General features: G+C 41.9%; 53 protein-coding genes (1 of these 53 running past the window's edge). 13 read left to right on the top strand and 40 right to left on the bottom strand.

Annotation, left to right across the window (positions count from 1 at the left end; genetic code table 11):
- Positions 1 to 347: 347 nt before the first annotated feature.
- The 11 genes from L6773_RS10100 to L6773_RS10150 form a co-directional block, all read right to left on the bottom strand.
- A complete protein-coding gene (locus L6773_RS10100) occupies positions 348 to 2,012 on the bottom strand; it encodes a serine hydrolase domain-containing protein (protein ID WP_237853997.1) in 1,665 nt (554 codons plus the stop codon).
- 403 nt (positions 2,013 to 2,415) lie between these two features.
- Positions 2,416 to 3,768: an enolase C-terminal domain-like protein gene (locus L6773_RS10105; protein ID WP_237853999.1), complete on the bottom strand. Its 1,353-nt coding sequence runs from the start codon at positions 3,766 to 3,768 to the stop codon at positions 2,416 to 2,418.
- Between the two features lie 236 nt (positions 3,769 to 4,004).
- Complete coding sequence (locus L6773_RS10110; protein ID WP_237854001.1) at positions 4,005 to 5,126, bottom strand: NHL repeat-containing protein; 1,122 nt, start codon at positions 5,124 to 5,126, stop codon at positions 4,005 to 4,007.
- Positions 5,127 to 5,244: 118 nt separating this feature from the next.
- Positions 5,245 to 5,646: a VOC family protein gene (locus L6773_RS10115; RefSeq protein ID WP_237854002.1), complete on the bottom strand. Its 402-nt coding sequence runs from the start codon at positions 5,644 to 5,646 to the stop codon at positions 5,245 to 5,247.
- An 84-nt stretch (positions 5,647 to 5,730) separates the two neighbouring features.
- Complete coding sequence (locus L6773_RS10120; protein WP_237854004.1) at positions 5,731 to 6,120, bottom strand: Rossmann-fold NAD(P)-binding domain-containing protein; 390 nt, start codon at positions 6,118 to 6,120, stop codon at positions 5,731 to 5,733.
- A 503-nt stretch (positions 6,121 to 6,623) separates the two neighbouring features.
- Positions 6,624 to 7,010, bottom strand: a complete 387-nt coding sequence (locus L6773_RS10125) for a nuclear transport factor 2 family protein (protein WP_237854006.1) — start codon at positions 7,008 to 7,010, stop codon at positions 6,624 to 6,626.
- A gap of 275 nt (positions 7,011 to 7,285) precedes the next feature.
- The gene (locus L6773_RS10130) at positions 7,286 to 7,741 is read right to left on the bottom strand and encodes a DinB family protein (protein ID WP_237854008.1); all 456 of its coding nucleotides are present in this window, start codon (positions 7,739 to 7,741) and stop codon (positions 7,286 to 7,288) included.
- A gap of 60 nt (positions 7,742 to 7,801) precedes the next feature.
- Positions 7,802 to 9,163, bottom strand: coding sequence for an FAD-binding protein (locus L6773_RS10135; RefSeq protein ID WP_237854016.1), 1,362 nt, complete (start codon positions 9,161 to 9,163; stop codon positions 7,802 to 7,804).
- 88 nt (positions 9,164 to 9,251) lie between these two features.
- Complete coding sequence (locus L6773_RS10140) at positions 9,252 to 9,968, bottom strand: class I SAM-dependent methyltransferase (RefSeq protein ID WP_237854018.1); 717 nt, start codon at positions 9,966 to 9,968, stop codon at positions 9,252 to 9,254.
- A gap of 33 nt (positions 9,969 to 10,001) precedes the next feature.
- Positions 10,002 to 10,379: a hypothetical protein gene (locus L6773_RS10145; protein ID WP_237854020.1), complete on the bottom strand. Its 378-nt coding sequence runs from the start codon at positions 10,377 to 10,379 to the stop codon at positions 10,002 to 10,004.
- 9 nt (positions 10,380 to 10,388) lie between these two features.
- Entirely contained in the window at positions 10,389 to 11,798 is a 1,410-nt protein-coding gene (locus tag L6773_RS10150; RefSeq protein ID WP_237854022.1) for a PP2C family protein-serine/threonine phosphatase, read from the bottom strand.
- A gap of 415 nt (positions 11,799 to 12,213) precedes the next feature.
- Between L6773_RS10150 and L6773_RS10155 the strand changes: the two genes are divergently transcribed.
- Positions 12,214 to 13,350 carry a helix-turn-helix domain-containing protein gene (locus L6773_RS10155; RefSeq protein ID WP_237854024.1) on the top strand — a complete coding sequence of 379 codons (1,137 nt, stop codon included), beginning with the start codon at positions 12,214 to 12,216 and terminating at the stop codon, positions 13,348 to 13,350.
- Positions 13,351 to 13,772: 422 nt separating this feature from the next.
- Complete coding sequence (locus L6773_RS10160) at positions 13,773 to 16,139, top strand: TonB-dependent receptor (RefSeq protein WP_237854025.1); 2,367 nt, start codon at positions 13,773 to 13,775, stop codon at positions 16,137 to 16,139.
- A 110-nt stretch (positions 16,140 to 16,249) separates the two neighbouring features.
- Here L6773_RS10160 and L6773_RS10165 read toward each other — a convergent pair whose 3' ends face one another.
- Positions 16,250 to 16,585 carry a hypothetical protein gene (locus tag L6773_RS10165; RefSeq protein ID WP_237854027.1) on the bottom strand — a complete coding sequence of 112 codons (336 nt, stop codon included), beginning with the start codon at positions 16,583 to 16,585 and terminating at the stop codon, positions 16,250 to 16,252.
- 101 nt (positions 16,586 to 16,686) lie between these two features.
- On the bottom strand, positions 16,687 to 17,193 hold the full coding sequence (locus tag L6773_RS10170; RefSeq protein ID WP_237854028.1) for a c-type cytochrome: 507 nt from the start codon (positions 17,191 to 17,193) through the stop codon (positions 16,687 to 16,689).
- A gap of 559 nt (positions 17,194 to 17,752) precedes the next feature.
- Here L6773_RS10170 and L6773_RS10175 point away from each other — a divergent pair.
- Together L6773_RS10175 and L6773_RS10180 are read left to right on the top strand one after the other, a co-directional pair.
- Positions 17,753 to 18,385 carry a Crp/Fnr family transcriptional regulator gene (locus L6773_RS10175; protein WP_237854030.1) on the top strand — a complete coding sequence of 211 codons (633 nt, stop codon included), beginning with the start codon at positions 17,753 to 17,755 and terminating at the stop codon, positions 18,383 to 18,385.
- A 142-nt stretch (positions 18,386 to 18,527) separates the two neighbouring features.
- Complete coding sequence (locus tag L6773_RS10180) at positions 18,528 to 18,734, top strand: YgaP family membrane protein (RefSeq protein WP_237854032.1); 207 nt, start codon at positions 18,528 to 18,530, stop codon at positions 18,732 to 18,734.
- Positions 18,735 to 19,185: 451 nt separating this feature from the next.
- On the opposite strand, the gene L6773_RS10185 is transcribed toward L6773_RS10180, so the two are convergent.
- The 7 genes from L6773_RS10185 to L6773_RS10215 all read right to left on the bottom strand — a co-directional run bounded on the left by L6773_RS10185 (position 19,186) and on the right by L6773_RS10215 (position 25,946).
- Entirely contained in the window at positions 19,186 to 20,097 is a 912-nt protein-coding gene (locus L6773_RS10185; RefSeq protein ID WP_237854034.1) for a carbon-nitrogen hydrolase family protein, read from the bottom strand.
- A gap of 33 nt (positions 20,098 to 20,130) precedes the next feature.
- Positions 20,131 to 20,442 (bottom strand): EthD family reductase, encoded by a 312-nt coding sequence (locus L6773_RS10190; RefSeq protein WP_369431562.1) that lies wholly within the window; start codon positions 20,440 to 20,442, stop codon positions 20,131 to 20,133.
- 309 nt (positions 20,443 to 20,751) lie between these two features.
- Positions 20,752 to 22,128: an FAD-binding oxidoreductase gene (locus tag L6773_RS10195; protein WP_237854038.1), complete on the bottom strand. Its 1,377-nt coding sequence runs from the start codon at positions 22,126 to 22,128 to the stop codon at positions 20,752 to 20,754.
- Between the two features lie 352 nt (positions 22,129 to 22,480).
- The gene (locus tag L6773_RS10200) at positions 22,481 to 22,978 is read right to left on the bottom strand and encodes a YybH family protein (protein WP_237854040.1); all 498 of its coding nucleotides are present in this window, start codon (positions 22,976 to 22,978) and stop codon (positions 22,481 to 22,483) included.
- 168 nt (positions 22,979 to 23,146) lie between these two features.
- Positions 23,147 to 24,259, bottom strand: a complete 1,113-nt coding sequence (locus tag L6773_RS10205; protein WP_237854046.1) for a nickel-binding protein — start codon at positions 24,257 to 24,259, stop codon at positions 23,147 to 23,149.
- Positions 24,260 to 24,395: 136 nt separating this feature from the next.
- Positions 24,396 to 25,499 (bottom strand): nickel-binding protein, encoded by a 1,104-nt coding sequence (locus L6773_RS10210; RefSeq protein ID WP_237854048.1) that lies wholly within the window; start codon positions 25,497 to 25,499, stop codon positions 24,396 to 24,398.
- 123 nt (positions 25,500 to 25,622) lie between these two features.
- The gene (locus tag L6773_RS10215) at positions 25,623 to 25,946 is read right to left on the bottom strand and encodes a VOC family protein (protein WP_237854050.1); all 324 of its coding nucleotides are present in this window, start codon (positions 25,944 to 25,946) and stop codon (positions 25,623 to 25,625) included.
- Positions 25,947 to 26,172: 226 nt separating this feature from the next.
- Here L6773_RS10215 and L6773_RS10220 point away from each other — a divergent pair, with 226 nt between their 5' ends.
- From L6773_RS10220 to L6773_RS10240, 5 genes are all read left to right on the top strand, one after another.
- Positions 26,173 to 26,829, top strand: a complete 657-nt coding sequence (locus tag L6773_RS10220; RefSeq protein ID WP_237854052.1) for an O-methyltransferase — start codon at positions 26,173 to 26,175, stop codon at positions 26,827 to 26,829.
- A gap of 412 nt (positions 26,830 to 27,241) precedes the next feature.
- Positions 27,242 to 27,817, top strand: a complete 576-nt coding sequence (locus tag L6773_RS10225; protein ID WP_237854054.1) for an RNA polymerase sigma factor — start codon at positions 27,242 to 27,244, stop codon at positions 27,815 to 27,817.
- A 21-nt stretch (positions 27,818 to 27,838) separates the two neighbouring features.
- On the top strand, positions 27,839 to 28,309 hold the full coding sequence (locus L6773_RS10230; protein ID WP_237854056.1) for an anti-sigma factor family protein: 471 nt from the start codon (positions 27,839 to 27,841) through the stop codon (positions 28,307 to 28,309).
- Positions 28,306 to 28,839: a Spy/CpxP family protein refolding chaperone gene (locus L6773_RS10235; RefSeq protein ID WP_237854058.1), complete on the top strand. Its 534-nt coding sequence runs from the start codon at positions 28,306 to 28,308 to the stop codon at positions 28,837 to 28,839. The genes L6773_RS10230 and L6773_RS10235 overlap by 4 nt, the downstream gene beginning before the upstream one ends.
- A 268-nt stretch (positions 28,840 to 29,107) precedes the next feature.
- Positions 29,108 to 29,995 (top strand): hypothetical protein, encoded by an 888-nt coding sequence (locus tag L6773_RS10240; protein WP_237854059.1) that lies wholly within the window; start codon positions 29,108 to 29,110, stop codon positions 29,993 to 29,995.
- 107 nt (positions 29,996 to 30,102) lie between these two features.
- Here the strand turns inward: L6773_RS10240 and L6773_RS10245 are convergent, their stop codons facing one another.
- Positions 30,103 to 31,548 (bottom strand): DASH family cryptochrome, encoded by a 1,446-nt coding sequence (locus tag L6773_RS10245; protein ID WP_237854066.1) that lies wholly within the window; start codon positions 31,546 to 31,548, stop codon positions 30,103 to 30,105.
- Between the two features lie 230 nt (positions 31,549 to 31,778).
- Here L6773_RS10245 and L6773_RS10250 point away from each other — a divergent pair, with 230 nt between their 5' ends.
- The gene (locus tag L6773_RS10250) at positions 31,779 to 32,309 is read left to right on the top strand and encodes a hypothetical protein (RefSeq protein ID WP_237854068.1); all 531 of its coding nucleotides are present in this window, start codon (positions 31,779 to 31,781) and stop codon (positions 32,307 to 32,309) included.
- A 145-nt stretch (positions 32,310 to 32,454) separates the two neighbouring features.
- On the opposite strand, the gene L6773_RS10255 is transcribed toward L6773_RS10250, so the two are convergent.
- The 3 genes from L6773_RS10255 to L6773_RS10265 all read right to left on the bottom strand — a co-directional run bounded on the left by L6773_RS10255 (position 32,455) and on the right by L6773_RS10265 (position 36,378).
- Positions 32,455 to 35,004 (bottom strand): MGH1-like glycoside hydrolase domain-containing protein, encoded by a 2,550-nt coding sequence (locus tag L6773_RS10255; RefSeq protein WP_237854077.1) that lies wholly within the window; start codon positions 35,002 to 35,004, stop codon positions 32,455 to 32,457.
- Between the two features lie 306 nt (positions 35,005 to 35,310).
- Positions 35,311 to 35,514 carry a hypothetical protein gene (locus L6773_RS10260; RefSeq protein ID WP_237854079.1) on the bottom strand — a complete coding sequence of 68 codons (204 nt, stop codon included), beginning with the start codon at positions 35,512 to 35,514 and terminating at the stop codon, positions 35,311 to 35,313.
- Positions 35,515 to 35,529: 15 nt separating this feature from the next.
- Positions 35,530 to 36,378: a matrixin family metalloprotease gene (locus tag L6773_RS10265; protein ID WP_237854279.1), complete on the bottom strand. Its 849-nt coding sequence runs from the start codon at positions 36,376 to 36,378 to the stop codon at positions 35,530 to 35,532.
- Here L6773_RS10265 and L6773_RS10270 point away from each other — a divergent pair.
- On the top strand, positions 36,332 to 36,508 hold the full coding sequence (locus L6773_RS10270; protein WP_237854283.1) for a hypothetical protein: 177 nt from the start codon (positions 36,332 to 36,334) through the stop codon (positions 36,506 to 36,508). The two genes, L6773_RS10265 and L6773_RS10270, sit on opposite strands and share 47 nt — an antisense overlap.
- Positions 36,509 to 36,560: 52 nt before the next feature.
- Here the strand turns inward: L6773_RS10270 and L6773_RS10275 are convergent, their stop codons facing one another.
- Positions 36,561 to 37,892, bottom strand: a complete 1,332-nt coding sequence (locus L6773_RS10275) for a Kelch repeat-containing protein (RefSeq protein WP_237854081.1) — start codon at positions 37,890 to 37,892, stop codon at positions 36,561 to 36,563.
- A gap of 98 nt (positions 37,893 to 37,990) precedes the next feature.
- The gene (locus tag L6773_RS10280) at positions 37,991 to 38,743 is read right to left on the bottom strand and encodes a hypothetical protein (protein ID WP_237854083.1); all 753 of its coding nucleotides are present in this window, start codon (positions 38,741 to 38,743) and stop codon (positions 37,991 to 37,993) included.
- 111 nt (positions 38,744 to 38,854) lie between these two features.
- Between L6773_RS10280 and L6773_RS10285 the strand changes: the two genes are divergently transcribed.
- Together L6773_RS10285 and L6773_RS10290 are read left to right on the top strand one after the other, a co-directional pair.
- A complete protein-coding gene (locus L6773_RS10285) occupies positions 38,855 to 39,121 on the top strand; it encodes a type II toxin-antitoxin system TacA family antitoxin (protein WP_237854085.1) in 267 nt (88 codons plus the stop codon).
- Entirely contained in the window at positions 39,122 to 39,616 is a 495-nt protein-coding gene (locus L6773_RS10290) for a GNAT family N-acetyltransferase (RefSeq protein ID WP_237854087.1), read from the top strand.
- Between the two features lie 277 nt (positions 39,617 to 39,893).
- On the opposite strand, the gene L6773_RS10295 is transcribed toward L6773_RS10290, so the two are convergent.
- The 14 genes from L6773_RS10295 to L6773_RS10360 form a co-directional block, all read right to left on the bottom strand.
- Positions 39,894 to 40,673, bottom strand: coding sequence for a uracil-DNA glycosylase (locus L6773_RS10295; RefSeq protein ID WP_237854089.1), 780 nt, complete (start codon positions 40,671 to 40,673; stop codon positions 39,894 to 39,896).
- Positions 40,674 to 40,947: 274 nt separating this feature from the next.
- Entirely contained in the window at positions 40,948 to 44,325 is a 3,378-nt protein-coding gene (locus tag L6773_RS10300) for a coiled-coil domain-containing protein (RefSeq protein WP_237854091.1), read from the bottom strand.
- A 61-nt stretch (positions 44,326 to 44,386) separates the two neighbouring features.
- A complete protein-coding gene (locus L6773_RS10305) occupies positions 44,387 to 45,268 on the bottom strand; it encodes an MBL fold metallo-hydrolase (RefSeq protein WP_237854093.1) in 882 nt (293 codons plus the stop codon).
- 129 nt (positions 45,269 to 45,397) lie between these two features.
- Positions 45,398 to 45,706, bottom strand: a complete 309-nt coding sequence (locus L6773_RS10310) for a cytochrome C oxidase subunit IV family protein (RefSeq protein WP_237854095.1) — start codon at positions 45,704 to 45,706, stop codon at positions 45,398 to 45,400.
- A 22-nt stretch (positions 45,707 to 45,728) separates the two neighbouring features.
- The gene (locus tag L6773_RS10315; protein ID WP_237854097.1) at positions 45,729 to 46,388 is read right to left on the bottom strand and encodes a cytochrome c oxidase subunit 3 family protein; all 660 of its coding nucleotides are present in this window, start codon (positions 46,386 to 46,388) and stop codon (positions 45,729 to 45,731) included.
- Between the two features lie 14 nt (positions 46,389 to 46,402).
- Positions 46,403 to 48,145, bottom strand: coding sequence for a cytochrome c oxidase subunit I (gene ctaD / locus L6773_RS10320; protein WP_237854099.1), 1,743 nt, complete (start codon positions 48,143 to 48,145; stop codon positions 46,403 to 46,405).
- A gap of 10 nt (positions 48,146 to 48,155) precedes the next feature.
- Positions 48,156 to 49,097: a cytochrome c oxidase subunit II gene (gene coxB / locus L6773_RS10325; RefSeq protein WP_237854101.1), complete on the bottom strand. Its 942-nt coding sequence runs from the start codon at positions 49,095 to 49,097 to the stop codon at positions 48,156 to 48,158.
- Positions 49,094 to 49,930, bottom strand: a complete 837-nt coding sequence (locus tag L6773_RS10330) for an SCO family protein (protein ID WP_237854103.1) — start codon at positions 49,928 to 49,930, stop codon at positions 49,094 to 49,096. Before L6773_RS10330 ends, coxB begins: the two co-directional genes overlap by 4 nt.
- Before the next feature lie 15 nt (positions 49,931 to 49,945).
- Positions 49,946 to 50,449 carry a transposase gene (locus L6773_RS10335; protein WP_237854105.1) on the bottom strand — a complete coding sequence of 168 codons (504 nt, stop codon included), beginning with the start codon at positions 50,447 to 50,449 and terminating at the stop codon, positions 49,946 to 49,948.
- A 24-nt stretch (positions 50,450 to 50,473) separates the two neighbouring features.
- On the bottom strand, positions 50,474 to 51,673 hold the full coding sequence (locus L6773_RS10340) for a hypothetical protein (protein ID WP_237854107.1): 1,200 nt from the start codon (positions 51,671 to 51,673) through the stop codon (positions 50,474 to 50,476).
- 25 nt (positions 51,674 to 51,698) lie between these two features.
- Positions 51,699 to 52,700 (bottom strand): c-type cytochrome, encoded by a 1,002-nt coding sequence (locus L6773_RS10345; protein ID WP_237854109.1) that lies wholly within the window; start codon positions 52,698 to 52,700, stop codon positions 51,699 to 51,701.
- Between the two features lie 10 nt (positions 52,701 to 52,710).
- A complete protein-coding gene (locus L6773_RS10350; RefSeq protein WP_237854111.1) occupies positions 52,711 to 53,262 on the bottom strand; it encodes a DUF3341 domain-containing protein in 552 nt (183 codons plus the stop codon).
- 4 nt (positions 53,263 to 53,266) lie between these two features.
- Entirely contained in the window at positions 53,267 to 54,700 is a 1,434-nt protein-coding gene (gene nrfD / locus L6773_RS10355) for an NrfD/PsrC family molybdoenzyme membrane anchor subunit (RefSeq protein WP_237854112.1), read from the bottom strand.
- Positions 54,701 to 54,706: 6 nt separating this feature from the next.
- A protein-coding gene (locus L6773_RS10360; protein WP_237854114.1) for a TAT-variant-translocated molybdopterin oxidoreductase crosses the window boundary here: on the bottom strand, positions 54,707 to 57,671 show its 3' portion. It continues 101 nt past the right edge of the window; 2,965 of the gene's 3,066 nt are visible here — the last part of the coding sequence; its start codon lies beyond the right edge, outside the window; the stop codon is at positions 54,707 to 54,709.

The following is a 57,671-nucleotide window of genomic DNA, read 5'->3' on the forward strand; positions in this document are numbered from 1 at the left end:
CTGTCTCAGGCTTTCAGCCTGCCGGCAGGAATTGGTTCTTCCACCCAGGGCGAGGCCCCGGGCTGTGATGTTTCAGGCTGAAAGCCTGTTACAACTTAGCTTGGGGCAACGCCCCAAGTCTACATGCGGAATCCTGCAAGCAGGCTGCACCAAAGGTATCCCTTGGGGAAAAGCCTGAGACAGTTCCCGGTTTGTTCAAGCAGGGATTGAATTTTGAAAATTACGCCAAATCCAACCATACATTCGAAAAACAAAGATTCTTTCCAACTTTAGAAACGTTTTGGACAACTATGTATTTAGGCCTGTAAGTGACAAAATTTAAAACCAAAAGACAAGTTTGGAAATCCTCACTGCTTCATAAATTTCAGATTTGTAACCCGCCCTGCGTCCAAACGAAATCCTTCCAGTTCTCCATTTTGATCCCGTTCAAATCGCAGCATTCGGTTACCCACCAGGAACTCATCATTGGGGATCGGGGTGAGCTCTTCCGGGCTGTTGAATCCGATTTTCAGGTGAAGCTTTTCCTCCTTAAGCATGAGTTCATAATTCACATCCAGTTCCGTGCTGTAGTAAAGACCGCTGTAGCTGAGAAGGTCGTCGGTAGATAGGTCCTGAATATCTGCCCGCGTACCGCGCATCTGATTCCCGTTCACATTGATCACAAGATCGGAGGTTTGCCCGTCCTCAAGAGATTTAAACGTAAAGGTGACCTCCGTTCCGTCGTTTGCCAGGTAGGTGTTTCCCTCAACATGGGAAAGGGAGTAGGCAGCATCATTCCAGTGCTCGTAGCCCATCAGTGAATCCTGATCCACCGAAAAGGAGATAAGCAGGCTGGCATTAACCAGGTAGTCCCCGGCGACTTGATCGAGGTTTAACGGCTCCGGTATAGGTGCTTCAATGGATTCCGTCTGTTCAGAAGATAGCGGTTGTTCGGTTTCAAGCTGATCAGACAGGTACAGGTCCGCGATTTGATACGCTTTGCTCGAAGGATTGCCATCACTGCGATTGGAAAGAATAATCACTGAGAATTCCTGGTCCGGAAATCGGGTGTAATAGGCACGATACCCGGCCAGGCTTCCACTGTGGCTGACTGTTTTTAATCCCCGGTAAGTGTCGTTAACCAATGCAAAGGCATATTCACTGCTCTCCCCGTTGTTGAGCTTTCCATCTGTCTGCATGGTGTCGATGATTGCCTGATACCCTTCGCCAAGCTGGTTATCATAAAAGTTCTGATCCCACAAATAGAGATCTTCCACCGTGGAATAGATACCGCCGGATCCGACTAAATCAAATCGGGAAACCAGGTTATCGAAACCATCGTCATTGTTTGAATAACTAAAGGCCCGGTTTTTAACCAGGTCGGTGATATCATCATAAAACTGTGTATCATCCATACCCAACGGGCTGAAAATCTCTTTTTCGGCAAACTCTTTGATACTCATGCCCGCGGCTTTTTCAACAATCATGGCCAGCATCAGGTAGCAGGAGTTGCTGTAGAGGTAACGCTCACCCGGAGTGAAGTTTAATTCATCCTGGTTTTTGATCAGTTCGTAGGCTTCTTCCATTTCGGTGTGATCGAGATAGCTGCGCCCCTTTAGGTTCATCAGTGTGAGGTAATCCCGAACACCGCTGGTGTGATGGATAAAATGCCGGATGGTCAGTGGTGCTTCGTACTTCGGGAAGTCAGGGAGAAACTCCTGGATTTCATCATCGAGATCTAACTTGCCCTGCTCTTCCAGCAGCAGAATACTGAAGGTGACAAACTGTTTGGAGACCGACCCGATATAAAAAACAGTAGAGGGATTGATAACAATATCGTGTTCCATGTCAGCCAGTCCGTAACCCTCTGAAAAGACAATCTCACCATTTTGAATAACGGCAACTGCTCCCCCGGGAACATCCGTTTGATTCCACTCGGAAAAAATAGTATCAATTGATTCGGGCGAGATCTGCTGGGCAAAGGCAGAGGAATTTAGAAGCAATAGGGTGAGGAGGAGCAGGTGCTTTTTCATGAAAGTAAGAAGGTTTAATGGAAGTAGGATATAGAGGTTGATAGAAATAGCGGAATTAACTGCAAGGATTCAAGCTAAACTTCTATCCATTCTGTTTATCGATTTGAAGCAGAAAACGACTCAGTATCGGGGCAATATCTTCTGATTCGGTCAGCCACGGCGTGTGTCCTCCTTCCATTATTTTCAGCGCTGCCAGTGGCATAATCTCTACGATTCGCTCTACAACTTCCGGCGGACAAAAGGGTCGTCATTACCCTAAAAATAGAAGCACGAGCGAGTCAACTACGCTAAAGCTTCGTTGATCAAGGACGCTCGCGCTATCCACGAATTCTCAGCGCTGACGCAAGTGTCTCACTTGTGCCCACATAAAAAAGATTTAACTGTTTCAATTTTCAATCACCGTTTATGGCCGAATCGGAGTCCCGTCAAGTGCGCGGACTTGTGTCCAGGTGTTGAGTTGCTTATCGGGAATCGGGAATTTTTTGGCTTCTTCCTCATTGAGGTCTACACCAATTCCCGGTGCTTCATTAATTTTTACGTAGCCGTTTTCTACGCGGGGTGCTCCCGGAAAAATTGCACGAAGCCGGTTCGTCATATTCGGTGCTTCCTGGATCCCAAAGTTCCATACGGCCAGGTCAATATGAGCGTTGGCGGCATGTCCTATCGGGGATACATCACCCGGACCGTGCCACGCAGTGCGAACATTAAAAAATTCACCCAGCCTGGCTACCTTCATGGCCGGAGTGATGCCACCGATCTGTGAAATGTGAATGCGGATGAAGTCGATCCAGCGGTTTGTCATCGGTTTGGTCCACTCGTGGGGATTGTTATATAGCTCTCCCATTGCGATCGGGACAGACGTTTTCTGTCTCAGAAGTTCAAACCAGTCGTTATTTTCAGGAGAAAGCGGATCTTCAATAAAAAACGGCCGGTATTGTTCCAGGTCTTCGCAGAGCTGAATCGCATCACGTGGCTGTACCCGTTCATGCACATCGTGACAAAGTTCGATCCGATCACCGCAAGCTTCCCGTACTTTCTCAAACAGATCCCGTGTGCCCTGCAGGTAGGTATGGGTATCCATAAAACGATCTCGGTCCATTCCAAATCCCGCCTTCTTGAAATCGGGCTCGCCCGAAATGGCTGTTGAACCGTATCCTCCAAGCTGAATTCGGCAGTGTCGAAAGCCCTGCTCCATCGCTTCTTTTACATTATCAACGACCGCTTCGATCGATTCATCCCCGCAATGGGTATATGTATCCACTGCAAAACGTGTTTTCCCGCCCAGCAGCTCATATACCGGCATATTAGCGCGCTTCCCTTTGATATCCCACAAGGCCATGTCGAGGCCACTCAGGGCATTGTTCAGTACCGGCCCATTCCGCCAGTACGAGTTCTGGTAGGTCATCTGCCACACATCTTCAATGTTATTAACATTCATTCCCATGCAGAAATCAGCCAGGTAATCGTTGACTGCCGAAAGTACAGGCTTGGCGCGTTGCCTGAAAGTTGCACATCCCAGTCCATAGAGTCCCGGCTCGTTTGTTTCCACCTTTACTACAATCAGTTCAATACCGTGTGGAGCCGTGGCAATGGCTTTGACACTGGTGATCTCAAGGGGCGGCAATCCGTTGGTTGCTTTTGAGTAGCGTTCCTGTTGACCCTTCGAGCTCCAGGAATTATTTTTTAATGAAAATTGACCCAGTGCACCGGCTGAAAGGCCCATACCCATATTCTTAATTGCATCACGTCGATCCATAATCTATCCCTGTTTTTTCGTGGTTGCTGTTTGAACGAAAGCTTCTGAAATATGTACAAATTATTGCTTTTTTTCTTGGCAAGACCAAAGGGTGGAATGATAACTGGGAAAAGCGGAGAGATTCTGTGTGTACAAGTGACGCTTCGCTGAACACTTGCACCAGAGAGGGGGAAGAATTATAAGAAGTACGGTCAGTGGGTAGGGAAAAGTAGATATGAAATATTTTCAGTTTACTGTTATCGCAATCGTAGTCTTCTAACGAGATGATTTTCCCAGTCTGAGATGTAGAGGAAGGTTTCTGCCTTGCTAAGTACCAGGTGATAAGGTTTGTTGAATTGAGCCTCTGTACCAACGCCATCATTCGAACCTATGTTTCCATTACCGGCTATTGTGGTGACCGTATTATCCCTGATCATTCGAATTGAATGATTTTCAGAATCAGAAAAGTAGATAGTACCATCATTTGCTACATCGATTCCCGCAGGCCGGTTCAAACGTGACTCCTGCAAATTTCCATCTGCAAAACCTGCTTGTCCATTTCCGGCAATTGTACTCACGTTACCTGTAGATATTTCAACCTTTCGGATTCTGTGGCCAATGAAATCTGCTACATAGATATATTTTTCATCAGGCCCCAAAGCAATACTAACAGGGAGTGCAAACCGGGCTCTGTCCGGCGGACCATCATTGTATCCTGAAATCCCCGAACCTGCAAGAGTCGTAACCTCCCCTGAATTGCTTATTTTCCTGATTTTAAAATTGAGTCCATCTGCCACATACAGAGTCAAATTAGAGCTCACGGCTATATCCACGGGGGAACTAAACCTGGCTTGTTGCCTGGGCCCATCAATATCTCCTGATAAACCGACTCCCGCATATGTTTCAACTCTGCCATCTAAAGTAATAAACCGGATGGCATGGTTCGAACCATCCGCTACGTACAAAATACCATTGAGTCCCATGTCTACACCCATGGGCCGAGAAAAGAGTGCTTTATTCGACGGTCCATCCACAAAACCACCTCCAAAGTTCCTGCCGGCAAATGTTCCTACTGTACTATCTCTTGCGATAAACCGTATCACAAAATTGTTTGAGTCGCCAATATATATTTCGTTTTTGCTGTTTACTGCAATTCCCCACGGATTATTGAATTGAGCTTCCTCGATAGCTTCATCTATGTAACCCCTGGAGGTTCCGGCGATGGTTTCTACCGTTCCTACTTTCTTAACCGGTGACCTGTTTTGCTCACTCTTTTCTGATAGGGAGTTATCAGAACAACCGGTCAGAAACATGAGTCCGAATAATATTGAGAGTTGCAATAGTCGCATTGTGAATGTTCCAAACCTGCTGATAAACATGAAGAAATTCTCTTTTTACATATAAGAATACATTATAAACAAATTGAAAGAGATTTGATTGCTTCTGTGCCTGTTGAAATAGAACAGGCAGAATTTCATGATTAAAATGATGTTGAAACTATTGCTGCCTGTACTCACTAATTTCGAAAAGATGACCATCCGGATCATGAAAAAAGCAACGTGTTTCTGCACCATGATCAACCGGTGGAGTTATAAATTTTACTCCGCGTTCTTTTAATATTTCAAATGACTGTTTACAATCCTGTACACGGATGGTGAAGGAGTGACTGACTTTATGCTTATTGATTGGAGGTGTAAAATGCGTTTCCGGTTTGTCTTTTGTAGGGCCTCCGGGCGTAACCAGCAACAGCCAATTACCGAGGAATTCAAGTACAAGAGAGTTGCCACCATATTCTCGGTAAATTTTAGCACCAAGTTTTTTTACGTAAAATTCTTTAGCATGCGCCATATTTGATATAACAAGTATCGAAGTTAATGCTGAGTTTTTGAAGGGATCCATCTATGATTCAATTTGATTAGAGTTGGTTTCTGTCATTCTTTACGATTGTAAAAGTAATTTCTGAAGTACTTTTCGCTTTTACACTTATTTGTAAGCGGTTGCCGATTCTGTGTTACACCTTACAATAGCAGGCACTTTATGGATTAAGTTGTCGTTTTTATGAGCTACAACCATAAAAAGTGCAAAATCGATGCGGCGGGTCAGGTTGCTTTCCAAGATGGGATCACCCACCTGCTCGCACCAAAACGGCATTCCCTGAATTACTCCCACTTCGAAGTCGTTTCCGGGAACAATGGTCCATTTTTTGTTACTTTCGAAGATTAAATCACAAGCCCGAACTTGATCCCGGATATTGACAAGTCGCAGGGTTTTGCGATCCATCCCAAAAGATTCACAAGAAACTTTATTTTCAGGGAGTATTTGCCCCTTCCATCTTTGGTGATATGGCAGCCGCAGGTGAAGATAAGGTGGCATCGGGTTCAGCGAAGTCCAATAAAGCTTTTTTAATGACAACACGATCGGTTGTATGGCCTGGAACAATCGTAATTTGGTCTTTAGATTTATCCGGTTTTGATTCACTTTACTTTCGGCAAACAACCACCATGTCATAGTTTCTGCCCACGCAGTGCTGGATCATATATTTGCACAACTATCCGGATGCGCCGATACTGCAAACTTTATTCAGGGTCGATATTTTATTAATTCAGGCGTTCCGTTATAATCGATTCAGATCAGCCAATATATGAGCAGAAGTCTCATACGTAAACTGCTGTTTACAAAATATATGTGTTAACGTGTAGTTAACCGGCTCACTAAAATAAAACCAATTCCTGAAAGTATGGATGTAATGTCGTAAGTCAGGACTCTTGAGTCATCAATAATATTACCAACTCCATTGAGGATCAGCAAAATACCGATGACCAAGAGTGCGATTTTTAGCTTTTTACCCACTATAAATCACCCAAAATTACTAAGATTTAGCTGATGATTGCTGCCGTATCAACTGCCTGGAAGAAGTGCGTGACCTTTCCATTTTTCAGGGTCCAGATATGAGTGGCATTCGCCTTGAAATCCTTGCCGGTTTCTTTCCAGGTGCCTTCGTAAAATCCCTGCATGATCACCTTATCCCCACTGGCCATTAAATCGGTTATATTGATATTAAATCCGTCATAGTGTTCAGGAATCATCGCAAATATATTCTGTAATATCGATTCCGGGCCAATGTAGATCCCATCACCTTCAATAAATGGGAAACCGTTACACTCGTGCCATTGTATTCCCTCATCAAATTTTGCCAATACCCCTTCAATATCCTGATCAGCAAACTTTTGATATCCATCTTGTACGTTTTCCAGGTTTGTCATAACCCCTCCTTTCTATTTTGTTGGTAAACATCTGTTTAGATATATACGAAACTTTTCCCAACAGTCTAAAAGAAAAGAAAAAAGGGTATAAAAATTAATACTAAAAATTGAAGTGAGGGTCATCAAATAGTGGTTTTCGATCTCTTTAATCTATTTAACGTCAGTTCGGGGCAGGCAGGCTCAAACTGACGTTATATATAAGATTCTTCTTTTGAATTCAGGTTATTTATGGATAATAATCCGAACTCTATTTATTACATGGTTTGAAAAGGATTTTAAAAGTATGAAAACTGCCCGATGGCGATAGGGGCCGAAGAGTATCCACCTCTCTTTACAGGATTTCCATCCAGTCTCCGCATCATCGCGATTTGTCCGATATGGGTCAGTATATCTGAAAGAGGTCCTTGCAATAAACGATAAGCAGTTGGCATATCTAATTCTTCTTCGATGAGAATCTTGTCAAAATTCACCAACTCCTCAGAAAACCTTTCTATTTCAGGTTGGTATGTCAGTTTTTCCGATGGGTTGCTATTGAAACTGCCCTCTTTAATTAACATCCCGGAAGATCTCAACAGTTGGTACATATGGTTAATGACCTCAGACACTGTTCGTGTATCTTGTCCGGGTGAAAAATCTCCAAAGTCATCCGAAGTATTATGCGTAGCATTTTGGAACCGGTAAGCAATAGTAGCTAAAGTGTGTCGAAGGAAATGGTTGTTTTGCCTACTCATAAATTTTTATGTAAAGATGTGATGATTTGTAATTACAGTATATATAATCCGGGAATTAACTTAACTGCCGATAATATTTTGACGAACAAAAGCATTCTGAAATTTACCGGTTGGATCATATTCTGCAAGAAGATTCCTGAAATCGTCTATATGATCAAAAACTGACTCCAGGCGGGAGGGGCTCATCGTAAACATTTTTCCCCAGTGCGGACGTACGTCGAAAGGGCGGAGTTTTTCTTCAATAACAGGTAATACCTTTTTCAGTTCTTCCCAGTTTTGTTGACATGTAAAATGGAATGCCACTGAGGGTCGTCCGGATGCTGTACTCATCCACAGATCATCCTCGGCAATGGTACGTATCTCCGAAATCATAAGGAGAGGTTCAAGATCTGATTTCATGCTGCTGATCTGTTGATATGCTTCCACAGCGTGATCCTGTGGTACAAAATACTCGGCCTGGAGTTCTTTTCCGCTGCTTGGGGTAAACTCCAAACGAAAATGAGGAAGGCGGTTGTACCACGGACCCGTTATACCCATCTGGCGTGTACAATTCTCTGCAGATATTTCAATAATCGGATGAACGTGCCTGTCTGCAAGAGTGGCACCGAAAAAGTTCTGCCCGGGATCAGGGAGTGCAGCTGCGTCTCCCTCAATTTTTTGCTTGACCCAAACCTGGTTTACGGAATCGGACTGGTAATCTGTGAATAGGCTTACACTGTACCCTGCGGACATAATCTCCTCAAAGTTATTTTCCAACTCGGAAACGGGCAGCTGCAGGTATACAAATTGGCGCATCTGGTAGGCCGGTTCTACATTGAGTGTTAATTTTGTAACGACTCCCAGGCTGCCAAGCGCAACAACTGCACCGTTGAATTTATCGCCATCCTCCTCCCGCGTAAGATGATGAAGTTCGCCATCTGCATCGATAAACTCGATTCCGCTTACAGCAGTGGCCAGGTTTCCATTTTCCACACCGGAACCGTGAGTTGCCGTGGCACAGGCACCCACTACCGAAATGTGTGGAAGCGACGCCAGGTTGTGAAGGGCGTATCCGCGTTCATCGAGATATGGGCCGAGCTCACCATAGGTAACACCGGCACTAATGGTTACGGTTTCAGCCTCTTCATCCAGCTTCATAATATGATCCATCCGATCAAGGGAGATCTGATTTTCCGTACTGTCAGCCACGGTGTTAAAGCAGTGGCGTGTACCGAGTATTCTCAGTTTTTCAAGACGTGATACGAGCTCCTGCAATTCGTTGAGAGTCCGGGGCTGGTAATAATTGGACGCGCTGTACTCCAGGTTGCCGGCCCAGTTGGTTCGAATTTCCTGCAGGTTTTTTGGGATCATAGGTTTGAAGGGTGTCAAAAAACTGCCTGCCAGAAGTGCTGAGGATGTTTTGAGGAAGGTTCGTTTATCCATGTCTGATGGTAGAATTAAAGAGAAATGACGTGAAAGAATGCATCAATATGATAAATTCGGCAGGTTTCTCAAAGTTTGGTAGTCATTTCTACTCTTCTGTCAATTGATATTTTGAATAAAACAGGTTGGCTTTTACAAAGAAGTGGTTTCCCACTTTTCTCAAAATCTCTTCCAGTTTATCAAATGGATTTTCGGTTCTATACTTTTCCGCGATTATATCATATCGATCAGCATCAGAGAGCAACAGATGAGCCAACTGGGTACCGGTACATTCAATTGTGACCTGTTCCCGTTCGCTAATCATCTCTTTAAAACCATCCATTCCTGAAAAATTGATTGTATGATCATATTCTATTTCAGTTTGTGGATGATCCAAATCAAGCATATTTATCGGTTCATCCAGCAAAAGTTCAAAATCATAAGGAATAATCAAGGCATCTGTTTTACAAACTCTGCGAATCTCAACCGAAATATGATTTCGATCAGTATAGAAAAGTGATCCGGCAAAAGTGGCAATATCTATTGAATGATCGGGAAGCGGTATCTCCTCTGCTGATCCCTGTAAATAGTTGACCCCGGGATGTTGCAGAGATCTGGCAAGCATGGATTGACTCGGATCGATCCCTGTAACCGTTTTGCAGTAATTTGCCAATGCAAGCGTTGAGTATCCTGTTCCGCATCCAACGTCCAATCCCATTGCAAACATTGAATCCTCAGGTAGCACTTTTTCCAAAATTATGGAATGCAGCGGGGGACGATATGCAGCATAGTGATGTGCTGTCGTTTGATTATAGTACGCATTCATTAGAACCTGATCCTATCGCATTAATATCGATTGTCAATTTAACTTTTCCACCTTACGGATCATTAACAAAATTCCCCAGGCAATGAGAAATGACACAACTGCAAAGCCCAGGCTAACGAGGGGCATCGGGGGTCCCCACACTAAAGCTGAAAGAGCTGCGATACCGACAAAAGAGATTAGCCAGGCGAGCCGAATTGGACGAGCCGAATCTTGCCAGCGAAACAGGGTGAGAATGATTAGTAAACTCAGTATACCACTACAGAATTGCATAACGGTTTCGATTTGCTGTCCAACGGTTTCTGAGTGATACCATTGACGAGTGCTGCCCTCAATTGCCCACCATGCAAATATCGCAAGAAATAAAATTACGATACCTGAGAGAAGAAGTTTTATAACTTTGTTATTGCCCATTCAAACAGGTTAGCTTTTGTATTTGAAACTCACAAATGTAATGTCATCGTCTTGTTTTGTTTCTCCCTGCCAATGATCTCCCTCAGAGAAAAGCTTCTCAACAATTTTATCAACTGACTTGTCGGCATTAACTCTTAAACACTCTTTTATTCTCTCTCTTCCAAATGTATTTCTATTATTATCAAAGAGTTCCTCCAACCCGTCCGTCATAAGTAACACGATGTCGCCATCATACAATTCTGTTTCTGCTATTTGGTATGGGAAAGATGTTAACGAACCCAGCGGCATTCCTTTAATTGTAATCTCATCAATCTCACCGGTTTCTTTCCTATAGATTAACAGGGGAGGTATTCCGGCAGAAGAGATGCGAAGTTGATTTCCGTTGATTTTAACAATCATCAACGCCATAAACAGGTTTTTTAGATTCATCATCTTGATAATTCCGGAGCAGTGATTCAGAAACTCCCGTATTTCCATCCGGTTAATATGAGAGATAAACAGGCTTTTCATAATGGAGACCATCATGCCAGCTTTCATACCGTGATTGGTAGCGTCTCCGATTGCAATAGAAATTTCACCTGATTCAGAGAGACTGTAGTCGTAGTAATCACCACCAACTTCGGTAGCGGGACGCATCTCAAAGCAAAAATTATAGTTCTTCAGGCCGGTAATACAGGTTGGCAAAAGAGATAATTGAACTTCACGGGCCTGTTGCAGCTCAAGGGCTTTTCGCTGATCTTCGGCTTCAAGAACTTTCCGTTCAACCTCCAATTTTCGGGCCTCACGTTCTTTTTGGAGAATGGTTCTGTTTGCCCTTGAAAAATCTCTCGCCAGGTAGATCGATGCACAAAGCATTAGCCCCATGAAACCAAACGGGTAACCATTTACAACTCCCGCAATGGGAGAGATCAGGTTAAGATCCATAAACACATCATAGGATGAAAAAATAAATAAGAGTATAAACCCTGTCGTTAAAATCCAGGCATCATTTTTTTGACGCTTAACGGCTGCAGCTAAAATCCGTGTACCTTCTGCAATTACAGCCAACAATGGAATCTGTACGAAAATAAAATATTGAAGAGGTTCAATTACGGCGAGAATACCGGTTACAACAAGTGCTGCAGCAAGCCCCCAAAAATATTTTGGAATGCTCAGATCAAACGCATAATACAGGAACAGCAATGCAAAGAGAGAATTATAGGGCATTACAAGGCGATGCAATCGTAAATAAAACAGGTGATACTCTGCTTCTGCTAATGATGATTGGTAATCAAAGAATATGTTCAGTGCGTACAGAAACAGAAATATGGATAGGAACAGGTTACTCTTGAATTTCCGATTGTAGAGATAGAGAATGATGTGCAGGATCCCGAATGATGCCGCAAGAGTGGTAAAGAATATCTGTTGAACTAATTCCATATAATCGGTTCTCTATACTCTTATCAATATACAAATATCTAAAATTGTATTACGAGTATGAGGTTTTTGATAACCAGCCAGTTTTGAATCTGATTTTATATTTTTATGAATATTTAAGTACATAGTCTACGGCCATCAGGTAAAGCAAATTTTGCAGCTATCGGTCCACGTTTCGGCCGGACCCATATAGGCGATGAAACCAGTAAAATGATTACAAAGAAGAGTATCAATTGAATGGTGTGATCTTGTTTTAAACGACTTTCGATCATTTAATGATTGCTTTCAATGTCTCCAGTACTACGAAATACTCTCATTTTGGTTTTCGGGTGTGAATTATAAGCTTAGTATAGGAGTGAAGGTATTTGTAAGTTACAGTTTGAAAAGAAAGAGAGCTCAGCAGCTTTAAGAATTGTTTATGGATACTGTTTTTACTATTGGGATATTTCTGAGTTTTTTCCTTCAGTTTCTGCTACTGTCCAAACCGGATAAATCTTTATCTGATAAGATACTTGCCGTTTGGATGTTCATCATCGGCGTACATCTCTTTTCGTACTATATCTACTTGTTGGGCTATTGGGACCTTTATCCCTTCCTGTCAGGTGTTCATCACCCGTTGCCGCTATTACACGGCCCGATGCTTTACCTTTATGTTCATTTTTCGATTAAACAAAACCAGGATTTCAGATGGCAGGACTACCTCCATTTCCTGCCGGCAGTGGGTTTCTATATCTATATGATTCCATTTTTCTTCTATTCAGCAGAGCGACAAGCAATGATAAATGCCGGCTTAACTGATGCTTATTCGGGTTTTATTGTTTTCTCTTTAGCAGCATTTCTTATTTCCGGAAATGGTTACACGATTTTTTCTTACCGTCTTCTAAATAAGTATCAAGAGTTAACCGATCAGAATTTTGCCTACCGTAAATCGATTGACCTGAACTGGCTGAAATATTTTATTTGGGGAATTGGTGTCGTTTTTACAATGGCTATATCTGTTTCCATTGCGGTTGAGTGGATTGGATTCGATTTTGGATTTAATGCCGATCTGATCTTCTATTCAATGCTTATCCTTTTCATATTTTTCCTGGGTTTTTCTGGTATCAGGCACAAGAATATTTTTTCTGTTGATGCTTCTGAGAAAAGCCGGATTGTAGAACCAAAGAACACAGGTGAATACAAACGATCCGGGTTAAAAGAGGATGATGCATTGGAATATCACCAAAAGCTCACAGAATTGATGAAAAGCCAAAAACCCTACCTGGAACCGAAACTTACCCTGGGAGAACTTGCTGATTCTCTTGATATTTCTGCGAACCATCTTTCACAAATTATTAATCAATACGAAGAGAAAAATTTCTACGATTATATAAACGGCTACCGGGTGGAAGAGTTTAAGGAGAGAGCGCTCAAACCTGAAAACAGAAACTACAATATCCTTTCTATTGCCTACGATTCAGGGTTTAACTCCAAATCTTCCTTCAACCAGGTGTTCAAAAAAAATGTCGGGAAAACTCCCTCTCAGTATTTAGCTTCAGTAAAAGCTGAGTCATAACTAATAGAGCTATTCAGAGAATAAACTTCAGGGAAATTTTTTAATAAACTGCCTTTCTGACTATTTAGCTCCCAAAACTGGAATTCACCCCGACTGTTTGATGAACCGAGGTAACATCAGAATCTGGTGGGCCTGAACGAGTCTGAACAGCGATTAGACGTTCAATCCTACACGACCGGACCTGAAATTCGTTCATGCATACATGTTTGGACGATTGATAAGTGCGACCTGCCCATCTTTGAGTAAATCAATCATCACAATTATGAAAAGATTCAAAAAACAGATCCGAAAAATTCTTCAAAACCTCGGTTTTGGAGTTTTGATCATAATAAGCATAGCAATCATGGCACTGGTTATTTGGATCAATCTGAACAGATGGTTGAAATGATTTTTGATACTCAGAAAACTAAACCAACAGAATTATGAAAAAAGCAATATCACTTATCATCGCAGTTATAACTTCACTGTTATTTATGATACCTGCGGAGATTTTTTCGCAAACGATAACGCAAACAATTAAAGGAAATGTATATGATATACAAACGAAAGATCCACTTCCCGGCGCATCCATTATGGTACTTGAAACGGATCCATTGCAGGGAGCTGTGACGAATATGGATGGGAGTTTTTCAATCAATAACATCCGCCTGGGCCGGCAGTCGATCCGGGTAAGTTATATTGGTTATGAACCTGTAATTATCCCGGAAATAATGGTCACTTCCGCCAAAGAAGTTGTACTGAATATCGGCCTTGAACCCTCTTCCACTGAGATGGAAGGATTCGTAGTAACTCCCAAAATCCAAAAAGACCAGCCGCTAAATTCACACGCAAGCGTTAGTGCACGTTCATTTTCCGTAGAAGAGACCCGGCGGTATGCCGGTGGATTGGATGATCCTGCAAGACTGGTTTCTGCTTTTGCAGGAGTAAGTGTGGGTAACGTACAGGACAATGCAATTATCGTTCGCGGGAATTCGCCCAAAGGTGTATCGTGGAGACTGGAGGGAGTAGAGATTCCCACACCCCATCACTTTGTTGGAGGTAATGTAACGGGCGGTGGGATGGTCACCCTGTTCAGCAGCCAGATGCTGGCAAACTCCGATTTTCATACAAGTGCTTTTCCCGCAGAGTACGGAAATGCCCTGGCAGGTGTATTCGATATGAATCTTCGAAATGGAAATTTTGACAAGAGAGAGTACACATTCCAGGCCGGAACCATGGGGCTGGATTTTGCATCCGAAGGGCCGCTGGCTTCAGGTTCAAATGCATCCTATGTATTTAATTATCGCTATTCAACACTTGGATTATTAACGGATCTTGATGCGATCCCCACGGACCAGGAGTTTAGATACCAGGATCTCTCATATAAATTCAATGTTCCGACAAATAAAGCAGGGACATTCTCTTTTTGGGGAATTGGCGGATTGGATCACAGTACTGAACCATTGGAGACAGATTCAACGTCTTGGGAAACAGACTGGGACAGGGTTACCTACGACTGGAACATTGCGATGGGAGCAGCAGGAATTAGCCACAGTATTACTCGCGGGAAGGACTTCTATATCCAAACAACTTTTGCAGTGACCGGGCTGAAAAATAGTATGGAAACAGAAAGACAGGATGATCGACTTGTGCCACGGCCGGATCTGACTGTATCTGATTATTCAGGAAAATTGAGCCTTGGTTCAAAAATCAATTATCGCTTTAGTCCTGCACACTCCAATCAAACCGGGATCACATACAAAAAACTTCTTTACAACCTGGATATCAACAGTACGATTGATAATCAACCCGAAACCTACCGGAACATTGTGGACGAACGCGACGGTAGCGATGCTGTTGAACTCTATACACAGTCAAGCATCGATCTTTCTGATGAGGTAACGCTGAATGCCGGTATTAATGCCGGGTACTTCGCCTTGAACGATGAATATTCTGTAGATCCCCGTATCGGTATGAACTGGAATTTTAAAAATAATCACACAATTAGCCTGGGATATGGCAAACACAGCCAGATGGAGGATCTCAAGATCTATTTCATCAAAACGGAAAAAGATGGAAAAACTGAATACCCAAATAAGGATTTAGGATTGTCTAAAGCTCATCACTTCGTACTGGCGTATGACTGGCAAATCAATGATAATCTACGATTTAAAATTGAACCCTATATTCAGTTGCTCTATGATATACCCGGTATTGCCGACAGCTCTTTCTCAATGATTAATTACAAACAGGATTGGGCTTTCGATGATGCTCTGGAAAACAACAGTATCGGCAGAAATATGGGGATCGACGTGACTGTTGAACGTTTCCTGAACAACAATTACTACTTCCTGGTTACCGGTTCTATTTTGAATTCACGATATAAAGCAGACGATGGTATCTGGAGAAACACGCGATATAACAAGACATTCGTTGGCAATGTATTGGTTGGCAAGGAGTTCTTTTTCGGTGATAATGGAAGAGTGCTCGGCATCAACGGAAGAGTTAATTTTGTAGGAGGTGAACGGGTCAGCCCGGTACTGGATGCAGCATCCGAACGAGAGAAGAGAGTGATATTTGATGATGATCGAGCCTTCAGTGAACAGTTATCATCCACAATTTATGTTGATCTGAGTTTGACGTATCGAATCAACAAACCCGGCCATTCAAGTGTATGGGCACTGCAAATTAAAAACCTTTTGGGGGAAGCAATGCCGGAGGGATATAATTACAATTACAGAACTCAAAATGTGCAGTTAGACAAAAGTGTAGTGATGGTTCCCAGCTTGAGCTATACAATTGAGTTTTAACAATCAATACTGCAAAAAATCTTTCAGGTAATAGATCTTATTGTGAGTTCAGGATCAGATTGATGAGACATAAAATCATGAAAATCCTGAACTCACATTTTTTTACTAATCTATACCAGCCATTGAATCCAGGTAAAAATCAGCCCGGCAGCGAAGAGAGTTCCGAAGATCTGCTTGTTATAACGTGCAAGCCAAAGCGGTAGATAGATATCAAAATTATCTTCTCGATTATCTGTGTAACGAGCTGCAATATCGGTCAGGGGACACCGCCACTTGTTAAACAGGATGATAAAGACCTCTATGAATACAATGCCGATTAATAGTGCGGCAGTTGTAAATTTTTCCAGCCAAGCAAAGATTGGAATGGCAAGTATGCAACCGGCGAAAAATGCCCATGCGATCGTATGCAGAATTTTGATAAGACGAAGAGAAGAATTTGGGTGCATTATATCTCTTTATGCTATATCAATTTCAACCCGCAATGAGTATCAGATCAGATCCGAGTTTTAGAACGCACGGTTCGTTTCAGTTGCAATGGGTGCAATAATCATTGTGATCCATAATAATCACGCAGAAACTCATATACGGCCCGTGCTTCATCTTCTGAAACATCCCTGTAAGGCATCTCTACATTATGTTGTGCGAGCAGATCCAAACCTACCGGGTGATTTAATACGTTCTCTCCGGGATTCAGAATAAAATTCATGATAAATTCTGGGCTTCTTCGTTCTACGACATCACCAAGCGAGGGACCAACTTCATTTTCACTAAGTGAATGGCAATCCTCACATTTCATTTCGTAGACATTACGGCCTCGCATCACCATCTCTTCATCTATTTCATCATCAATCTCAATACGTTCTGTTATTGGACCAATTCCATGCTCTTGTTCAAATGGGGTCAATCGATCCTGTAATTCTTGTAGATAAGGATCCATATCTTGTTCTTGATCCGCCATCGATTCTTCTCCATTGCCGCCACACCCATGGAGTGAAAATGAAATTAAAATGATTGCTGACAGTAATAATGCAGGTAAGAGTGCAAACTTTTTCATAATCTCCGAACTTTTATTCTTGTTCCCTATGATTGATAGTTATGAAAAATTCGTGATTTATCAAAGACACTATGCGTATTTTTAAGCCCAAAGGGACTTATTTAAACAGGGATGGAATCATTTTAGGATCGGAAGGAGCTCCCAAGGCTTTAAAAAATAAGTCCCGTTCTATTTGCACTGCTTTTGATTTAGTGGAATGTTGGTTCCGAGGTGATTATAATTTTTACAAAAACACTCTAATTCTTTTCTAATTCTCTATAACTGTGACCCAAAAATGTTGAAGAGGAGCAATATGCTTATAGAAAAAAATCGAGTCCAGGATCTTCCAAAATCAGGTGTGATAGATTGTTATGTCAGGCCAAGATTAATGCTACAAGATGACCAACCCTCAGCCGAAAGAGATTGCCTCTCCGAGGCAGAAACCGGATTTTTAGATATTGTATTCATCATAAAAAAATGTGATTTGCGAAAAAATATTTATCATTATAGTGTAGAATCATAATTATCTAATTCCAAGATTGAAATAACAATCTGAAACAAAAGACTAACCGAGATTTTTATGGTAAATAAGCAGAAGCTTTTGCAAGTATTTCCACATCTGAATTCTGAATTGATACTGGAAATTGAAGATAACGCATTGAAGAAAGATATACCCAAAGGAACAGAAATTTTGCGGGAGGGACAATATGTATCGGTTGTGCCGATTGTTATGGACGGGCTTATCAAAGTATTTAAACAATACGAGGAGAGAGACCTGCTGTTATACTACATCAAACCAAACGAAAGCTGTATTATGTCGTTTGCAGCCGGGTTGAAAAATGAGCCGAGTAATGTGTTTGCGCAAACTGAAGAAGATACGACGGCATTGTTGTTACCGGTAAAAAAAATATTCAGCTGGATAAAAGAGTACCCGGAACTGAACTCACTGTTTTTTCAGCAGTACAACATTCGTTACAGTGAATTGCTTGAGACTATACAACACGTCTTGTTCAATAAAATGGATCAAAGATTGTATGATTACCTGAGAGAAAAAATTGATCTCTTGAATAAAAATCCGTTAAAAATTTCTCACAGGCAGATTGCCAGCGATTTAGGAACGGCAAGAGAGGTTGTGAGCAGGGTTATGAAAAAGCTGGAACAAGAGGGAAAAGTGAAACAGCAAGCAAACGGCATAGAAATTTTAAAATGGTGACTACGGTCACTGAAATGAGAAATAATGTTGTTTAAGTTAAGTGAAGAACAGTAAAGAATTCTGAATCTAAGGTGGACGATATCCGTTTTCAGCAGATTCAGCATCGCTTAAGTATCACTATAAACCTTAAACAAACAGAACCATGAAAAAGAATATGGGTACGGCAGACAGAATTATCAGGACCATTCTCGCTGCTTTATTTGCAATACTATACTTTACAAATGTAATAACAGGAACCGTGGGTATCGTGCTTATGGTACTTGCAGGTGTTTTTCTGCTTACCAGCTTAATCAGCTTTTGTCCGCTTTATGCACCTTTTGGTTTAAGAACCTGCGCAACGGAAACATAAATCCTGTTTTCTATTTACTGAGTTTTTGTAAATATAACTTATCGAAAATCGCTACGTCGCTAAATCGAGATTCGAAAATCTAATCTTACGTTGAATCCGGTGCTCTTTTCTTGATGTAGCGATTTTTGAGATATGCGAAGTCCGATTTGACGATTTTAGTGCAGTCCAAACCCAGATCGAAAATCGTTACGTCGCTACATCGAGAATCGAATATCAGGTCTTACATTAGAACCGCAGGAATTTTTGATTTAGCGATTTTTGAGATACCCGATTTAGCAAACGTGTACTAAAAACGTCTAAGATCCATATACTACAACTCTTCCCGCAAGGCGATCCCTTTGGGAAAGGAACTTCGCTTCGCCAGGTTCTCTTGAAGATTGTTTTTTAATGAGCCACCTTAAAGAGCCCGCAGGTCCTTCAAGAGTGGTGGGTTGAAGTCGCTGAACTAATATTATTTATTTACAGAAAAATTAAATACATCAGGTCTGGAGTAGTGACCCACACAATCAAACATCCGTTTGGAAGCTATGATCTGTTGAAGATCAATATCAGCGTAAAGAATTTCCTTTTCCGCTTCCAGGGGACCTGCTAAAATTTGTCCAGTTGGAGCGATAATGCAGCTGTTTCCTGTATTGATCCACTCCCTGTCATCCGGATAGAGATTTTTAAAATCGTAATCATCAGGAATGTCATCTATTTTAAGAGCCATACACGTACTGATGACAAAAATCCCACCTTCTCTTGCGATGTGCTGCATGGATTGCAACCATTTGGGGCTTTTATCCCATGTTGGAGATGCAAGTATTTGCACTCCGCTTTCATAAATGGCCGTTCGGGCAAGGGGCATGTAGTTCTCCCAGCAGATTAACCCGGCAAGTTTGCCTGCTGAGGTATCGTATGATCTCAGCGTATCTCCTTTTCCCTGTGCCCAGATCAGACGCTCGCCACCTGTGGGAATCAGTTTGCGATGAGTGCCTATTATCTCCCCCTGATCACTAATAAATAACAGGCTGTTGTACAGGCTTGCCCCGCTGGTCTCGGAATTCCGTTCGTTCATACCCATCACAACATTCACCCCGGCTGTCTTTGCAGCTTTGCAAAGCTGGTTGGTCGATGAATCAGGTACAGAAACGGCATTTTCGACCAGTTTTATATAGAGCTCATTAAGAGCAGCTCCTTTACTGTTCGGAATCAGCCATACCCAATCCGGGTAACCGGAAAGAAACGCTTCGGGAAAGACAATTAACTTTGCACCATTTTTTCCGGCTTCCAGAATGGCCGAGCAAGCTTTTTCTACTGTTTTTTCTTTATCCAGAAACACAGGTGAAAGTTGTGCTGCGGCTACTCTGATAGTTTCGGTCATTAATTTATATTTTCAGGTTTTTTCTTGGCCCGGTCAAACCATTACTTCACTGATTTGAATAACAGGTTCAATATTGGTGAAATTTGGTAAATCAGCCATTATTTGTTCAGCATTCGGTCCAAATGAATTTTGAAATGAGTCCATTGATTCAAAATATAGATTTCCCATTGCAGCGAAAGTTGCCATAGATCCGGGTGCACCGCCTCCGAGGCCTTTTTCAACCGTTGCTCCTTTTATCGCATCGCCTAGTAATCCGGCTACCATCGATACATGTTGATTGCAGTAGTAATCTATATCAAAATTCTTCCCTTTTGCATTGGGGTATAACACACTTACTTTTATCATGCCTTTTTTCATATCACTTTATTTAACTATTATTATTTACAGAGCATGCAGGGACTTCAGTATACAATTGCAACTAAAGTCTATCTTTAGTGGCTGAACCACCGGTTTCTATCTATAATCATTCCATACATAATCCAAAGGCAATTCTGGGTAAGCAATTTGCCCAATTAGATTTTAATTAAGGAGAAATGTAGACACTACTTAAATACAAAAATTCTACTCATCGATTTATGACTTTTAAACCCAATGTTTGGATTTATCGATCAAATAAGTGAAAAGGTTATTTATATACTGAATTAATAATGTCTTTTAAGCCGGCTTTATATTCTGATTGATATGGAAAAAGTTGTTCGGATCATATTTGGCTTTTACCTTTTTTAATCGTCCGTAATTATCTCCATACGAAGCTTTAATCCTGCTTTCTCCCTCCTCCATCATGAAGTTCACGTAGGCACCGCCATCGGAATATGGTGTAATGCCATCATAGTAATTTTTGCACCATGTTGTAACAGTATCTGCGTTTTCAGGATCAGGAGAAACCCCAACAATTACCTGCGACCATCGTGCATCTCTTTTTGCCCAAGCAGTTTCACCGGGTTTCATATCATGAACAGCTCCGTCAATAGGATACAGATGAGTAGTTGAATGCATTGTTGGGATGTTGGAACCATGTCTAATATTTTCGCTAATGGCGTCGTCGGTTAGTTCTTTGATAAAATGGGCTCTCCAATACCACTGCATTCCGGATGGGTACAGTTCATCGAACATTCCGTTGAGATCGGGCATGGGAATTTCGCCGACAAAGTCGAGAATGGGTGGCCCAAATTCCCTGATCGGTTTGAACACCTCTTCAGCTTTTTCCATGGGTCCGGTGTAACACCAAACGATACCACAGACATTTTTTGAATGGAGGTGTTCGGGAAATGGATCACCGGGTGGGACAATCAGAAATGCAAAGAATCCATACAAGTCATTCGAGGCATTTTTTGTGATCTGATCGTAAAATTTCATTGCTTCGTGAGCTTTCTCCAAAGGCCAAAACATCGGACCAGCGTATACATTTTTAATTGGTAAAAGATTGAATGTAAATGAAGTTACAACCCCAAAATTTCCACCACCGCCCCGGATTGCCCAAAAAAGATCCGGATCACTATTTTTACTAGCTGTAACTATTTCGCCTGACGCCAGTACGACCTCTGCTTCTATTAATCGGTCAACCGTTAATCCACCTTTTCTGCTCAAGTATCCGATACCACCTCCCAATGTAAGTCCACTCACACCTGTAGTGCCAATAATTCCACCTGGCAGAGCAAGACCATACTCATGAGTAGCGTTGTCTACTTCTTTCAGTAAGCATCCTGCCTGAACAACAGCTGTTCGATTCTCGGGATCAATTTTAATGTCCTTCATCAGAGATAGATCGATAACCAATCCACCGTCAACCAGTGCCAGCCCTGCCCCGTTATGGCCACCGCCCCTAACAGAAACTTCAATTCTCTCGGTTCTGGCAAAATCAACGGCTGCCTGAACATCCTTTTTATTTTTACATTTTACAATCAACGCAGGGCGCTTGTCAATCATAGCATTGTAGATACTACGCGCATCATCATAAGCATCATCATTGGGCAGAATAATTTTTCCGTTTATTTTTTCCTTCAAACTGCTTGTTGATATAGGAGTTTTCATAATGTTATGGTAGGTTATATTATTTTTTGAAGCACTTCATTCATTTGCACCCTACAGAAGTTGATAAAACCTAAAAGTTCTCTTCATTTCATTTTTAGTGTAGGTATTATCGGTACTTTCAATTCAACCGAGAGCAGCATTCACATACATCATTATAATCCCTTGTCTCACTTTTTTTGGGACTATGATTCAAACTTCCGAAAAATAATATGTAGGAGCAGACAGTAGAAGTCTTGTAATAATGATTCAATAGTTTGTACTTTTGAATCATATTATGCTCAACAGAACAAAATCAGAAATCTGACAGGCACCTGAAAGGAAAAACTGCTCTGTCAGATTAATGAAAATTCGCTTACCCTTCATTTAAGGGTGAGTGATGCTCATGCACAATTTTCCAGTCTCCTTGATTATTTTTAACAAAAATAAGGCTGATCTGATCATTCACTACAGCCATCTCCTCTTCAAACTGCAGATGAAAATCTGAATGAAAGGTTACTACAGCTACATTGCCGTGATATACAGCTACCTTCATATCATTCGCGTCCATTTTTACAGCTTCTTTGACACTTCCAAAAACTCCGCGTTCAAAAGCTTCATTTTCCTCTCCGCCATTGCGGGGTGCGCCCTGCTTGAATTCCGTGAACTTGGGCCCGTATGCATGGAAAGAGATTAATTTGTCTATGTCACCAGCTATCACACTTTCAGTAATTTCCTCCATGGTTTGCAATACTTCGGCTTTTTCTGCCGGGTATTCAGACATAATGCCATCATTGGATTGAGCCTGGCAGGCTGTGAATGCCCAAACGAGGAGCAGGATACAGATCAGGAAAACTTTATATAAACTGTTCATAATAATCACCATTTTTAAGGTTAAATATTGAAGTCAGTTTATAGATAGTGCCGCGTTTGTTTCTCTTCCACCTCATTTGTTCCAAAAAATGCAACATATGTTGCATGCATAAAAAGAAGCAGAAAGTTCTGGAAAAAGTGCCTTAAACTTCGTTTTCTGTTGTGTTAACTACACTTTAACTTTGATTTTAGAAGGAGATATACCATACTTATTTTTGAAGCATTTGGCAAAATAGGATGGGTTGGAGAACCCCAATTCATAAGCTATTTCAGAGATTGATAACTCTCTCTCTTTAATCAAGTTGAGTGCATATCTGAGCCTGATGTCCCTGACAAATTGAACCGGAGAGGTGTTAGACATGGAGTTTAATTTCCGATACAACTGCGCCCGGCTTAATCGCATCTCTTTACTCAATTTATCAATGGTAAAATCAACGTTAGAAATATTCATGTTGATATGATCAAATAACCGGTGAATAAAACCCTGGTCTGATTTGTCGATAATGCTGATACCGGGTTCGTCCATTTCTGTTTTACATAAAATGCTTATCTCCTCAAATTCAATAGGTATTACAATCTTTCCATTTTCAGCAATTTTGCAATACCACATACTTTCATTTAAAGCCTTTTGGAAAATTTGGTCATCCGTTGTTGCAACCGGTTCTCCAATGCACAAGCCCATAGTAAACTTGAAGTTCCATTCATTAGATGTGTATTGAACTTGATGGGATTGAAATTCCTTCTGGATCTCTTTAGCACAGAGAATACAGCTTTCCGGTGTTTTAAAAACAGCAATGACTCGATCATAAGACAATTGGTTAACAATATTACCATTGTTTTTTAAAATGAATCGTTCAGCAGCTTCAAGTGGTTGCTGGGGCAGTTTTAGTTCATCAAAATCAATAAAGTCAGTCAACCGTGTAACGGCGTAAATATCCAGGGTAAGGATAAATCGAAAACCACCATCTGGATTTCCATTTTTATCTACAACTAAATCATCTCTGTCTCTCAGGTCTTTCCCCATAAAGGCTGAGTAAAGACCTCCCTCCACTTCCACAATATTGCACGTTTCTATCCCATTAGCTAAAAGATGTGTCTTACGAATGGCTTCCTTATTTGGGGCCTTCATCAAGCAAAAAACTTTACCGCTCTCTTCATTTACCCAATAGGATATGTACTTTACATCATACTTTTCCTGAACAGCCAAATCTTTCAGATGAGCTTTTTCAGCTTCATGTATTTTTATTCCCGGCGTATCGTGGCAATCCATGTATAAAGGCATAGTATAATTTATTAGAAGAGTGAATGTTATAGAATAAATGCGATAAAATTACCATTAATGCCTCATTTAAAGGCTAAAAAGCTTTTTAAAATTATTATTGGAGTCTCTTTAATTCCTATAAAAACGGTTAGCCAAACTATACGGCTACATTCGAAGCCTTCACTCCATATTTTTCACGGAAACATTTTGAAAAGTACGAGGGGCTATTGAACCCAATTTCCAGGGCAACTTCAGAAAGGTTGTACCTGTTTTCTTTTATGAGCGAAAGAGCCTTGATCAATCGTATGTCTCGAATAAATTCAACAGGTGAACGACCGGTAACTGCCTTGACCTTTCTGTAAAGTTGAGACCGGCTGATCCCAATATCACGACAGAGTTTTTCCACGTTAAATGTATGATCGGCACAATTCTTCTCGGTGATATCAAACAATTTCTCAAGAAACTCTTCGTCTTCCGATTGTATTGATTTTAAGGCTGAACTGCTATATTGCTTCTCCGGCAACTCACTCAATTTACTAATCATGTTTGATGCAACTATCTCTCCATCAGACGCAATTAAGCTAAGGCGTTTTGCAAGAAGTATGGTATCCTCAAAAAATTGATCGCTCATCGTAACAGGTTGGCCACCACCAACCCCGATTTTGAACCTGATATTCCAGGTTTCATCATCCGGATTCTTCATCCTTTTTAATAACTCTTTTTGAATCTCGATAGCACATCCTAATGCTTCTTCAGCTTCTGTAAATACACACAGGATACCATCATAATCTCCGCTTTTAATCTCCCGACCTTCGTATGACGGGATAATTTTCTGAATCATTTTTTTGGGCATACCAGGAATAATCAACTGCTTCAGATCATCTGATCCGGTAGCTGTTGTAATTCCCAGGATATCAATCGCAAGAACAAAGCGGTAAGCTTTATCTAAATCACCATCTTTAGCAAGTACAATTCCATGATCAACTTTGGGCGATTCACCCATAACCAGTTTATAAAAACCGCTCTCAACCTTTACAATATTACAGGCAATATTTCCATGGGCTTCCTGGTGAACGGCTTCACAGGATTGCTTATCAGGTGCCTCAATGAGACAGAAGATGGTTCCGGCTTCCTGGTTCACCCAAAACTGGATATATTTGACCCCGTGCTTATCCTGTACGGACCTGTCTGCCATATGACCCTGTTTCACTGCATCGATGCTAATATCAGAAATGATATGATAATCCATGAATAAGGGCATAGCAGCATTTTTTTAATGAGTAAGGTTTACTAATGTATAAAATTAGCTTGAATCATACTTTAGTATTCTGATTACGATTTATTTGATATACCGGTATTTAGAGCTATTGCCAAATTATTCCAGTTATTTATAAAATTGATAACCGTTATGATCATGATCCTGCAAGTGGAATTCATAGGTACCCCAGGCGGTAGTAAACGGTTCAATTCCATGCATTTCACTATTTGTTAGCTCATTAGCCAATTCATCCACATCATCTACTAAAAATCTGAGTGTGGGCCGGTCAGTTCCGGTTGGTAGATTAGACAGATCATTCCATTGAATATGAACCTCAACCGAATCACGAGACACGCCTGCATATGTTGTATCATCCGGATTATCCCGGAACGTTACTTCAAACCCCAGGACTGTTAAGAAATGAATGGTTTTGCTAACATCAGAAGACATGATTACTGGGTGTATTTGTTGAATTATTGCCATTCTGTCTCCATACTTTATTTGTTTACTTGGGTATAATCACTACGTACGAGAGGTACAATGATTTGTTTTCATTAAATTTAATTAAGTACAATACAGTTCTTGGCGTTAATTACATCAGACATACAACTTTCCTACAAAATTAAATTGTAAGTTCAGAGTGTGGTATTGGCACTAGTATAAAAGGAGAGAACAGATGAAAACAACGAATTTATTCACACTCGTATTTTTAACTGCTTCATTGGCGGTCAGCACGTTTGGCCTTGAACTATCAGCACAGGAACTGAACAACAATCCCGAATTGGACGAACAGGTTCAGACTTTTCTTGATGAGAACCGACGTAGCTGGCGCGACATGAATATTCCCGCGATAGATGGGCAAATCCTCCATGATATCATTGTTGAGAACGGCTACACCCGGGCGCTAGAAATTGGGACTTCAACCGGGCATTCAGCGATCTGGATTGCCTGGGCACTCAGCAAAACCGGCGGAAAACTGATCACCATCGAGATTGATGAAGATCGTTACAATGAAGCCCTGGAAAATTTTGAGGAAGCCGGGCTCTCAGAATTTATCGATGCAAAACTCGCAAATGCCCACACACTTGTTCCCGAACTGGAAGGTCCATTTGATTTTGTTTTCTCAGATGCGGACAAAGACTGGTACACCAATTATTTCAAAGCGGTGGATCCTAATCTGGTAGTTGGAGGTTGCTTTACTGCTCATAATATTGGCAGAGGCCGTGGTGGTACTACTGAGTTTTATGAACATATATCCAGTCTTTCAAATTATGAGACTACGCTGAACAGCACCGGGAATGGGGTTTCGATTAGTTATAAAAGAGGGGAGTAAACCTTTTGTTGGTTTTTGTATTTAGAAAATCTCCCCTTGAGCTGAGTCCGCCTTGAGGCGGGAGGGGTGTAGCCTGCTCCTGTATTCTGTAATCAGATCGTTAAATCGAATATCGGACATCTCAAAAATCGTTCAATCAAAAAAGCACTTCCGGTTTTATAGATAGGCTTGATATTCGATTTTTGACATAACAACGTAGCGATTTCCGATCTATAAATTGTAAATCCCTACATCGGAAATCGAAAATTTCATTTCGCTTAATCATGCGAGAGCTACAGCTTTATAAGCTTTTCCACTTTAAAATCAGCTCAAAATCAAAGAAAATTTCATCTCATCATTTTTTTGCAAGATTTTTTCGTCTCGATTGTCTAATTAGTAATAGATTGATTAGCAGCAGATTTACGATGCTTTCATGGCTGAAACAACAGATCAAAAAACATTGAACTTTGATGAGCTTTATGAGGAGTACGGCGATCGAATATTAAATATGGTATACCGTATGACCGGTGAAGAAGAGGCTGCCAGGGACCTTACGCAGGATATCTTTATGAAGGTTTATGAAAACCTTGAGGATTTTAAATATCAATCCAGCGCATATACCTGGATTTACAGAATTGCCACAAACCATACGCTAAACTATCTGAAGAAAAGAAACAGGTATAAGTGGTTGGATCTGTTAGAGCGATCTGTTTCGGAAGTGATTCAATCGGAGACACCCATATTTGAATTTTGGGGTAACGATGGATTTGAATCGCCAGATATGAAATTAGAGAAGGAGGAACGGGAGGTGCTGGTCTGGAAACTCATTCAAAAACTCCCGGTCAAATACAGGCTGCCGCTGGTTCTACAGAGGTACGATGAAATGGGAAATAAGGAGATCGCGGATGTAATGGATCTCAGTATCAGTGCCGTTGATTCCAGGATTTATCGAGCCAAAAAGAAATTATTGGATCTCATGAAACCGCATCTGGAGGATTTAAGAGGTTAGTTTAAAAGAAAAGGTGATAACATGATGAGTAACAGAAACCACGTAAAAAAATATTTCCTTGATTGGTTGGAAGGACACCTTGATGAAGACAAGGAAAAAGAGATCAACCGGCATTTAAAACAGTGTGAATCTTGCCATTCATACTTTCAAACCATGCAAATTATCATGGAAGAACCGAGTCCCGAACGGCTGCCAGATTTAAAGAGAGATCCATATCTGCCTGTTCGGATTAAACAGAAAGCATTCAAGAGTTCTGAACAGGATTCGGTTTCAATTTTTGGTCTTTCGAAAGCACTAACCGGATCACTGGTTGTGCTGGGACTTCTCCTTGGATTTTTAACGGGACAACTGCTGGTGTATCACACTGAAACTTCACAAGATGTTTCCGAACAAACCTCGGTTTCAGAACTGTATTACGAGGGGATGGTTCAGCCGAGCTTAGGATCAAATTTTGAACAAGTATTAACAGAAATGGAAGGTGATCAGCAATGAAAGTAAAAACAATGGTCGGTACACTCATCTTTTTAATTGTTCTGAATATTGGGGTTTTAGGGACGATCGTGTATCTGAATGTAGCCGAACGTGTGCCTCCAATTGCGAGGTTTTTAAATCCCGAACCCCGATTTGAACCCCCTTTTGCCGGCGAAATGAAACGTATTGATAATCTAACTCCGGAACAGCAGCAAAAGATGGTTCAACTCGTACAATCCTATCAGTCAGAAATAGAACCTATGCAGGAAGAGATCCAGGTTCTTGAACAAGAGATGTTTCAATTACTGGTCGATCAGGAGGAGGTTGATTCCATTGGGACTGAAAATATCTTGCGTGAAATTGCAGCTATTCGATTAGAGATTAGTAAGCATGCTTTGGAGAGTCTGCAACGTTCAAAAACATTTCTGACTAAAGAACAACAGAATAGCTTTATAAGGAGGATTATGTCGACTGGCCGCAGGCCCAATTTTGGTCCTGGGCTCAATGGCCCCAACCCACCTATGTTAAACAGGCCTTTTGACAATCAGTAAAGGAGTATTCGTAACTGCGATTCATGCCTACAAAGAATGAGTGTAGCCTAAATTGATTCTCCGTAACAACTCTAACCTTCTATAGAACCGGAAATTTTCGATATAGGTCGCCCGGTTCCAATGTGGACAATTTTCAATCTGATTTATCCCATCCTGCTGTCCAATTCGTATCCATACAAAAAAATCAAATAATTTTGCAAGGAGTTGGAGTTGCTGTTGTCTAAAGAAATAAGCAGCAAACATTAACAAAAGAAAAAAGAGGAATAACATGGTTAAACGAATATATAAAACTGTTCTGGTACTTTTTTTATTAGGCACAACCTCATGCTCTGATGCATTAAACTCGACTACAGATACAACAGCCGAACTGGAGTTTATGGAACCGATGACTTCGGCACTCATGTCTCTTGAAAGTAATGAGGCAAGTGGAAATGGCATTTTTATACTGAACTGGAGTGCTCTGAATCCCCGGTTTTTAAAAGACAATGAAAACAAGTTGGGATTAGCGATGGCCATCGGTTTTGATGAACAAGTTTCATTCAAGCCACCCTATCATACCAGCACCGTGGATATGGGATCTGTACGCATAGAATCCGCTCAAGGGGAATCGGTTGGATTGAGTAAACAATCCAGTCGATTTTCAGGTGAACATACGGTCTACAGCCATCGATCTTTCGGTCCGTTTTCAAATGAATCATCTCTCAGTTATCAAGCTGACGCTGAGTATACGATCAGTACAACGGGTTCAGAGACTTTTCCGGCTCTCAACCTCAAAGCGACTACACCAGAGAAGCAAGTGTCGATTGTTACCCCCTCCTCAAATCGCATGGAGAACCATTCAGGGGGTGTTGAATTGAGCTGGGATGCGGTATCCGGAAAACCTGTGGCAATCCATATTCGTCCTTCGTTCAATCCAAAAGAAGGTGAAAAACCGGGGAAATTCAACAGGGAAGATTCAGAAATGATCCTGTTGGAAGATCAAAATGGAACATATACGATCTCGGGAGAAACCCTGTCTGAAATTGCAGATCGTACGGGAGCACATACACTTCACATATCAGTCGGACAACTCCATGTGAATGATGTTGAGTCCGGTGGCCAAACATACAGGGTTATTATGAGATCATCTGATCATCTTCGAGTTGATTTAGATTGATATCTATTCTGGCTGATCTAAACTGGCAGAGATTCTGATGAATTCCTGCCAGTTTTCTATTTGATGAATGTATGATGAGGATCAACAAGGTCTCTAATTAATGTGAATTAATTTCGTTCTCTTAATCTCTCATAAGACTCCTCCAAATCAATAATCGGCTCAGGATAATCTTCTCCAAGTACTACATCATACATCTTCATCTCTTCGGAATTTTGCTCATGAAATTCCGGTAGCAGTTTGCCGGGAACCTTGCTCAATTCGGGGAGCCAATGTTGCATGTATTCGCCGTCGTGGTCGTATTTCTTGGCTTGGTTTACGATGTGGAAATAGCGATTTCGGGGATCTGTGCCTACACCGGCAATGTATGCCCAGTTTCCGTAGTTAGAGTACACGTCGTAGTCAATCAGTTGTGATTCAAACCAGGCCGCTCCCCAGCGCCAGTCGATACCGAGATTTTTGGCCAAAACGGAAGCAACATTTTGTCGTCCGCGGTTCGACATAAAACCGGTATGTTTGAGCTCACGCATGTTGGCATCTACAAAGGGGAAACCGGTAGTTCCATCTGTCCATCGATTAAATATTTCGGCATCATGTTTCCAATCAACTTGCTTGTCTTGAATTCCACCGGGATAAAAAATCTTCGGATCATGCTTCACAAAAAGGAATTTCCAGTAATCCCGCCAGATCAGTTCAAAAATCATCCAGTATGTCGAGCGGTTATTGACCCGTTCGTGTTCATATTTTTTGACTTCTTTGTGGATCATTCGCGGTGAAAGAGCGCCAACTGCCAGCCAGGGAGAAAACTTGGAGGAGTAGTTCGCACCTAATAATCCATTTCGGGTTTTCTTGTAATTTTTCAGGTGATCACCCTCCCAAATGTAGTCGTTCATTCGCTTGATACCTTCCGTTTCGCCGCCTCTAAATCGAAGGACCGCACGGTCGTCGAATTCGGTTTCTCGATCGTATCCCAAATCTTCAAGTGATGGAATCGTGGACTCACCGGACTCAAAATTCTGAGGGAGTGGAGGAAGCTTGTCCGGAATAGATAGTGGATCTCGAACAACAGATTGTTTCTCACACTTCTTTCGGAATTTCGTGTACACATCCGGAATTTCAGACCCTGAAAACGGTATATCACTCAACTGGTAAAGCGTGGAGCCCCAATATGAATGGACATCTACATCGAGTGTGATTTGGTTTTTGATTTTATTCCGAAGTGCCCGCTCTTCATAAGCCGGCTCCGCCTGGTGATAGAGATCAGTTATTTGATATGTATCGATCAATTCCGGTATCAGTTTAGCCGGATCACCGACAAGCACAAGAAGTTTTGAATTTAGGGACCGAAGCTTTCCATCCAGATCTGCTAATGTCTCCAACAGAAACTGTGCCCGCCGAATCTCCATTTTTTTAAAACCGAGTTGAGGATGGGGTTCAAAGAGAGATTCATCGATCACATAAAGTGGTAGTAGTGTATTGGAATCCAGTGCTTTTGAAAGTGGAATGTGGTCGTGGAGCCGCAGATCGTTGCGGAACCAAAGTAAACTGTTCTTCATGGAAGTTGTGCTGTTTTTCGTATCAAACGGGCAGAGTGTTGTTCAGCGTTCCTATCCTTATTGTCCTTAATCTCAATCATCAAACAAAGCCTCTGAAAAAGCGTTTCGAAGAAAAATGAACCACAACATTTTGAATGTAGACTGAATCTAAGTTTCCAAACGGTTATCAAATGAATACGTCTAATCATCAAATAAATAGACTTTAAACGGTTAAAAAAGCGAGTGAACAGATGGCTAATAATCATAAAAACAATAAGAAAAGCATTCACTACTATATGCGCGTTCTTCACCGGGATATTGGATTTTTAATTCTCGGACTGATCGTAATTTATTCAATCAGCGGAATCGTGCTTACATTTCGAGATACGAATTTCCTGAAAACCGAGAGACAAGTTGAGCAACAACTGGAACCCAACCTGCAGGCGAATGAGTTGGCAGAAACACTTCGGATGAGAAGATTTAGCGTGGAAAGCGAAGACGCAGAGATCATCGATTTTGGAACAGGTACCTATAGTAAAGAAACCGGTTTGGCTACGTATTCAGTATATCAGTTACCGGTGATTCTCGAACGGTTTAACGATCTGCACAAAACAATGAGCAGCGGGGCCGCCAGTCCGTTTACCACAATGCTCGGCTTTTTACTGCTGTTTATGGCGGTATCATCTTTTTGGATGTTCAAAACAACGACAGCTCAATTCAAACGAGGGATGATTTTCACGGCGGTTGGAATAGTAGCCTCCATTGCTCTGTTAATATTTTAAAGTGAGGGTTTGGCTTAGGGATTCAAAGAAAAGCAACGGGATGCGTGTAAAGAGATCAAATTTGATGTAAAAGGAATCTGCGATCTCTGATATGGGTAAGTGATCTAAGATCTTTAGAAAGATGCAATTCACTATTTATCAAGCATCAACGAGAATCATCACTCCAAACCATAATCTCCGAAATACCGGTGTATCCATCTGGTCGATGGGTTAACATCAACCTAATTTTGTTACTTACCACAGGTTCTTCAAGAATAAATGTATTTAGTGCCATTGGCGTCGGTTTTTCTGAACTGCGTCTCTGTACCTCTGCGGTATTCCATTCTCCCTGATCTAAGTATTGAATTTCAATCGAGGCAGGGGCACCGGCGCGTCCACGGTCTCCGGCAAAAATTATATCGATCCCTTGGATCGGTTTCCTGGGGCCTAAATTGATCTCAATCCAGTCAATTTTGTTGGGTGAGTTTTCGGATGTCCATGCCGGGCTGTTGTTATAGGGAATGAGGTGCATCATATCACTCACATTTGTTAGACTTGAGCCGGGACTTGTATAAGATGCCGAGAAGATCGGGTAGAGTTTACCATCGGGGTTGTACGCCAGGTTTTTTATTTCATCAGTTGGTTGAGCCAGTGGGAATTCAGCAGGCCCCCAAGCTTCAAGTTCGGTGAGTCCGACCGCTTGATTGGGTTGAGGGGTGAGTTGGACTCGGATTCTTGATGTGTTTTGTGGCTCGGTAAAAGTGATGATGTTTGGTTTCTTTCCAACAGGGGATTGTGGAGTGTGGTTTGTGGATGAATGGGATTGCCATTTGTCGTCATTCCAGGTTTGGATTTCATAACCGGTTGGCGGTACGATCTCTTCGCCGTCATCTAAAAAGTAGAGTTTGATCTCGTTAATCGGGCGCTCCACGCCAAAATCTACTGCAATCCACTCTTTGTCGCTACCCGATTCTGAAACCCATCGATTGGCCGGTGTTTCGTGGTACCAATAATTTCCTTCATTGGCATAGTATGATGAATGCCCGGTTTGATAGGATGACACGGTGATATGGGGAAAGAATCCGCGTCCGTTGTTTACTGCATAGTTGACGGGGGGTTGGTGTAGAGTCTGATCTTCGACTGGCTCAATCGATACTTCCAGTTTCTGAATGGTTTCAGAGGATTTCACTTTTTCTCCATCCACAAAAATCATCAAACCTTGTCCGCGATTGTAGTGAGACCCATGACGATCCCAAACAATTGACAAAGAGTGACCGTGGTAGTCCACATCTTCAAGGGCAAAATAATCCCAATCTTCAGGAATCAGCGGATTGAGAACGAACGAGTTTTCAGCCTGCGGACGCAACCCAACCAGCCCGGTAATCACATTATTGATATACCCTGAATGCAGATAGTGCTCACTGTGGTAGTGGTCATCGTGGCCTTCCCATGACCCGGTAAATGGATCGGCAGCTTCAGCGATATACGGCCTGCCGTCTTTTTCGTGTGTTTTTGCATAGATTTGCAAAATGTCGAGATAATCATTGTTGTCAATCACATCCTGATCATAGTTGTTCAAGAGGTTAGCCATCGCAACCAAAGTTTGAGTATTTGCATAGGGCCAGGAGTTTCCGCTCCAAACACAGCAATCATCGGCAACCAAGAACTGTGGATCGTTTCTTTCAGTGGTTGTAGGTCCATATTCCGAGTAGAAATAATTCTCATCCATCAGGTATTTCCAGGCTTCTTCATATCCCGGATCTGGCAGATTGAATTGCCATGGGACAAATCCAATCGCCTCTCGCCCGTGCGGACTGCCGGCATAAAGTCCTGTTTCATAGGTAAGTGAATACGCTTCGATTCCGTCTTTTTCATCAAACGCAAACTGGTGGAAAAAGAATTGGCGATCTTGATTCCAAAGTTCTTCCTGGACTCGCTCTTTTAGTTTTTCGGCTTTTTTGGTGTATTCTTTGGTCCGATCGGTTTCACCAAGCAGGGCAGAGGCTTTGGAAAGTGCTAAAAGATCGGCGTACATATAACTGTTGAGGGTGGGACGGAAGCCATCTCCGCCGTCAAATTCCCGGTCAGTTTGCCGCCCGTTGATGTTCAACTCCATTCCATCGTGCATGCCATCCCACATAAACATGCCATGGCCGGGTTCAAAATGCTCCTTTTCAAAACCGTTGTACTGCTGAATCATATAGGGATAAACAGTCTCAAGAAAATTCTTGTCTTGATTCACTTTGTAGACCGCCCACATCGAATCGCCGTACCAGTTGCTGTAACTCCGCGGTTCTGCACCCGGAACTTCAAACCAGTATCGGGCAAAATCATTAACAATTTGTGGATTTTTTAACCATCTCACCTCGTAAAACTGGTGCCCCAGCGGGCAACTGATCGCACCATAAGTTCCGGACCAAAATGGCCGATTGATAAACTCGGTAAAGGTATACCCGTGTTCAGGCGAACCGTAGATCAGGTGTTTGGTCATTACCTCCCAGCGGTAGTAGTAGATTTCGGTAAATGCTGAATCCGGAGAATCAAAAAAGGGAATATTCTCTTTATACCAATCCCAGTCTTGATTATCCCACCAACTGTATCGGTCCAGGATTTCCTGTTTATCTAAAATGGAGGATTGCTTTGTTTGGCAGTGAGCAATTGAAATAAAACCCAAAAGCATAAGAGCGGCTGTGGCAATTCCAAACGAAGTTCTCATAGAAGGTATTCAGGTTTTTAAATGAGAAGAATTGCCACGGAATCTCAGAAAGTCTTAAAAAAACGGGGAGTTCTTTGTTTCTATGGCAATGATATTACTGGATAATTTATGGATGAAGAATCAGTCGTCAAAATATAATCAGAGAAATGCATATACCAGGAGAGCACCAAGGAGAATCGCCAAAATCGCACCAAAGTACCGGAATGGTTTAATAAAATTTACAGCCCAATCAATCAATTTCCGGAAATTGTTATGCCCGATCAAGATTAATGCAATAGCAGCGATAATTGCAAACCAGCCTAAAGTTTATATAGCAATAGGGTAATGAGAGATTGAAGCATAATAGATCAACAGAACTCCAAGAATCAGCCGAAGTGTAATTGCAAAGATGTGGAGCTTATAATTATTTGATTCACGTTTGAGGTAATCAAAAATGGAGTCCGGTTTAATTAGTATCCCAATTCCGGCGAGGATGATCAGAACTCCGAAGAGGATGATAATTAGATCCATTGTTGGATTAAAAAATTACCTGCTTGTCTGCGATAAACCACATTTGTTTTGGATCGACTGAATATCCTGATCACTGAGTTTAAGTCTCTCTTCATTTTGCAGACGCATATTATAATTCATAATAGAAACGGGATTTTCATTATGGCTTAATCCCAAAACATGGCCAAATTCATGGGCCAAGACTAATTTCAGTTTATCAAGGTTTTCGAATTGATAGATATTCACTTTTTTTTGATTCCCGACATTGGTATAAAACCCCTGGAAAAATGTTCTCGACTGCGAGTAACGGTTTCGATACTGGAAAACATATTCATTCACTTCATCAGCATAATCATTCAGTTCTTCGGAGAGACGATTCAGATTCTGTTCCTCAGCCGTTAACTCTTCCTCCAATGGATCGAGTTTTTTCTCCAGGAACTCCATCTCTTTCTTCAAATTCTTTAAATTTTCATCATCATCCCGCGAAACAATTCCGTTGTTGGTTAACCGGGAGAGACGGAGATTATATTCATTTACTTTGTTTGCATATTCCGTAAATGTGGTGTTGTATTGATTTAATTTTTCCCGAAATCTTACTGACTCCTGCTGGTAGTCTACCCTCATGGAGTAGTATTTCTTTCTCATCTCGTTGATCTGTTCGGAGAGCTTTTGTTCATTATCGGTAAATTTTTGCTCTTCACTGTAAATTAGGTTAATAGCAACTTCACCGCTGTCACTATACTGGAGCAGATTTTTTTCAACCGCATCAGACCAAAGGTTCTCAATATTCCTCATGATATTTTTTAACTCAGTTTCCTTGATATTGAAACGAGAATCTATGGTACCAATTCTCCAGGTAATCGGTTCTGAACATTCCGAAGAAATTGTATCGAGTGGGGCAGGGGGGGAGTTTGCTGAAACAGATAAGCCGGTGCTCTCTAAGAATAGCAGAAGTGAGATCAACAATATGGGCAGCGTAAGTCTCATTCTCGAATCATTAAGAATTTTCGGCTAATACAGTAATATAACGATTTGATGAGCATTCGATTTTATTTTTTTGGAGTTGCTTATTGAATGGCTTTCACCTCGACGCTTAATGGTTCAGCATTACCCAGTGGTTTGATGAACAGTGTTGCTTCAGAATCACCTGATCTGTTTCTAATCCATGTTACATCAATGGGAATATCCTGCCCCGGTGCAAGGATGAATGGAGTTTTCATTGGCAGATCAAGCTCAAAATCTGTGGTATTATCTAACTGGATATAACTGATTAAACTGGCTTGGTTCCCATTTTGACTACTCAAAATAACTTCTTTTCCACCGCGCTCACCCCCGGAAAATGAAATTGATTCAGACGAAACTGTCAGTTCAGCTTTGGTGAGCGGATTATTAGGGAACTCAGGATTTTCTATGTTCGAAAAAACTTCAAATGAAGTAAGCTCCGGTCCGCCTCCGCGATCACCACTTCCTGCGCCAACCACAAGCATATCCCCAACATTTATTGCTTGCGTGCCATGTCGTCCACGGTTCAGAGAGGGAAGAGATTCCCAGGTTCCGTTTGATATATCCAGGACTTCCACTTCGTTGTGAGCAGTTTGCTGGCTGCCACTTTCCCCGCCAATAATTACCACATTATTTTGGTGAACGGCGGCAGCAATTCCGGCTCTTTCAGTTGGAATATCCCCGTCGGGAGATGGAAGTTCTGTCCACTCTCCGGTATCGAAGTCATATATATTTGTTTCGCTGATGGTTGTTTCAAACCCTCCGCCGCCGTATCCGGAGCGGCGCCCGCCTGCAACAACAAGTTTGTCATCAACCACAGCAGCATGAAGATGATCCCGTGACCTGGGTGCATTTGGCAATTCACGCCATAAATTGGTTTTCGGATCAAACTCGTCCAGCCAGCTCACCCAACCGGATGTGTGGCCATTGATAATTCCACAGGCTACATAAATTTTACCATTGTACACTACGGTTCCGGCAGCACCACGTCTGCGATTTTCTGGAATTTCAGGCCCGGTACCCCATTTATCCAAAACCGGATCGTAAATGAGAATATGAGAAAGCGGTGTTTCATACGGCCATCCACCGGTCATTGCACCAACAACGTACACAAGGCCATGCAACTCTACAGCCTGGATGTGATGAATTTCAAACGGCGGTTGAGCTCCCTCTGTCCACTCGTTCGTTTGGGTGTCATAAATATCTACCGGCTTCATTCCGCGTCCGCCAATCAAAATAAACTTATTGCCGGCTTGTACCAATGCATTCTCGTGCCTTTCGGTGGCACTGCCATAGGCTTCAAGTGTGTGCCAGTTGTAGGTTTGTGCGGTTACTTGGGTAGGGAAAAATGCTAAAATTGCAAAGAGCAAAGAAATAATAAGGCTTTTGAAATCCATTTTTAGAGGAATGATGTGGAGAATTAATAAACGTTTTTAAAAGTATAATGAATTACAGTTGAAGCTTACAACTACAAGGCTCAAAAGTCTCAAATGATTTAGAAATAGGTATAAAGCCCTACCGCGCGGTTTTTAATGCGTACCATTGAATCTTCATTATTCGATATGTTTGGAGGCCAGCCGACCGTTTTATTTGCATCCAGTAAAACAGGTTCTTTTTTATATATCACATAGTCGAATTTACCATAATCGAACTGTAACTTCTCTCTTAAGGAAAGAATATCTGGATGTGGGTCAACAGTTCTCTCTATGTCGGTAACTGTGTGGTCCTTAACAATTGGATGTTCACCTTTGAGGCGTGCACAGCTCATCTGATCACCGAGGAAAAATAGAGTATGAACACAATACAGTTCATCTTCCATTTCCGGTAAAAATTTTTGTATTACTAAACCAGGGTGGTGAAAATAGATGCGGGGGACCTCACTCAGATGATCATATACTTTATAGTCGAGAGCGGTTCTAATTGCAAGAGGTGACTTCTCATTGTTGAAACGATGAATAGCCTTTAGAACTTTGTCATGAATTTTGCCGACAATACCACCACGAGTGCGTTCAGGAATGCCGGCGCAGTTGTGGTCCGATTTAACAATGACCGGGCCATCCCAGTTGTCCTTTTTATTTAGCAGATGAGTACCGTAGGTGGATTTTCGAATATCTTTAATATTCCCATTAATCACTATTGGATATTTTTCAGCAAATTCAAGATACTTGTCCGGAACAATGGAAAGATCAACATGCATGAATAAAAGATCAGCCGGTACAAATCGATCTGTTCCAAAAAGGAAGATCACTTTATGACCATCTTCGCGCCAATATTCTGCAAGCAGAGATATTAGATGCTTTATTTTTTCGGAAATGTGTGTACGTTGTCAGTACAAATTCAAAATAAAGTGATATAAACTATGTCTGTTAAAAGTAAAAGCTTAAATATGAGGATCTCAGAATCCGATAAACAAACCTTACATAGAGCTGCAAGTATTTTGGGGGTTAACTTAACTTCTTTTGTATTGCAGTCAGCCATGAAAAAAGCTCAGGAAACTTTAGATCATGAAAAGCGGATTGAACTTACCAAGCGTGATATGAAAAGGTTACTTGAAATAATGGATTCTACAGAACCGGATGAGAATCTGTCTGAGGCATTTGCTCATTACAACGCGAAGATCAGTTAGATGGCAGACATCAGATTTGAGAGGCTTACAAGGGGGCATAATAGAAAAAAATTTGATTGCGGAGAGGAACATTTAAATACATACATACAAAGATTTACTCGTCAGAATGCGGAAAAAGACGTAAGTAAAACGTATGTATTAACCAATGATGAACAAGACATATTAGGTTTTTATTCAATAAGTACGGCGAGTTTGGAGTACGATGCATTCCCGGAAAATGATGGGTTGCCGAAATATTCAATTCCAAGCGCATTAATAGGTCGATTAGCAGTTAATCAAAACCATCAAGGAAATGGTTATGGAAAATTATTGCTGATTGACGCTCTAAAAAGAATAGTAGAGATATCGGAGGAGGTTGGTATACATTGTATTACAGTAGATGCAAAAGATGATAATGCTAGGAAATTTTACGAAAATTTTGTTTTCGAAGAGTTATTGGTTGAAACAAATCATCTTTACATCTCTATAGAAAAGGTGAGAAATTCAATGTTTTAGTTTCTTACTTAACAGGGGTTATCGATCATTTACAAGGGGTTTTTGGATTAGCGGCTCATACAGCAAGAGAAGTAAAAGCATCTGCTAATTATTTTGATCTGTCATTATGAAGAATAATGGTTTGAAGTTTATCCAAATTTTGGGTTTTGGACATCATTGATCATCCCCCATTACCCCCTGAACACTGGATAAAAAGTTCAAATTTGAAGAAAGGATATGGATTATACATTGGTACCTCGTGGCTCTGCCACGGGGTAGTTCATTTTTAGAGGAATCATCATGATGGCTTACAACCCAATTCATCATACCGTTTTCTAACTTTCTGTACATCTTCCCAAGTAGGGCGCTTCCACTGGGGATTTCTAAGCAGAGCAGCGGGGTGATATGTGACCGTCAACTCAGCTCCGCGGAAAGGGTAAAACTGTCCTCGTAAGTTTCGAAGTGAATCCTCTTTTTTAAGAAGTGTAGTTCCTGATACTTTGCCTACACACAATATAATTTTGGGATCGATCAGGTCTATCTGCCGCATCAGGTAGGGCAGGCTTCGAAGTCGTTCATCCGGGTTAGGATTTCGGTTGCCCGGCGGACGGTGTTTCAAAATATTGGCGATATATACATCCTCCCTGTCAAAGTCGATCGCCTTTAAAATCTTATTTAACAACTGGCCGGCTTTTCCAACAAAAGGTTCACCTTGACGATCCTCTTCTTGTCCCGGCGCTTCACCTATAATCATTAAGTCTGCATTTGGATTCCCAACACCAAAAACCAGGTTCGTATTTTCGAGGTCGGTTTTAAGTTCTTTGGCACTTTTGCATAGATCCCGAAGTTCTTTTAAGGAGCTGCAAGCCTCCAATTTTTCTTCCAAAGATGTTGGTTCTTCAGAGACTTTTGTGGAGTATCCCTCTGCTTCTTCCTCTACTATTGGTTTGCTCTCCGTTTTTACCTCTTCGTGATTGATTTCATCAGCTTCAGTGATTGTAAAAGCCCCATAGACTTCTTTCTCATATTCAAGAAACCTGAGAATATCTTCGTAGAGTTGTTCTTTTTTATCGCTCATTGGAATCCATTTTATAAGAAGGTAATTGGTGGCTGGAATGGAATCAAGTGCTTTGACCCATCCCCTCAGTCCCCTTGCCTATTCCGTAAAATAACGAAACAAGGAAGGGGAGGTAAAAGTCCCTCCTTGTTTTTACGGTCATTTGCGGAAAAATGGGGAGAGATTTAGGGTGGGTCCGAAAAGAGGTGATCAAATGATGAGGCATAAGCCATAGTCATCCCCCTGAATCAACGATGTTGTTTCTTTCCCCCTTCGAAACGGGAGTTTTTGTAAATCAAGGCAAGCTTTCCTGTTCTAGTCGTCTCAACCGCTCAAAGTATTGTTCAATAAGCCGCTGGTATTTTTCAGAAAAGCGAGTAAAATTTGGATCCTGCATTCGGGCACGGATCTCCTGTTGCAGTTCCTCAAGTGTGATATCGGGCGGCAGGATACGTTCAAATTCAGAAGCACTGGTGCCTTCGCGCTGATCCTCCTCACCGCGTTGCTGCATCGCATCTTCTGCACTCAACATTCGGGAAAGAATATTTTGTTGTCGTTCAATCATCAGCGGATCTGTCACGCCACCCCGCATATCATTGATGGAATCCTCCATATCCTCCATCATTCTTTGGAGCTCACTCAGCATTCTGTCCCCCTGTTGGAGAGCTCCGCTTCGCTGTAGCTCTTCAAGCTGCTTGCGAATCTCATTTTGCTGCCTTGCCATCTGGTTTAACCGTTCCGACTGTTCACGGTTCAATCGATCTCCCTGGACGTCATTAATCATCTGCTGCAGTTGTTGGTTGAGCTGCTGCTGATTTCCGGACATATCTTGTAACTGCTGAACCATCTGCTGCATGGTCATACCACCACTTCCGGCTCCACCACCTCCCTGTTGATTCATCAACTGGTCGAGGAGGGATGCAACCATCGAGGTCAAATCGTTTATACCGCCCAATGCTTCCCGCGAAGCTACCGTTGAACCGCGTTGACTCCGCTCCACCATTTCATCCATCGTACGGTTAAGCTTTCGTTCAACATCCTCTTTTTTTCGATTAATTTGATTGGGAATCCCTGGAATCTCAGATGAAACCTCAAAAAGTGTATCGGCAACAGCAGTAAACTGATCATTTACGTTTTGTTGAACTCTTGCAAGCTCAATGTACCCCTGGCTTCGGCTGCGTGTGTCGGTAACTGTTTGTGCCAAATACTCTTCCATGTTTGACAATTCAAGCAGTGTATAGAGTGATCGCTGAAGGGCAAGAATGTTAACCTGCAGCTGCTGTCCGCTCATTTGCTGAATGGATGATCGGAATTTGTCTGCCTCTTTTTGAAGCGTTTGACTAATCTGCTGCTGTTGCTGCTGCATCTGCTCGTTTGGAGAATTTTGCCCCTCCTGCATCTCACTTTCGCTTTTGTCCTGTAATTGATCCATCTCCTGCCGAGTAGAATCCAGTTGTTGTTGCGAACTTTTCTTTAATTCTTCCAGTCGTTCTCTTGCGTTTTCAGGGGGATTGCTGTCCAGGTTTTCAAGCTGTTCCTCAACAGAATCCATATCCTGTTTTACAGTTTCCATTTCGTTTGAAAGCTGCTCGAGAGAGCTATCCTCTTTCGGCTGCATACGTTCCGCCATATCTTCATATTGGCGAGCCAGTTTGTCCAGGTCGCTGTTCATTTTAAGTCGTTTGAACAGCTCAACAGTTCGCTTTAAACGCTCCTGGTACAGATTTTCATTGAACGAAACGTTTTCAAGTGCCTGCTCCAGATCCTGTGGCGAGAGGTTTTCTAAAGCCTGCTGTAATTCTTCCATCGCTTCTTGAAGGGCCGGGTCATCCAGTTCTTCCATCAACTGTTGAAGTTCCCGGTAAGCCTGTTGAGTCTCCTGGGATACTCGATTGCTTTGCTCCATTTCGCTGCGAAGTTGCCGGAATTTTTCATTCAGGTTCTTAACAGTTTCATCAATCTGTTGCTGACGCTCCTGAACCTCTTCCAGCATCTGTTGTTCTTCAAATCCACCCTGCGGGTTTTGACGGAGTTTGTCCAAGAACTCCTGGTATTGGTTCTCCATATCATCAAACTGCTCGGATACCTCATCTAATTCACTTTGAACGTCTTGTTCCTGCTCATCCAATTCATCAAAATATTCGGTGAGTGAGGGAATCTGCACAATCACTTCAGATGACTCACTCATCTTAGCACCAGAAATTTGGTCATTATCCCACACTCGAATACTGAATGCCAGTTGATCGCGTGGCTTTAGGTCAAATTGTTCAAGATCCCATTGAAAGCGCGTAACTCTTCCGTTTGTTGGTTTGTTGAGCCGGATTGATCCTGTTTGAGGTTCTTCTGTAAATGCCTGTTGATGGCTCCAGGTCAGGTCTGCTCGCGACAAGCCAAAATCATCCGTTGCCTGGAATATAATTTCTAATTCAGTCGGGTCGGTTTTCATCACCGTCCCGGTTGGTTCCTGGATTACGATGACGGGATATTGGTCTTCCTGAACATTCAAAATGGTTCGGAACGGATTCCTGTTTTTTAGCCCCTCCTCATCCGTCATTGCAAAGATAAGCGTATCCGTTTCTTCCGGGTTGATAGATACCTCAAATTGGCTTTCAACCGAACCCGAGTGCTGCATTTCAAGAGTATCACTCAGAGTAATCATTTCTACAAATTGCACGGGTTTGTTGGTAGTACCCGTGAAGCTAAGTTCAGAGCCCGGATATAAACTAATCTCTGAGAATGGGTATTCATTTTCGGAAACCGGTAACCCGGTGTAGGGGGGAGGTGTGACCGATGCTGTTAACTGATCAAAACGAGGTTGAAGTTGTACATCAATTCTGTAATCCTGACTTACAAAATCGTCCATCACTAATCGATAGGTTACATCATTCGTCAACTCTATTCCGGACGATTGAAATACACCATTTTCTGTTTGCTGCATCTGCCTCTGCCGATAGTTTTCTTCAACATCTGTTTTAAACTCAAGGACGGATTCACTTGGGAGATAACCATCCTCAAACCGGATGGAAACAGTTGCTTCAGATCCGTGTTCGATCGTTGTATCAGCAGGAGAGATTGTAAATGAAAAGGGGTTTGGCTGCTCGTAACTGTTCCAAAAATGGAGAGTACGTAAACTTTCAGAAGGCAGAGAAAATGCCACAATAAGTGCAAATACAGTGGCCAATCCCGAAGCCATTAAACTAAGTTGTGACAGTTTATGAACCCTGGACCGATTGATGAATTCCTTTAAGTTTTTTCTGAGACCCCCCAATTCTACATGTTTCAAATTGGCAGATATTGCAGCGGCATAAAACCTTGATCTCTTCTGTTTATCATCAAGGTACAGGTCAATTGCGCTATGCACTTCATCTTGTCCGTAGGAAGCAAAAAAATCTTCAATAAACGACTTAAAAGAATCAGTACGAACGGTTTTGGATAGATGATAGACCGCAAAGGATGAGCCGGCTATCAAAACAAATAACAGGATCGATTTTACCATTGCAGAGAGATAGAAACTGCTCTCTATAAGAACTACGAGAAACAAAGCAGCTAAAAGAATGGCTGTAAACGTAGCAACTTGGGCAGTGCGCTTTTTTCCCGTTATTTTTTGGTGAAAAGACCGCAGAAGAGATACTATCTCACGCGCTTTCGATTCTGTCTTTTTTTGGTTGTGCATAGTTGCACTTTTTAGTCTGGGTTATATTAAAATACAGGTCACTAACGGATAAAATGCCAATTTATGAGAGATCAGCAAGTGATAAAGAATCTTTTAATAAAAATTTCCCGTTTTCCTTCTGAACAGTAACGATTTCATGCTCAGCATCGTGCTCAAGAAAGAGATACCAATTTTTTTCAACCGCCTCATTTAAGAACGTCTCTTTTTCCGTGAGCGTTTGCAGCGGTTTCATATCATAGCCCATGACCCAAGGCAGGGGGATATGAGCGAACGTGGGAATAAGGTCAGCTGCATAAACGATTTTTTTATCTTCATTTGTAAAGACAGGTAACTGCTGGCCTTCAGTGTGACCATTCATTGGAAGAGTTGTAAAACCAGGCTCAAATTCGTGGTGATCATCGAGAAGGTTTAGACGCCCGCTGTTTTTGATGGGATCAATATTCTCTGAGAAGAAACTTGCCTTTTCCCGTTTGTTCGGATTTGTAGCGGTCTTCCAGTGTTGTTTGTTGACGTGATAGGTTGAGTTTGGAAAAACCTCTTTTATCTCACCATTCTTATCATATTTGGTTGTACCGCCGCAATGATCAAAATGGAGGTGAGTAAACACCATATCTGTAATATCCCGGGGTTCAATCCCACATTTTTTTAGTGATGATTGCAGATCACTGTGTTCATAATCAAGGCCGTAAATAGAAGCCATTTTTTCGTTAAACTTGTCTCCGCTTCCATTGTCAACAAGGTAGATTTTCCCGGTGTTTTTTGATTTGATAAGCAGGCATCTCATGCCCATAGGAATTCGGTTTTTTTCATCCGCAGGAATCTGCTTATTCCAAAGCGTTTTAGGAACGACTCCAAACATGGCTCCGCCATCTAACTTAAAGCGTCCGGCTTCTAGGCTATAAAGTTCAAAATTTCCAAAAAAAGTGGGTTCTGTATCTGGCATAACTTTTAAAATTGATTCGTATCCCTAAAGAAAATACAAAAACTATGTTCAGAATTTGATTTTAGATTTAAAACAAAAAAAGCCGGCTTCATATGAAACCGGCTCTCTTCTAAGTTTAGAAAATAGTATCTAAAACGAGGGTACAGGATCTATTCTGTACAAGGTATCTAAAAGTGTGATACCTATTAAAAGCATAAAAAACAGAGCCGACATGATTAATATCATGGTGTTAAACTTACTATCCCAAAATAGATTCATAAAAAATGCGGCTACAACAGTGGCTTTCACAACGGCAATTGCTATAGCAACAACCACATTCCATGGCTCAGGTATTTGAATCCAGGTTACAGCCACAGTTAGCACCGTTAAGATGAAAAGAGCGATTCCAACGCCCCATAAAAATTTTGCTGAAGATATGTGATGTTCGTGTGCAGACATAGTCAGTTAGAATTTTCAGTCGTTAGTCGATTAAGTAAAGAAGAGGGAAAAGGAATATCCAGATGATATCCACAAGGTGCCAGTACAGGCCTGTAATCTCAACGGGAGTATAGTAACCGCTGTGAAAAGCTCCTTTTTTGGCTTTAAAAACCAGCCAAATCATCAAGCCTATTCCAATCAGAACGTGAAGGCCATGAACACCAGTCATCATATAGTAGATGCTGAAAAAGATATTAGCTTTTTCATGTGCAATTCCTTCAAATGTGTAGTACTCGCCGGGATATATTCCAAGATGGAATTTGTGTGTGTACTCAAAGTACTTAATCACCATAAACACAAATGCCAGTGCGATCGTGATGTACAGGTTATAAATAAGCCCTTTAATCTGGTTTAATTGAGCCGAGCGAATAGCCATGGCTACAGTTAATGAGCTTCCAATCAGTACACCTGTGTTTATAGCCCCCCAAAACGTATTCAGTTCAGTTGATGCCTGGATATAGAGTTCGGGGTACCAAGATCGATAGACAATATATGCCGCAAAAAGCCCTCCAAAAAAGAGGATCTCGGTTGCAAGAAAGATCCACATTCCAAGTTTAGCAGATTCGAACTGTTGATCCGAATCTATAAAATGGTGTTGGAGATGATCTAAACGTTTTTCGATTGTTGCTGAAGTTCCGGACATAATGTTTTTGAATTTTACGCTTTTTCTTTTTCGGTTTCAGCTACGTCCATACCCTCTTCTTCGTGGTGGCCGTGGCCATTATGTGGTGTTGCAATTCCAAGTTGAAACTCCGACATCGGTTTGTGATAGTCATAAGGACCGTTAATTATAACCGGAGTATGCTTAAAGTTATGCAGATCCGGTGGAGATGATGTTTGCCACTCAAGAGCACGACTTCCCCACGGATTTGAGGATGCTTTTTCACCTCGAAGAAGTGAGTGCAGAAGATAGGCCGCGATGATCACGAAACCAACCCCCATTATATATGCACCAATCGTAGAGAATTGGTGGAATGCTTGAAACTGATCGATGTAGTTGTAATATCTTCTGGGCATTCCCTGGGATCCCATAATAAACTGGGGAAGGAACGTCATATTAAATCCAACAAAAATAATACCGGCAGCAATTTTACCCCAGAACTCACTGTACATCTTTCCAAACATTTTAGGCCACCAGTAGTGGAGTCCACCGAGGAATGCCATTACCATTCCACCCATCATAACATAGTGGAAGTGGGCAACCACGTAGTAAGTATCGTGGAGATGAACATCTACAGAGAGTGCTCCCAGCATAATTCCTGTAAATCCACCAATGGTAAAGAGAAACAGGAAGACCAAAATGTAAACCATTGGGGTTTTCAGATCGATCGAACCTTTGTACATGGTGGCAAGCCAGTTAAATATTTTGATACCGGTTGGAATACCCACCAGGAATGTGAGGAATGAAAACACCATATTGGCCAGAGAAGATTGACCGGCTGTGAACATGTGGTGTCCCCAAACCAAGAAACCGATAAAAGCAATTGCTAATGAAGAAAGTGCAATTGCCCAGTATCCAAAAATTACTTTTTTCGAGAATGTTGAGATAATTTCTGAGACAATTCCGAAACCGGGTACAATCATAATGTAAACGGCTGGGTGTGAATAGAACCAGAAAAAATGCTGGTAAAGAACAGGGTCTCCTCCAAGTGCGGGATCAAATATTCCAATACTCAAAACTCTTTCCATCGTGAGGAGAAGAAGTGTGATTGCAAGAACGGGGGTTGCAAGAATCTGGATCAAGCTTGTTGCATACAATCCCCAGAGGTTAAGAGGTAACTTATTCCAGGTTATACCGGGAGAACGTAACTTGTGAATGGTTACAATAAAGTTAAGCCCGGTTAAAATGGATGAAAACCCGAGTATGAAGACTCCAAGTGTCATCATCGCTACGCTTCCACCCGTTGTTGAACTGTATGGCGTGTAAAAGGTCCATCCGGTGTCGATACCGCCTGTAAAAATTGCAGTGATCGTGAACAAAGCGCCAATTACATAAATGTAGAAACTGGCGAGGTTTAAGCGGGGGAAGGCAACATCCTTGGCGCCTAATTGTAGAGGTAAGACAAAGTTACCCAAAGCTGCAGGCACGGACGGAATCAAAAAGAAGAAAATCATGATTGCGCCATGCAGGGTAAATACCTGGTTGTAGACATCGGCGGTCATGAAGTTTCTTGCAGGCGTTAGTAGTTCTGTTCTCAACAAGAGTGCTAAGACTCCGCCAACTAGGAAAAAGAAAGCTACAGACATGAGGTACATCAAGCCAATCTTCTTATGATCAACCGTTGTAAGCCATGCCCAGAGTCCTTTTTCCTGGTTTAAATAGTGTTTCTCAGGATACTCTTCCGGCTTGAACCGTTTAACCTGAATTTTTCTGGTTGGTGTTTCTTCTGTCGTAGCCATTTGCTGCTTCTTAATCTAAGGTTTTGATATACTCAATTATTGCGTTTATCTGGTTATCATCCAGAGTTCCGGCATAGGAAGGCATAACAGGTTGAAAGCCTTCATGAATTTTTGCCTGGGGTTCTAATATACTTTCGCGAATGTAGTTTTCATCAACTGATACTGTTTCTCCGCTTTCAAGCGGGGCTTCAGATCCAAACAATCCCTGGAAGGAGGGGCCTTGCAAGACTGATCCGTCAACTGAGTGACAGGTTGTGCAAGCATTTCGGGTTGTCAGCTGTTCTCCAAGTTCAACAGGTGTGAGGTTCTCATCAGCTGATCCAGCTGTTTCAAGCCAGGATTGAAAATCTTCCTGTGTATGAACGATGGTTGTGGCCATCATATTGGAATGAGCGTTACCGCAGTATTCAGTACAGAAAACAACCGATTCACCGGGATCCGTAGCCTCAAACCATAAAGATGTATATCGATTAGGGAGAACATCCTTTTTAACTCTGAAATCGGGGATATAGAAAGAGTGTATTACATCTGTTGAACTCATCACCAATTTCACAGGCCTGTCTTCAGGAACATGAAGTTCACCAACACTGACATATCCATTGGGATAATGAAATTCCCATAACCAACTTTTTCCTACAACTCGAATTTCGTAAGAGTCGTTGGGGGGAGTGGCTTTGTTCATGTAGCCTGTAAAACCCCATCCGAATACAATAATTACCAAAATAAGCGGGATAACCGACCAGGTTATTTCAAGTTTATTATTATGGGTGATTACAGGTGTTACATCATTTTCAGAACGTCGCCTGTATTTCCATGAAAAATATATGATGGCAAAAGTAATCCCGATCAGGAAGATGAGACTAGTAACATTAATAAAGTTGAATAGTGCGTCCGTTTGTCCAGCCAGAGTACTTTTGGCAGGGGGGAGCATAAAATCGCTAAGGCTATTCATCGATCAATTTCAATTTTTGGTGGTTGGGTAGAATTTCGTTCTCGCTTCCAGAAAACGCCAAGAAATATACCCAGAATAATCACGGTAGCCAAGCCACCGAGCTTCATTATGTTGAGTGCAACAGGTACATAACTTTGAGAATCCGGATCGTACGAAAAACAGTATAAAACGACCTTGTCAACAGCAGAACCGATTTTTCCGTCGGCTGCTTCGTAGAGTGCATTTCGTAAATTAAATTCACTGAATGTTGCACCGTAGAGATACCTTACTACTTCGGCCTGTGGGCTGAGAAGCATGATACTTGCAAGATGGTAATACTGATCATTCGATTCGTCGTACTTATAGCGAAAGCCGATCGCTTCCGTTAGTTTATCAATAGACTCTTGTGATCCCGTTAAAAAATGCCAACCTTCGCCTGCGCCGGGTCTGTCCAAATCGCTTAAGTATTTGTTTTTGGATTCAGCTGCAATTGCCGGCGTTTCTCCGGGATCAATACTAAATGAAATAATTGTGTAGTCTTTACCGGGTGTCCATTGGAGTTCATCAACTACTTTAAAAACAGCATCGAGTACAACTCCACAGAGTATCGGACACTCATAATAAAGTGGATTTAGTAAAACAGGTTTTCCCTTTTCAATAAGGTCGCCAATACGAACGGTTTCACCCTCGGAGTTAACAAACCGTAAATCTTGAGGAATTTTATCTCCAAGATTTTCGTCAACACCAATCTCATTGAGAATGGCGGGTTTACCCTGATTTAATTGCGCATGTGAACTATCAAAAAGAAAAAACACTGAAATGAACGTCAGTATGCTCAGTGCCAGGTGTTTCATCTTTGATGTAAAACTCTATTCATTTGCAATGTCTGTAATTGCGCTGTCTATGGGAATTCTGTAAATACCGGCTTCGGCATCAACAACACCAAACGAGTTTAATGTTTCTTGGTCGCTTTGTTGAATCTCTTCGATGTTGTAAAATCTACTCTGTTCGGATTGAAGTTGAGTAGACGAAGACGTTGTATAATCATGAATAAATATGATTGACTGTATGAAAATTAAAATTACTGCTATTCCAAAAACAGTCCAGAATACTAATCTCTTGTAATTGAGATTGTCGAAATTAGCTCCATAGGAGACAGAAGCAATGAAGTTTTCGGAAGCATCCAAAGAAACTTCCTCCTCCTTCTCTTTAACGGGTTTAACACCTGTTTCGCGTATCCAGTTCCTAATTTCTTCTTCAGAGATGTTATGCTTTTCCGAAAGTTCTTTTATGGCATCATCACCACCAGATACAGCTTTTAGAGCAATGCTGTTCTTCTCTTCATCGGTAAATTGTTTTTGCTTCTTACTCATACGGGTAAAATTTACAAATGGTGATTATTGGTGATAGGTCTTGTGCAATGAATCTGGAAGGTTTGGATCATTTACAGGTACCAGCTTATGTTTTTTGAGACGCTGGAAAAAGAGCCCCATAAATATTCCGCCAAGTCCAATCAGCGTGGTAAAATCGAGCCAACTGATTGAAACTCCGTGATGATGCAACGTTGGCATAACTATCCAGTAAAGTTCAATAATGTGCATAGCTATAACCAGAATCGATACGGAAATTAATACTTTGTGATTGTGCTTTGTATCGCGGTTCAGGAGTACAATAAATGGAATTGCAAAACGGCATATAATCAGTGAATAGCTGACATAAGCCCAGCTTCCTTCCAACCTATGATAAAACCACAATGTCTCTTCCGGTATGTTAGCATAATAGATCAATAAAAACTGGCTGAAAGCGATGTATGCATAAAAAATGGTAAAGCCAAAGAACCAGGCGCCAAGGTCGTAGATATGAGACTTTTGAATTGTATTCTCGAGGATGCCTTTTTTATGCATCCAGAATATGATTAGAATCAAAATCGGAAAAAGTGCCTGGAAACTCATTGCAAAATAGTAGATACCGAACATGGTAGAGAACCAGTGCGGATCGAGTGACATCAACCAGTCGAAACTTGCAAAGGCTATTGTAATCGCAAAAATTAAGATTCCCGGTGCACTCAGTTTCTTTAAAAGCTCCATCAAACCCCAGTCGTTCGTCTTATCCATGTCCACGGAAATTTTATGGAGTTTGTACCCCAAGAAACCCCAGATTCCGAAATAGATAAATTGCCTGATCACAAAAAAGGGCGTATTCAGGTAGGCTGTTTTACCAGCCAGTATTGGGTCCTGGGCAACGTAGTCTGCGTGTGTCCAATGGTAAAGTGAATGCATTCCCAGTAGTATAGGAATGATAAATATTGACCAAATCCAAAGATTTGAAGCAAATGCTTCAGGAATTCTGCGTATTACAACTCCCCAGGATGATCGTGTAATGTGGTGGATCATCAATAAAATAAGAGATGCCAGACCAATACTAGTAAAAAAGGCAAAACTGGTGAGGTATGAGAAAAAGAACTGTTCAGCATTCAAAAAATACCCAACACCGCTGGCAATTAAACCCACTGCACCAAACCCGTAGAATGTTTTGGTAACATCCAGGTTATCAGGAAATTGGAGTGAATCTGTAATTTTTGGACTTGTTGAAGCCATTTATTTTATAATTTTTTGATCTAAATTATTCCTCAGATGCTGATTGATCAGATAATGTTTTTATAAATTCAATAAGAGACTGCACTTCACCTTCACTCAGGTAATCGTAAGGAACCATAGCGTTGTCGTATCCTTCAACAACTTCTGTACCGGGCTCTCTTATGGACTGGACAAGGTATGCTTCATCAGCCACACGCGTTGATCCGTCATTAAATGTTCGTTCGCTTCCGAATAATCCCTGGAAGGATGGGCCAACTAAACGGGTTCCATCAAGTGAATGGCATGTTTGACATGCATTTTGTGTGTAGAGTTGCTCACCCCTTGCAACAGAAATTTCTTCCTCACCCCTGGCGGCGGCCCGTTCTGCCTCAAGGGCAGCTAACCGTTCCTGCTCAGCCTGGTAATCCGCTTGTAACTGAGCCAGGTCTACGTCATACTGTTCCATTTCCGACTCGGGTACATTCTGACTTCTTTGAAGCGCACGAACATAAGCAACAATAGCCCACCTGTCTTCTACTTTAATTTGTGTAGCGTAAGACGGCATATTCCTGATACCGTTTGTGATGGATGAATAGAAGTGACCATCCGGCATCTGGCGTATGTTTTCGGTATGGAAAGATGGGGCGGGTACATATCCGTAATTTCCGGTCATAATTACACCTTGTCCGTCGCCTGTTCCACCATGGCATACACTGCAATAAATATCATATCGTTCTTTACCGCGGTAGATGAAGTCTTTAGTTACTTCGACCGGAATTTCTTCTACCAGGTTGCCTTCATCGTCTAAACCTTCGTAGTAAGCGTCATCTTGTTTAAGATGTCCGCGTGCAACAGTTCCCTCAACAGGCGCTCTCATGGCCATGTTGTTTTCAAAAAAAGAGTTTGTTTCCTGCGCATTGAACCGATTTTGGAAATCCATGTTTTGATTTGGATGAACCGGTGGTTTTTCCGAAATCTGGCCGCGGCACGACAACATAAAGAGCCCCGATAGAATCAATACGCTTATATTTGTTTTCGATAATTTCATAGTTGAGAAACTATTCCTCATAAATGGTTTCAATATTGGTGGCACCAGCATCTTTTAGAAATTTGGATACTTTCTCTTCCTCAAATTGAGGATCTTCGGATTCGATACAAACGAAAAATCCATCATCGGTGGCCTTTTTAAAATTTTCGGAGTCAAAGAGCGGATGATTGAATTTTGGAAGTCCGTTTAAAAAGAACATCCCAAAAACAGCACCGAAGGCCGATAATAAAACTGTTAATTCGAACAATACCGGTATCCATGCCGGTACATTTATTAAAGATTTACCACTAATATTCATAGGATAATCTACGACCATTGTGAAATATATTAAAGCTACACCGCCAAGAAGTCCCAGCAGTCCATGTCCTGCTACAATCCACCCAAGTTTAGATTTATTGAGATTCATAGCCTTGTCGATCCCATGGATCGGAAATGGACTGAACGTATCGAAATTTCGATAACCACTTTCAACAATTGTCTTCGACGCATCAGTCAATTCCCTGGGATTCTTAAACTCAGCAAGAATTCCGTATATCGTCTTATCTGAATGTTTTTTATCCATGACCTTATTGATTCGTCTGATTTTTATAGGGTTCAGGTACTTCAACCTTCGGTGGTACAAATTCACCGTCTTCATCATAGTTATGTGGGTCAGCCTGTGGCATTACACCTTTCAATTCGGCAACGGCAACCATTGGAAGGAAGCGCAGGAAGAGAAGGAAAAATGTAAAGAACAGGCCAAATGTTCCAACATATGTGGCTACGTCCCAGATAGTTGGAGAGTAGTATCCCCATGATGAAGGTAAAAAGTCTGTTGAGAGTGATGTAACTGTAATAACAAATCTCTCAAACCACATCCCAATATTCACAATAATTGAGATGATAAATGTAAATGTAACGTTTCGTCGTAATTTCTTAGACCAGAAAAATTGTGGTGAAAAGACATTGCATGCAAACATAATCCAGTAAGCCCATGCGTAGGGTCCGGCTGCACGCATCATAAAAATGAACTTCTCATATTCAACACCGCTATACCATGCAATAAATTGTTCCATGATGTAAGCAAAACCAACCATTGTACCGGTAACCAGTACAACAATATTCATTTTCTCCATATGGTCGATAGTCATAATATCTTCTAAACCGTAGATCTTACGGCAGATAATCATCAGCGATAATACCATTGCAAAACCCGAAAAAACGGCTCCTGCAACAAAATAAGGTGGGAAAATAGTAGTGTGCCATCCAGGTATGATGGAAACAGCAAAGTCGAACGATACAATGGTGTGTACGGAAAGTACAAGTGGAGTTGCAAGACCTGCCAAAATCATATACGATTTTTCGTAATTCCACCAGTGCCGGTTACTTCCTCTCCAACCCAAAGCAAAAACACCATAAGCCATTTTACCAATCTTGCTTTTAATTCTGTCTCGAACAGTTGCAAGGTCAGGTACAAGACCTACATACCAGAAAAGGAGTGATACAGTGAAGTAAGTGGATACTGCAAATACATCCCACAAAAGCGGACTATTAAAATTAGGCCACATTAACATCTGGTTGGGAAGTGGGAACATCCAGTAGACAACCCAAATACGACCTACGTGAATAGCCGGGAAAATACCCGCACACATCACGGCAAAGATGGTCATTGCCTCGGCAAACCGGTTAATTGCTGTTCTCCAGCCCTGCCGGAAAAGAAATAGAATAGCCGATATAAGTGTACCGGCGTGACCGATACCGACCCACCATACAAAGTTGATAATAGCCCAACCCCAACCAACAGGTGAGTTTAAGCCCCAAATTCCGGTTCCTTCCCAAACCAGGTATCCAATAGATCCAAGCAGGAGAAGTAATAACATATTCGCAATACCAAACGCAACATACCAACCCTTTGGGGTAGGACGGATATTAATATCCGTAATCATTGCGGTTATATCCTTAAAATCATGGTTGCCCTTTACAAGAGCGGGCTCCGGAACGTATTCGTACGTTTTACTCATGTTTTATTAATGTTGCGAGTGATTTTCTTGATTGGAAGGTTTCAATTCTGTGTGAGGATTACTCAACTTGGCCAGGTATGAAGTTCGAGGGCGAACGTTTAACTCCTCAAGCATCGTGTAGTTTCTACTGTCCATTTTATGCTGAGAAACCGTACTGTTTCGATCTGTTAAATCTCCAAACGAGATAGCTTTGGTGGGGCAAGCCTGCTGGCATGCGGTTTCCACTGAACCATCTACCGGTTTAGGAGAACCTGTTTCGTTTTTCGCCTTAATCTTTGCGCGGTTAACACGCTGTACGCAGTAGGTGCATTTTTCCATCACACCACGGAAACGAACTGTAACGTCCGGGTTCATCGCCATCTGGATAATTTCCGGGTCGTCTCCTGTTGTTAAATATTCTTTACTGTAGTTGAAGAAATTGAATCGTCGAACTTTGTAAGGACAGTTATTCGCGCAGTAACGAGTTCCGATACAACGGTTGTACGTCATCTGGTTCATACCATCATCACTGTGGGTCGTTGCCGCAACCGGGCAAACCTGTTCACATGGAGCTAATTCACAGTGCATACATGGAACCGGCTGGTGATACGCATCGGGATTCTCTTCATCACCTGCATAATAGCGGTCGTTTCGAATCCAGTGCATGACACGTCGTCGTGCAACTTCACGTTTTCCGACAACCGGAATGTTATTTTCTGCCTGGCAAGCTATTGTACAGACTCCGCATCCAAAACAGGAGTTCAGGTCGATTGCCATCCCCCATTGTGGTTCATAATCAGGGCCGTAGCTTTCATCAAAAAGTGATATTGGGCCTTTCGAGTCACCTTCGGCCTCAGCTTCCTCCAGCCCCGGTACTTGATAACCGTGAACACTTTGATATGTAGCGAAGTCAGGATTTTCCTTGTATTCCTCAAGCGATGCCGTACGGATCATGTCGCGGCCTTCAAGGCTTTGATGGTCCTGTGTGCAGGCGATCTCATATGTTGTTCCTGTTGCCTCAACTTCGGCAGACTGGAAAAACATGTTCGAAGTAGTTCGAAGCGGATAGGTATCTACACCAACTCCATCTGCTACCCGGCCAATGTTTTCACGTCCGTAGCCGGTTGTAAGTGTAATAGAATCATCAGCATGACCGGGTTGGACCCATGCAGCAATTTCAATTGTGGTTCCGTTGGCTGTAATTCGCACAACGGGCACATCGTCACTGCTGAAACTACGTTCGGGATCTATTCCAAGGTTTCGGGCTGTTGCCGGGCTCATGAGGGCCACGTTATCCCACGTTACTTTCGTCATGGATTCCGGCAGTTCCTGCAGCCAGCTATTATTGGCATATCGCCCGTCAAAAAGCTTGTTGTCTGGTTTGATGGAAATTTCAATTCCATCAATCGGCCCATTGGCAAGATCATCCTGTATAGCTGCTGACAGATCTCCTGTTAATGAGACGGAAGTTGCTTCAAATCCGCTATCAGGATCAATTCCATCGTGGAGTATTTGCTCCCACTGATCTTCGAAATCACCGTCAATAACATCAGCCCATGTTTCTCTTACCAGGTCGTATCCAACCGGATCGTCGCCGTTCAGAATTATGTCTAAGAATTCAATTTCGCTGATTCCGCCAAAAAGAGGCTGAATCTGCGGCTGAATGATAGATCGTTGACCGGTGTAAGAAAGGCCATCTCCCCATGTTTCAAGGAAATGAGCACGATTCACATGCCAGTTAGAAAGACGTGATGTTTCAGTTACGTAATCTGAGAGGTTAATTGCTGTCTCAACACTCTCAAGAGCTTGTTGAATATTCAGATTCGCGGGCGCCGTGTAAACCGGATTCGTTCCCAAAATGACTGCTGTGGAATACGTACCTGAATTCAAATCGTTAATTGCAGCAGTAAATGATTCATTTTCATTTCTGTCGCTGCCAAAAGGTAATTCATGATAGGTAACCGTATTTCCAATGTTACCAAGTGCCATATTAATAGCAGCAACAGCAGCGTGTACAGCCGGTGAATGTTGCGAACCGGCAGTTATCACAGAGTTTTCGGTATTTTCTAAAAGATCATCAGCGAGGATATCTATCCATTCATGGTCACTAAAATCATTTGAAATTTCTTCAAAAGAGGAAAGGCCGTCTACATCTTGAGAGAGTCTCGCTGCAAGTGCATATAAAAAGGAAGGAATTTGTGATGTTTTGACACGCAACCTGTGATCTGCAAAGGATCCCGTATTGCTGAAACTGTTTTCCACACAATAGATTCTCGACATCTCATCGTCAGTGGAAGATACTTTTCGAGTTTCTGCAATTTTGTAAGTGTCCTCAACACTATTTTTGTTGTTTTGAGGACTCATAAAATCATTATCCAGCGATAAAACAATATTTGCGCGATCATAATGGTTGACCGTTCTCAATCGCTGCCCAAAAGCAATTTGGGTTCCTTCAAGTGCATTATTATCACTAAAAGGTTCATAAGTGACCCACTCGGCATTTGGAAATTCTTCTAAAATCTGTTCTTTCAGCCGATGGTAGGTGGGTGAGGAGCTGGCCTCGTCAATAAAAAGAATCGGTTGGTTTCGATCTGCAAAATGTTCTTCAGCGAACAGTACAAAATCGGCCAGAGTAGCTTGTTCACCACCACGAAGCGGTGACCGTGATCGGTCAGGATCGTATAGATTAAGAACAGATGCCTGGTGATATATATTTGTACCACCACCACTCGATGGATGCTCACGATTTCCTTCCACCTTTCGTGGCCGTCCCTCATTATTTTCAACTAAAAGCCCGGTTACAGAATCCTGAAAGGGCATGGCTGAAGCATAAAAGAGAGGTTCGCCCAGTACGATATCTTCCGGCATCCTTGAGAACGGAAGAATCTTCTGAACCGGTTTGCGGCAAGATGCAAATCCCGCAAGGGCGATAGAAGCTCCCATTACACGTAAAAAACTTCTCCGTGAAACCTGATCAGTCATCTCAGAAGCA

The organism is Rhodohalobacter sulfatireducens, from assembly GCF_022012475.1.
In the GTDB taxonomy this organism is placed as follows: Bacteria; Bacteroidota; Rhodothermia; order Balneolales; family Balneolaceae; genus Rhodohalobacter; species Rhodohalobacter sulfatireducens.

Bases quoted from the DNA above. Each gene is read 5' to 3' on its own strand.
- nrfD (WP_237854112.1), bottom strand. From the start codon at position 54,700: ATGAGTAAAACGTACGAATACGTTCCGGAGCCCGCTCTTGTAAAGGGC.
- L6773_RS10175 (WP_237854030.1), top strand. From the start codon at position 17,753: ATGGTAAATAAGCAGAAGCTTTTGCAAGTATTTCCACATCTGAATTCT.
- L6773_RS10305 (WP_237854093.1), bottom strand. From the start codon at position 45,268: ATGCCAGATACAGAACCCACTTTTTTTGGAAATTTTGAACTTTATAGC.
- L6773_RS10100 (WP_237853997.1), bottom strand. From the start codon at position 2,012: ATGAAAAAGCACCTGCTCCTCCTCACCCTATTGCTTCTAAATTCCTCT.
- L6773_RS10340 (WP_237854107.1), bottom strand. From the start codon at position 51,673: ATGGCTTCAACAAGTCCAAAAATTACAGATTCACTCCAATTTCCTGAT.
- L6773_RS10185 (WP_237854034.1), bottom strand. From the start codon at position 20,097: ATGACCGAAACTATCAGAGTAGCCGCAGCACAACTTTCACCTGTGTTT.
- L6773_RS10240 (WP_237854059.1), top strand. From the start codon at position 29,108: ATGGTTAAACGAATATATAAAACTGTTCTGGTACTTTTTTTATTAGGC.
- L6773_RS10130 (WP_237854008.1), bottom strand. From the start codon at position 7,741: ATGAGTAGGCAAAACAACCATTTCCTTCGACACACTTTAGCTACTATT.
- L6773_RS10145 (WP_237854020.1), bottom strand. From the start codon at position 10,379: ATGGGCAATAACAAAGTTATAAAACTTCTTCTCTCAGGTATCGTAATT.
- L6773_RS10250 (WP_237854068.1), top strand. From the start codon at position 31,779: ATGGCTAATAATCATAAAAACAATAAGAAAAGCATTCACTACTATATG.
- L6773_RS10190 (WP_369431562.1), bottom strand. From the start codon at position 20,442: ATGATAAAAGTAAGTGTGTTATACCCCAATGCAAAAGGGAAGAATTTT.
- L6773_RS10235 (WP_237854058.1), top strand. From the start codon at position 28,306: ATGAAAGTAAAAACAATGGTCGGTACACTCATCTTTTTAATTGTTCTG.
- L6773_RS10180 (WP_237854032.1), top strand. From the start codon at position 18,528: ATGAAAAAGAATATGGGTACGGCAGACAGAATTATCAGGACCATTCTC.
- coxB (WP_237854101.1), bottom strand. From the start codon at position 49,097: ATGAATAGCCTTAGCGATTTTATGCTCCCCCCTGCCAAAAGTACTCTG.
- L6773_RS10330 (WP_237854103.1), bottom strand. From the start codon at position 49,930: ATGAAACACCTGGCACTGAGCATACTGACGTTCATTTCAGTGTTTTTT.
- L6773_RS10335 (WP_237854105.1), bottom strand. From the start codon at position 50,449: ATGAGTAAGAAGCAAAAACAATTTACCGATGAAGAGAAGAACAGCATT.
- L6773_RS10170 (WP_237854028.1), bottom strand. From the start codon at position 17,193: ATGAAAAAGTTTGCACTCTTACCTGCATTATTACTGTCAGCAATCATT.
- L6773_RS10270 (WP_237854283.1), top strand. From the start codon at position 36,332: ATGGTACCAATTCTCCAGGTAATCGGTTCTGAACATTCCGAAGAAATT.
- L6773_RS10345 (WP_237854109.1), bottom strand. From the start codon at position 52,700: ATGAAATTATCGAAAACAAATATAAGCGTATTGATTCTATCGGGGCTC.
- L6773_RS10295 (WP_237854089.1), bottom strand. From the start codon at position 40,673: ATGAGCGATAAAAAAGAACAACTCTACGAAGATATTCTCAGGTTTCTT.
- L6773_RS10160 (WP_237854025.1), top strand. From the start codon at position 13,773: ATGAAAAAAGCAATATCACTTATCATCGCAGTTATAACTTCACTGTTA.
- L6773_RS10165 (WP_237854027.1), bottom strand. From the start codon at position 16,585: ATGCACCCAAATTCTTCTCTTCGTCTTATCAAAATTCTGCATACGATC.
- L6773_RS10215 (WP_237854050.1), bottom strand. From the start codon at position 25,946: ATGTCTTCTGATGTTAGCAAAACCATTCATTTCTTAACAGTCCTGGGG.
- L6773_RS10110 (WP_237854001.1), bottom strand. From the start codon at position 5,126: ATGTTTATCAGCAGGTTTGGAACATTCACAATGCGACTATTGCAACTC.
- L6773_RS10255 (WP_237854077.1), bottom strand. From the start codon at position 35,004: ATGAGAACTTCGTTTGGAATTGCCACAGCCGCTCTTATGCTTTTGGGT.
- L6773_RS10285 (WP_237854085.1), top strand. From the start codon at position 38,855: ATGTCTGTTAAAAGTAAAAGCTTAAATATGAGGATCTCAGAATCCGAT.
- L6773_RS10220 (WP_237854052.1), top strand. From the start codon at position 26,173: ATGAAAACAACGAATTTATTCACACTCGTATTTTTAACTGCTTCATTG.
- ctaD (WP_237854099.1), bottom strand. From the start codon at position 48,145: ATGGCTACGACAGAAGAAACACCAACCAGAAAAATTCAGGTTAAACGG.
- L6773_RS10140 (WP_237854018.1), bottom strand. From the start codon at position 9,968: ATGAATGCGTACTATAATCAAACGACAGCACATCACTATGCTGCATAT.
- L6773_RS10155 (WP_237854024.1), top strand. From the start codon at position 12,214: ATGGATACTGTTTTTACTATTGGGATATTTCTGAGTTTTTTCCTTCAG.
- L6773_RS10200 (WP_237854040.1), bottom strand. From the start codon at position 22,978: ATGAACAGTTTATATAAAGTTTTCCTGATCTGTATCCTGCTCCTCGTT.
- L6773_RS10150 (WP_237854022.1), bottom strand. From the start codon at position 11,798: ATGGAATTAGTTCAACAGATATTCTTTACCACTCTTGCGGCATCATTC.
- L6773_RS10230 (WP_237854056.1), top strand. From the start codon at position 27,839: ATGATGAGTAACAGAAACCACGTAAAAAAATATTTCCTTGATTGGTTG.
- L6773_RS10195 (WP_237854038.1), bottom strand. From the start codon at position 22,128: ATGAAAACTCCTATATCAACAAGCAGTTTGAAGGAAAAAATAAACGGA.
- L6773_RS10205 (WP_237854046.1), bottom strand. From the start codon at position 24,259: ATGCCTTTATACATGGATTGCCACGATACGCCGGGAATAAAAATACAT.
- L6773_RS10260 (WP_237854079.1), bottom strand. From the start codon at position 35,514: ATGGATCTAATTATCATCCTCTTCGGAGTTCTGATCATCCTCGCCGGA.
- L6773_RS10135 (WP_237854016.1), bottom strand. From the start codon at position 9,163: ATGGATAAACGAACCTTCCTCAAAACATCCTCAGCACTTCTGGCAGGC.
- L6773_RS10120 (WP_237854004.1), bottom strand. From the start codon at position 6,120: ATGCCACCTTATCTTCACCTGCGGCTGCCATATCACCAAAGATGGAAG.
- L6773_RS10225 (WP_237854054.1), top strand. From the start codon at position 27,242: ATGGCTGAAACAACAGATCAAAAAACATTGAACTTTGATGAGCTTTAT.
- L6773_RS10310 (WP_237854095.1), bottom strand. From the start codon at position 45,706: ATGTCTGCACACGAACATCACATATCTTCAGCAAAATTTTTATGGGGC.
- L6773_RS10245 (WP_237854066.1), bottom strand. From the start codon at position 31,548: ATGAAGAACAGTTTACTTTGGTTCCGCAACGATCTGCGGCTCCACGAC.
- L6773_RS10125 (WP_237854006.1), bottom strand. From the start codon at position 7,010: ATGACAAACCTGGAAAACGTACAAGATGGATATCAAAAGTTTGCTGAT.
- L6773_RS10315 (WP_237854097.1), bottom strand. From the start codon at position 46,388: ATGTCCGGAACTTCAGCAACAATCGAAAAACGTTTAGATCATCTCCAA.
- L6773_RS10105 (WP_237853999.1), bottom strand. From the start codon at position 3,768: ATGGATCGACGTGATGCAATTAAGAATATGGGTATGGGCCTTTCAGCC.
- L6773_RS10210 (WP_237854048.1), bottom strand. From the start codon at position 25,499: ATGCCCTTATTCATGGATTATCATATCATTTCTGATATTAGCATCGAT.
- L6773_RS10290 (WP_237854087.1), top strand. From the start codon at position 39,122: ATGGCAGACATCAGATTTGAGAGGCTTACAAGGGGGCATAATAGAAAA.
- L6773_RS10350 (WP_237854111.1), bottom strand. From the start codon at position 53,262: ATGGATAAAAAACATTCAGATAAGACGATATACGGAATTCTTGCTGAG.
- L6773_RS10115 (WP_237854002.1), bottom strand. From the start codon at position 5,646: ATGGATCCCTTCAAAAACTCAGCATTAACTTCGATACTTGTTATATCA.
- L6773_RS10300 (WP_237854091.1), bottom strand. From the start codon at position 44,325: ATGCACAACCAAAAAAAGACAGAATCGAAAGCGCGTGAGATAGTATCT.
- L6773_RS10275 (WP_237854081.1), bottom strand. From the start codon at position 37,892: ATGGATTTCAAAAGCCTTATTATTTCTTTGCTCTTTGCAATTTTAGCA.